The organism is Paraburkholderia panacisoli (assembly GCF_008369935.1).
GTDB lineage: Bacteria > Pseudomonadota > Gammaproteobacteria > Burkholderiales > Burkholderiaceae > Paraburkholderia > Paraburkholderia panacisoli.
Genome location: NZ_VTUZ01000001.1, coordinates 227,937 through 285,317, shown reverse-complemented (window position 1 = coordinate 285,317; position 57,381 = coordinate 227,937). Strand labels below are relative to the sequence as shown.

54 protein-coding genes (2 of these 54 running past the window's edge) are annotated in these 57,381 nt (G+C 63.3%); 17 read left to right on the top strand and 37 right to left on the bottom strand.

All coding sequences use genetic code 11. From position 1 onward, the window contains the following. The 3 genes from ntrC to glnA all read right to left on the bottom strand — a co-directional run. Window positions 1-356, bottom strand: partial view of a nitrogen regulation protein NR(I) gene (ntrC, locus tag FVF58_RS01325; protein ID WP_149668147.1) — the 5' portion only. Its footprint begins 1,159 nt before the window's first position; only the first 356 of its 1,515 coding nucleotides appear in the window; its start codon is at window positions 354-356; its stop codon lies beyond the left edge, outside the window. A 35-nt stretch (window positions 357-391) separates the two neighbouring features. Next, on the bottom strand, window positions 392-1,534 hold the full coding sequence (gene glnL / locus FVF58_RS01320) for a nitrogen regulation protein NR(II) (RefSeq protein ID WP_149668146.1): 1,143 nt from the start codon (window positions 1,532-1,534) through the stop codon (window positions 392-394). Between the two features lie 190 nt (window positions 1,535-1,724). Continuing rightward, window positions 1,725-3,140: a type I glutamate--ammonia ligase gene (glnA, locus tag FVF58_RS01315; protein ID WP_149668145.1), complete on the bottom strand. Its 1,416-nt coding sequence runs from the start codon at window positions 3,138-3,140 to the stop codon at window positions 1,725-1,727. A gap of 446 nt (window positions 3,141-3,586) precedes the next feature. Between glnA and FVF58_RS01310 the strand changes: the two genes are divergently transcribed. Then, on the top strand, window positions 3,587-4,051 hold the full coding sequence (locus FVF58_RS01310) for a rhodanese-like domain-containing protein (protein WP_149668144.1): 465 nt from the start codon (window positions 3,587-3,589) through the stop codon (window positions 4,049-4,051). Between the two features lie 176 nt (window positions 4,052-4,227). Here the strand turns inward: FVF58_RS01310 and FVF58_RS01305 are convergent, their stop codons facing one another. From FVF58_RS01305 to FVF58_RS01290, 4 genes are all read right to left on the bottom strand, one after another. Then, entirely contained in the window at window positions 4,228-5,058 is an 831-nt protein-coding gene (locus FVF58_RS01305; protein ID WP_149668143.1) for a competence/damage-inducible protein A, read from the bottom strand. A gap of 19 nt (window positions 5,059-5,077) precedes the next feature. Further along, on the bottom strand, window positions 5,078-5,911 hold the full coding sequence (locus FVF58_RS01300; RefSeq protein ID WP_149668142.1) for an EI24 domain-containing protein: 834 nt from the start codon (window positions 5,909-5,911) through the stop codon (window positions 5,078-5,080). 161 nt (window positions 5,912-6,072) lie between these two features. Further along, window positions 6,073-7,080 (bottom strand): sterol desaturase family protein, encoded by a 1,008-nt coding sequence (locus FVF58_RS01295; protein ID WP_149668141.1) that lies wholly within the window; start codon window positions 7,078-7,080, stop codon window positions 6,073-6,075. 67 nt (window positions 7,081-7,147) lie between these two features. Next, complete coding sequence (locus FVF58_RS01290) at window positions 7,148-8,167, bottom strand: YVTN family beta-propeller repeat protein (protein ID WP_149668140.1); 1,020 nt, start codon at window positions 8,165-8,167, stop codon at window positions 7,148-7,150. 609 nt (window positions 8,168-8,776) lie between these two features. On the opposite strand from FVF58_RS01290, the gene FVF58_RS01285 reads away from it, so the two are divergent. After that, window positions 8,777-11,953, top strand: coding sequence for a YadA family autotransporter adhesin (locus FVF58_RS01285; protein ID WP_149668139.1), 3,177 nt, complete (start codon window positions 8,777-8,779; stop codon window positions 11,951-11,953). Window positions 11,954-12,182: 229 nt separating this feature from the next. On the opposite strand, the gene hrpA is transcribed toward FVF58_RS01285, so the two are convergent. After that, the gene (gene hrpA, locus FVF58_RS01280) at window positions 12,183-16,550 is read right to left on the bottom strand and encodes an ATP-dependent RNA helicase HrpA (RefSeq protein ID WP_149668138.1); all 4,368 of its coding nucleotides are present in this window, start codon (window positions 16,548-16,550) and stop codon (window positions 12,183-12,185) included. Window positions 16,551-16,572: 22 nt separating this feature from the next. On the opposite strand from hrpA, the gene argA reads away from it, so the two are divergent. Then, window positions 16,573-17,961 (top strand): amino-acid N-acetyltransferase, encoded by a 1,389-nt coding sequence (argA, locus tag FVF58_RS01275; protein WP_149668137.1) that lies wholly within the window; start codon window positions 16,573-16,575, stop codon window positions 17,959-17,961. 113 nt (window positions 17,962-18,074) lie between these two features. Then, a complete protein-coding gene (locus FVF58_RS01270; RefSeq protein ID WP_007181244.1) occupies window positions 18,075-18,347 on the top strand; it encodes an oxidative damage protection protein in 273 nt (90 codons plus the stop codon). On the opposite strand, the gene FVF58_RS01265 is transcribed toward FVF58_RS01270, so the two are convergent. Further along, entirely contained in the window at window positions 18,326-18,598 is a 273-nt protein-coding gene (locus FVF58_RS01265) for a hypothetical protein (protein ID WP_149668136.1), read from the bottom strand. The genes FVF58_RS01270 and FVF58_RS01265 overlap by 22 nt on opposite strands. 440 nt (window positions 18,599-19,038) lie before the next feature. Between FVF58_RS01265 and proP the strand changes: the two genes are divergently transcribed. Continuing rightward, window positions 19,039-20,541, top strand: a complete 1,503-nt coding sequence (gene proP / locus FVF58_RS01260; RefSeq protein WP_246216903.1) for a glycine betaine/L-proline transporter ProP — start codon at window positions 19,039-19,041, stop codon at window positions 20,539-20,541. 114 nt (window positions 20,542-20,655) lie between these two features. On the opposite strand, the gene FVF58_RS01255 is transcribed toward proP, so the two are convergent. From FVF58_RS01255 to FVF58_RS01220, 8 genes are all read right to left on the bottom strand, one after another. Continuing rightward, the gene (locus FVF58_RS01255; protein WP_149668134.1) at window positions 20,656-21,144 is read right to left on the bottom strand and encodes a metallophosphoesterase family protein; all 489 of its coding nucleotides are present in this window, start codon (window positions 21,142-21,144) and stop codon (window positions 20,656-20,658) included. 25 nt (window positions 21,145-21,169) lie between these two features. Further along, entirely contained in the window at window positions 21,170-21,976 is an 807-nt protein-coding gene (locus FVF58_RS01250) for a hypothetical protein (protein ID WP_149668133.1), read from the bottom strand. A 3-nt stretch (window positions 21,977-21,979) separates the two neighbouring features. Further along, complete coding sequence (locus tag FVF58_RS01245) at window positions 21,980-22,555, bottom strand: TMEM175 family protein (protein WP_149668132.1); 576 nt, start codon at window positions 22,553-22,555, stop codon at window positions 21,980-21,982. A gap of 202 nt (window positions 22,556-22,757) precedes the next feature. Beyond that, the gene (locus FVF58_RS01240) at window positions 22,758-23,126 is read right to left on the bottom strand and encodes a cupin domain-containing protein (RefSeq protein ID WP_149668131.1); all 369 of its coding nucleotides are present in this window, start codon (window positions 23,124-23,126) and stop codon (window positions 22,758-22,760) included. A 53-nt stretch (window positions 23,127-23,179) separates the two neighbouring features. Further along, window positions 23,180-24,592 carry an FAD-containing oxidoreductase gene (locus FVF58_RS01235; protein ID WP_149668130.1) on the bottom strand — a complete coding sequence of 471 codons (1,413 nt, stop codon included), beginning with the start codon at window positions 24,590-24,592 and terminating at the stop codon, window positions 23,180-23,182. A 137-nt stretch (window positions 24,593-24,729) separates the two neighbouring features. After that, the gene (locus FVF58_RS01230) at window positions 24,730-24,918 is read right to left on the bottom strand and encodes a hypothetical protein (protein WP_115105230.1); all 189 of its coding nucleotides are present in this window, start codon (window positions 24,916-24,918) and stop codon (window positions 24,730-24,732) included. A gap of 314 nt (window positions 24,919-25,232) precedes the next feature. After that, a complete protein-coding gene (locus FVF58_RS01225; RefSeq protein ID WP_149668129.1) occupies window positions 25,233-27,545 on the bottom strand; it encodes a putative bifunctional diguanylate cyclase/phosphodiesterase in 2,313 nt (770 codons plus the stop codon). A 370-nt stretch (window positions 27,546-27,915) separates the two neighbouring features. Then, window positions 27,916-28,860: an SH3 domain-containing protein gene (locus FVF58_RS01220; RefSeq protein ID WP_149668128.1), complete on the bottom strand. Its 945-nt coding sequence runs from the start codon at window positions 28,858-28,860 to the stop codon at window positions 27,916-27,918. Window positions 28,861-29,199: 339 nt separating this feature from the next. On the opposite strand from FVF58_RS01220, the gene FVF58_RS01215 reads away from it, so the two are divergent. Then, window positions 29,200-29,802 carry a lysozyme inhibitor LprI family protein gene (locus FVF58_RS01215; RefSeq protein ID WP_149668127.1) on the top strand — a complete coding sequence of 201 codons (603 nt, stop codon included), beginning with the start codon at window positions 29,200-29,202 and terminating at the stop codon, window positions 29,800-29,802. Between the two features lie 146 nt (window positions 29,803-29,948). Here the strand turns inward: FVF58_RS01215 and FVF58_RS01210 are convergent, their stop codons facing one another. Both FVF58_RS01210 and FVF58_RS01205 read right to left on the bottom strand, forming a co-directional pair. Continuing rightward, window positions 29,949-30,491, bottom strand: coding sequence for a nucleoside deaminase (locus tag FVF58_RS01210; RefSeq protein WP_188130680.1), 543 nt, complete (start codon window positions 30,489-30,491; stop codon window positions 29,949-29,951). A 43-nt stretch (window positions 30,492-30,534) separates the two neighbouring features. Further along, entirely contained in the window at window positions 30,535-31,704 is a 1,170-nt protein-coding gene (locus tag FVF58_RS01205) for a BMP family ABC transporter substrate-binding protein (RefSeq protein WP_149668126.1), read from the bottom strand. A 266-nt stretch (window positions 31,705-31,970) separates the two neighbouring features. Between FVF58_RS01205 and FVF58_RS01200 the strand changes: the two genes are divergently transcribed. Next, window positions 31,971-32,720: an SDR family oxidoreductase gene (locus FVF58_RS01200; protein ID WP_149668125.1), complete on the top strand. Its 750-nt coding sequence runs from the start codon at window positions 31,971-31,973 to the stop codon at window positions 32,718-32,720. Window positions 32,721-32,898: 178 nt separating this feature from the next. Continuing rightward, window positions 32,899-33,906, top strand: coding sequence for an alpha/beta fold hydrolase (locus tag FVF58_RS01195; protein WP_149668124.1), 1,008 nt, complete (start codon window positions 32,899-32,901; stop codon window positions 33,904-33,906). A 145-nt stretch (window positions 33,907-34,051) separates the two neighbouring features. On the opposite strand, the gene FVF58_RS01190 is transcribed toward FVF58_RS01195, so the two are convergent. Both FVF58_RS01190 and FVF58_RS01185 read right to left on the bottom strand, forming a co-directional pair. Next, window positions 34,052-34,357 carry a helix-turn-helix domain-containing protein gene (locus tag FVF58_RS01190; RefSeq protein WP_149668123.1) on the bottom strand — a complete coding sequence of 102 codons (306 nt, stop codon included), beginning with the start codon at window positions 34,355-34,357 and terminating at the stop codon, window positions 34,052-34,054. A gap of 18 nt (window positions 34,358-34,375) precedes the next feature. Next, window positions 34,376-35,821: an aminotransferase-like domain-containing protein gene (locus FVF58_RS01185; protein ID WP_149668122.1), complete on the bottom strand. Its 1,446-nt coding sequence runs from the start codon at window positions 35,819-35,821 to the stop codon at window positions 34,376-34,378. A 180-nt stretch (window positions 35,822-36,001) separates the two neighbouring features. Here FVF58_RS01185 and FVF58_RS01180 point away from each other — a divergent pair, with 180 nt between their 5' ends. After that, a complete protein-coding gene (locus FVF58_RS01180; protein ID WP_149668121.1) occupies window positions 36,002-38,335 on the top strand; it encodes an FdhF/YdeP family oxidoreductase in 2,334 nt (777 codons plus the stop codon). 19 nt (window positions 38,336-38,354) lie between these two features. Here FVF58_RS01180 and FVF58_RS01175 read toward each other — a convergent pair whose 3' ends face one another. Both FVF58_RS01175 and FVF58_RS01170 read right to left on the bottom strand, forming a co-directional pair. Next, window positions 38,355-38,858 (bottom strand): M48 metallopeptidase family protein, encoded by a 504-nt coding sequence (locus FVF58_RS01175; protein ID WP_149668120.1) that lies wholly within the window; start codon window positions 38,856-38,858, stop codon window positions 38,355-38,357. 355 nt (window positions 38,859-39,213) lie between these two features. Then, the gene (locus FVF58_RS01170; RefSeq protein WP_149668119.1) at window positions 39,214-40,098 is read right to left on the bottom strand and encodes a glycosyltransferase family 2 protein; all 885 of its coding nucleotides are present in this window, start codon (window positions 40,096-40,098) and stop codon (window positions 39,214-39,216) included. A gap of 611 nt (window positions 40,099-40,709) precedes the next feature. Between FVF58_RS01170 and FVF58_RS01165 the strand changes: the two genes are divergently transcribed. The 8 genes from FVF58_RS01165 to FVF58_RS01135 all read left to right on the top strand — a co-directional run bounded on the left by FVF58_RS01165 (window position 40,710) and on the right by FVF58_RS01135 (window position 44,497). Further along, window positions 40,710-41,234: a hypothetical protein gene (locus FVF58_RS01165; protein ID WP_149668118.1), complete on the top strand. Its 525-nt coding sequence runs from the start codon at window positions 40,710-40,712 to the stop codon at window positions 41,232-41,234. An 8-nt stretch (window positions 41,235-41,242) separates the two neighbouring features. Next, complete coding sequence (locus tag FVF58_RS01160) at window positions 41,243-41,440, top strand: hypothetical protein (protein ID WP_149668117.1); 198 nt, start codon at window positions 41,243-41,245, stop codon at window positions 41,438-41,440. A 307-nt stretch (window positions 41,441-41,747) separates the two neighbouring features. Next, entirely contained in the window at window positions 41,748-42,047 is a 300-nt protein-coding gene (locus tag FVF58_RS01155; protein WP_149668116.1) for a hypothetical protein, read from the top strand. An 11-nt stretch (window positions 42,048-42,058) separates the two neighbouring features. Continuing rightward, entirely contained in the window at window positions 42,059-42,379 is a 321-nt protein-coding gene (locus FVF58_RS01150; RefSeq protein WP_149668115.1) for a DUF3846 domain-containing protein, read from the top strand. 253 nt (window positions 42,380-42,632) lie between these two features. Then, window positions 42,633-42,779: a hypothetical protein gene (locus tag FVF58_RS51160; protein WP_188130679.1), complete on the top strand. Its 147-nt coding sequence runs from the start codon at window positions 42,633-42,635 to the stop codon at window positions 42,777-42,779. Continuing rightward, window positions 42,772-43,017: a hypothetical protein gene (locus FVF58_RS01145; RefSeq protein WP_149668114.1), complete on the top strand. Its 246-nt coding sequence runs from the start codon at window positions 42,772-42,774 to the stop codon at window positions 43,015-43,017. The genes FVF58_RS51160 and FVF58_RS01145 overlap by 8 nt, the downstream gene beginning before the upstream one ends. 7 nt (window positions 43,018-43,024) lie before the next feature. Next, window positions 43,025-43,222, top strand: a complete 198-nt coding sequence (locus FVF58_RS01140) for a helix-turn-helix domain-containing protein (protein WP_149668113.1) — start codon at window positions 43,025-43,027, stop codon at window positions 43,220-43,222. A gap of 159 nt (window positions 43,223-43,381) precedes the next feature. Further along, a complete protein-coding gene (locus FVF58_RS01135; RefSeq protein WP_149668112.1) occupies window positions 43,382-44,497 on the top strand; it encodes a sensor histidine kinase in 1,116 nt (371 codons plus the stop codon). Between the two features lie 47 nt (window positions 44,498-44,544). Here FVF58_RS01135 and FVF58_RS01130 read toward each other — a convergent pair whose 3' ends face one another. The 14 genes from FVF58_RS01130 to gp17 all read right to left on the bottom strand — a co-directional run. Beyond that, window positions 44,545-44,976 carry a hypothetical protein gene (locus FVF58_RS01130; protein ID WP_246216893.1) on the bottom strand — a complete coding sequence of 144 codons (432 nt, stop codon included), beginning with the start codon at window positions 44,974-44,976 and terminating at the stop codon, window positions 44,545-44,547. Window positions 44,977-44,985: 9 nt separating this feature from the next. Beyond that, entirely contained in the window at window positions 44,986-45,645 is a 660-nt protein-coding gene (locus FVF58_RS01125) for a hypothetical protein (protein WP_149668110.1), read from the bottom strand. Next, on the bottom strand, window positions 45,632-46,111 hold the full coding sequence (locus tag FVF58_RS01120; RefSeq protein ID WP_149668109.1) for a glycoside hydrolase family 108 protein: 480 nt from the start codon (window positions 46,109-46,111) through the stop codon (window positions 45,632-45,634). The genes FVF58_RS01125 and FVF58_RS01120 overlap by 14 nt, the downstream gene beginning before the upstream one ends. Window positions 46,112-46,123: 12 nt before the next feature. Further along, a complete protein-coding gene (locus FVF58_RS51155; protein ID WP_188130678.1) occupies window positions 46,124-47,089 on the bottom strand; it encodes a DUF1349 domain-containing protein in 966 nt (321 codons plus the stop codon). Between the two features lie 402 nt (window positions 47,090-47,491). Then, entirely contained in the window at window positions 47,492-50,626 is a 3,135-nt protein-coding gene (locus FVF58_RS01110) for a phage tail protein (protein ID WP_149668108.1), read from the bottom strand. Further along, window positions 50,626-51,042, bottom strand: a complete 417-nt coding sequence (locus FVF58_RS01105) for an NlpC/P60 family protein (protein WP_149668107.1) — start codon at window positions 51,040-51,042, stop codon at window positions 50,626-50,628. The genes FVF58_RS01110 and FVF58_RS01105 overlap by 1 nt, the downstream gene beginning before the upstream one ends. Before the next feature lie 6 nt (window positions 51,043-51,048). Then, window positions 51,049-52,131, bottom strand: coding sequence for a DUF2163 domain-containing protein (locus tag FVF58_RS01100; RefSeq protein ID WP_149668106.1), 1,083 nt, complete (start codon window positions 52,129-52,131; stop codon window positions 51,049-51,051). Between the two features lie 3 nt (window positions 52,132-52,134). Then, window positions 52,135-52,320 (bottom strand): hypothetical protein, encoded by a 186-nt coding sequence (locus FVF58_RS01095; protein WP_149668105.1) that lies wholly within the window; start codon window positions 52,318-52,320, stop codon window positions 52,135-52,137. A gap of 11 nt (window positions 52,321-52,331) precedes the next feature. Beyond that, the gene (locus FVF58_RS01090; protein ID WP_149668104.1) at window positions 52,332-52,958 is read right to left on the bottom strand and encodes a DUF2460 domain-containing protein; all 627 of its coding nucleotides are present in this window, start codon (window positions 52,956-52,958) and stop codon (window positions 52,332-52,334) included. Further along, window positions 52,958-55,702, bottom strand: a complete 2,745-nt coding sequence (locus FVF58_RS01085; protein WP_149668103.1) for a phage tail length tape measure family protein — start codon at window positions 55,700-55,702, stop codon at window positions 52,958-52,960. The genes FVF58_RS01090 and FVF58_RS01085 overlap by 1 nt, the downstream gene beginning before the upstream one ends. Before the next feature lie 3 nt (window positions 55,703-55,705). Beyond that, window positions 55,706-55,984: a DUF4035 domain-containing protein gene (locus tag FVF58_RS01080; protein WP_246216892.1), complete on the bottom strand. Its 279-nt coding sequence runs from the start codon at window positions 55,982-55,984 to the stop codon at window positions 55,706-55,708. 2 nt (window positions 55,985-55,986) lie between these two features. Then, on the bottom strand, window positions 55,987-56,409 hold the full coding sequence (locus FVF58_RS01075) for a hypothetical protein (protein ID WP_149668102.1): 423 nt from the start codon (window positions 56,407-56,409) through the stop codon (window positions 55,987-55,989). An 8-nt stretch (window positions 56,410-56,417) separates the two neighbouring features. Continuing rightward, window positions 56,418-57,050 carry a phage tail tube protein gene (locus FVF58_RS01070; RefSeq protein ID WP_149668101.1) on the bottom strand — a complete coding sequence of 211 codons (633 nt, stop codon included), beginning with the start codon at window positions 57,048-57,050 and terminating at the stop codon, window positions 56,418-56,420. Between the two features lie 72 nt (window positions 57,051-57,122). Beyond that, window positions 57,123-57,381, bottom strand: the 3' portion of a protein-coding gene (gene gp17 / locus FVF58_RS01065) for a tail completion protein gp17 (RefSeq protein WP_149668100.1). Its footprint extends 98 nt past the window's final position; 259 of the gene's 357 nt are visible here — the last part of the coding sequence; the start codon falls outside the window, past its right edge; it ends in the stop codon at window positions 57,123-57,125.

Below are 57,381 nucleotides of genomic sequence, written 5' to 3'. Positions count from 1 at the left end.
TCGTCCACCGCGCGGCGGATCAGTTCGACCGCCTTGTCGACGTCGAACGGTTTGGCGAGATACTCGAACGCCCCGCCCTGAAAGGCGGCGACCGCGCTATCCAGATCCGAGAACGCCGTCATGATAATGACGGGCAAGCCCGGCACCTTGTCGCGCACGGTTTGCAGCAGTTCGAGGCCGGAGCCTCCCGGCATCCTGATGTCGGACACCAGCACCTGCGGGCTTTCGTGTTCGAGCGCGGCCGAAGCCTCGCGGACGTTCGCGAAGCTGCGAGTCGCGAAGTTTTCGCGGGCGAGCGCTTTTTCGAGCACCCAGCGAATTGATTGATCGTCGTCTACTATCCAGATCGGCTTCATATGGGTCGGTCAGAAGTCTTGAGATGCGTTTGGGGTTAGCAGTCGAGCGGCAGCAAAATCTGAAACTCGGTGTGGCCGGGCCGGCTTTCCACTTCGATCAGGCCATCGTGCTGTTGCACGAAAGTCTGCGCGAGCGTCAGACCGAGACCGCTGCCGTCCTCGCGCCCCGACACGAGCGGATAGAAAATGCGGTCACGGATTTCCTCGGGAATGCCTGGGCCGTTGTCAACGATATGCAAGTCCAGTGCCAGCTTACATAAACGTTTCGACACGGTGATCTTGCGCGCGATGCGGGTGCGCAATTCGATCCGCGCATCGCCCTGCGAAATGCGTTCGCGCAACGCTTCGGCCGCATTGCGCACGATGTTCAGGAGCGCCTGGATCAGCTGCTCCTTGTCGCCGCGCAAGTCCGGCACGCTCACGTCGTAATCGCGCTCGATCGTGAGGCCGCGCGGAAACTCCGCGAGAATCACCTGGCGCACGCGTTCGCAGACCTCGTGAATATTCACGTCGCCGACGATATGCGGATGACGGTGCGGTTCGAGCAAGCGGTCGACCAGCGTTTGCAACCGGTCCGATTCCTTGATGATGACCTGCGTGTATTCGCGCAACTCGTCGCGCTGACGCTCGCCGAGTTCGAACTCGAGCAGTTGCGCCGCGCCGCGAATCCCGCCTAACGGATTCTTGATCTCGTGCGCGAGATTGCGGATCAGTTGCTTGTTGACCGCGGTGAGGTCGTTGATGCGCTCCTCGCGGTCGGAGCGCAAGTGCCGCTCGTTCTCGAACAGTTCGAGCAGCACGTAGTCCTGCGCGCTCTCCAGAAAGCCGACGATCGCATGCACATGCAGCGGTTCGTGGCCCGGACGCTCGAGCACGGCGTCCAGATGCGTCGCGTGAAAACGATGCGCGGCGATCGCCGTGATGGTCGCGACCAGTTCGTCCGCATTCGAAAAGATGTCGGGCCACGTCATCTGCGTCAGTTGCCGGCGCGACAATTCCAGCATCGACTCCGCCGACGGGTTCGCGAACGCGACGCGTAGCGTTCGCTTCTCCAGCACCAGCACGACGGTCGGCAACGTCTCGAAGCCCGGCAGCAAACCGGAACTCACGAGTTGCGCATCGTCCGACAGCGTCTGCTCGTGTCCCTTTCTTGCCTTGATCAGATTCTTGAGAACCATCTTGCAGTCTGGCCGATAGGAGATGGTGAAAAATCAGGTGTGCCGCTTTTTGTGTGTTGCTCACTGCCCGGACTTCGCGATGACTCGGCGCGGCCTAACGAAAAAGGGACGGCGCCGCCGTCCCTTCGTGACCGATCGCGAGCGTCGGGCAAAGCGCTTCGCCGGGTGAAGGGCGAAGCGCCATGGCCGCTTACAGCGAGTAGTACATTTCGAATTCGATCGGATGCACCGACTGACGATAGCGTTGCAGCTCGCCCGTCTTCAGTTCGATGTACGCGTCGAGCATCGAGTCCGTGAACACGCCGCCGCGCGTCAGGAATTCGCGGTCCGCGTCGAGCGAGTCCAGAGCCTGGTCGAGGCCGGCGCACACGGTCGGGATCTTTGCATCCTCTTCCGGCGGCAGGTCGTACAGGTTCTTGTCGGCGGCTTCGCCCGGGTGAATCTTGTTCTGCACGCCGTCCAGACCCGCCATCATCAGCGCGGAGAAGCACAGGTACGGATTCGCCAGCGGATCCGGGAAGCGCGTTTCGATACGGCGGCCCTTCGGGTTCGACACGTGCGGAATACGGATCGATGCCGAGCGGTTGCGAGCCGAGTAAGCCAGCTTGACCGGTGCTTCGAAGTGCGGCACGAGACGCTTGTACGAGTTCGTACCCGGGTTCGTGATCGCGTTCAGCGCGCGTGCATGCTTGATGATGCCGCCGATGTAGAACAACGCGAATTCCGACAGACCTGCGTAGCCATTGCCTGCGAACAGGTTCTGGCCGTCCTTCCAGATCGACTGGTGGACGTGCATGCCCGAACCGTTGTCGCCGACGACCGGCTTCGGCATGAACGTGGCCGTCTTGCCGTACGTGTGCGCGACGTTATGGATGATGTACTTCATCTGCTGCAGCCAGTCGGCGCGTTGCACCAGCGTCGAGAACTTGGTGCCGATTTCGTTCTGGCCCTGGCCCGCGACTTCGTGGTGGTGTACTTCGACCGGGATGCCGATCTGTTCGAGCAACAGGCACATTTCCGAACGGATGTCCTGGAACGTGTCGACCGGCGCTACCGGGAAGTAGCCGCCCTTCGTGCCGGGACGGTGACCGGTGTTGCCGCCTTCGAATTCCTTCGCCGACGACCACGGTGCTTCTTCCGAACCGATCTTGATGAAGCAGCCCGACTGGTCCGTGTTCCACTGGACCGAGTCGAAAATGAAGAATTCCGGTTCCGGACCGAAGAAGGCGGTGTCGCCCAGGCCCGTGCTCTTCAGGTACGCTTCAGCGCGCTTCGCGAGCGAGCGCGGGTCGCGTTCATAGCCCTTGCCGTCAGCCGGTTCGACGACGTCGCAGGTCAGCACGAGGGTCGATTCTTCATAGAACGGGTCGATGAAGGCCGTATTCGCGTCGGGGACCAACAACATGTCCGATGCTTCGATGCCCTTCCAGCCGGCAATCGACGAACCGTCAAACGCATGGCCGCTTTCGAACTTGTCTTCATCGAATGCCGACACCGGCACCGAAACGTGTTGCTCTTTGCCGCGCGTGTCGGTGAAACGGAAGTCGACAAACTTGACGTCTTCGTCTTTGACGAGTTGAACGACGTCGGCCACGGATTTACTCATAACCTATCTCCTGATTAACGAATTCGGCGGATTCAGCCGCCGCCCAATCTAGCTGACCCGTCCCGGCGCGTCCACCCTGAATCGGTGGAACTGGCAGAAAGTCTTGCCGGACAAGTCGATCGGAACCAATAAAGCAGCTTCTGTGCCACCCATGCGCCAAGCCGGCGCAAAACCTTGCTGTGCGCGCATTCGCGGGGAATCGGCGCACCGCCCCGGCATGCTACGCTGAAATCGGTTAATCCGTATTCGCACCACATTAGTGCGTTCGTCAGAACAAAGGCCACGCCGATCCTTGTTTTGGTGCATCTTTCCAAAAATGCACCATGAGTGAGCGCAAGGGCTGCAACAACGGGCACGATCGCCGCGTCGCTCCCCCTCGCGCCGCGTCACGCGTGGCTCGTGCGCCACGCGCTAGAATATTCATTTGGTCAAGGAGATTGACGCTCATGAGCACGCTCGAACAGCTGTACGCCCAGGCGGATGCTCGCCGCAACGAGAACCATCTGCCCTACGCGGGCGCGGTATCGCCCGCCGAAGCATTCGAACTGCTGCAACTCGACCCGCGCACGCGTCTGATCGACGTGCGCACGCGTGCCGAACTCGATTGGGTCGGCCGGCCGGTCATCGGCGACGGACAATACGCGCACGTGGAATGGACGCGTTATCCGGGCGCAGTGCCGAATCAGGAGTTCCTTGCGCAATTGAGTCAGGTGGCGTCGCACGATACGCCGGTGCTGTTTCTGTGCCGCAGCGCCGCGCGTTCGAAGCTCGCCGCCATCGCCGCCGCTCAAACCGGCTTCACGAAGGCGTATGACCTGCTGGAAGGTTTCGAAGGCGACAAGGACGGCCAGGGGCATCGGAAGACGGTGTCGGGATGGTGCTTTCGCGGCTTGCCGTGGATCGGCGCGTGAATGCACGCGGGCAGCAGGAAGCGGGCGATGCGGGGCTGCGGCGTGAGAGCCGCTGATCGGCCCTGCACTACCCGCATGCGTGGAAGCCGCGCGGTCTGGCTTCGCGCTCAATGACTGACCCACCGGCGGCGTCGAATGTGACAGGCCGATGATGCGGCCGGCGAATGCCTCGCCGATCAACCCTTCTGCTTCGCCGCCGGCGACTCCGGCTCGACGATATCGCCGCCTAGCAGATGCACACCCTCCCGCAGTTTCACGAAGGCAGCAGCCACCGCTTCCGGCTCGCCCTTCACCCCGAGGTCGATGTGATGCCGCGCATACAGCGCGCCGCGCGCCGCATCGCCGACGCTCGGCAGACTGAACACCCGCACGCCCGGAAAATCGCGCTCGATTTTCTCCATCAGCGGCGTCAGGCGCGATTCGGGCAACTCGAACACCAGCAGCGACTTCTCCGCATGCGGCATCGCGTGATGCAGGTGAGTGTAGTGCGTATCCAGCACCCATTCGATCATCGGCCACGCCATCACCGGGAAGCCCGGGACGAAATGGTGATGCCTGATCGAGAAGCCGGGAATCTTGTTGTAACCGTTCGGAACGATCGACGCGCCCTGCGGGTACGTGCCCATATTCAGGCGATGCCGGTTTTCGGGCGAATCCAGATCGAGCGGCGTCGCGGCATTGGCCGGATACATGTCGCGGATGCGCTCCTGAATCAGCTTCGCGGCCTCCGGATGCAATTCCAGCGGCACGCCGAGCGCGGCCGCCGCGCATTGGCGCGTGTGGTCGTCCGGCGTGGCGCCGATGCCGCCCGTGGAGAACACGATGTCGCCCGACGCGAACGTGCGCCTCAGCGTCGCCGTGATGCGCTCGGGGTCGTCGCCGATGTACTCCGCCCAGCTGAGCGACAGCCCGCGCGCGCCCAGCAACTCGATGAGCTTCGGCAGATGCTTGTCGACACGCCTGCCCGACAGGATTTCATCGCCGATGATGATGACGCCAAATGCCATTGCCGCCTCTTTCGTTTGATCAATAGGGAACCGGCGCCGGGTGACGCACGCGGCCGTGCGCTTCGGTCCGCATGCGTTGCAGCGCGCGCAAGCAGTAGTAGCCGAACCACAGCGCCGAAAACACGAGGATGAACGAATAAATCCAGATCGTCACCGCGGTGATCACCGGAAACAGCACGATCAGCCAGACCGACGACGCCCACAGCAGCGTCGGCAGCGAACCCAGCAGGCCGCTGGCGATGCCGATCAGCAGCAGCGGCAGCCGGAAGCGGCGCACCAGCGCACGCCGCTCGTCGCGCGACGCGTGCAGCGCGAGCGCGTCGTAGCTCATCACGCGATAGGTCAGCCAGCCCCACAGCAGCGGGGGAATCAGCGCGAAGAACGGCGGCACCAGCCACAGCGGCAGCGTGACGATCAGCAGCACCAGACACACCAACGTGGTCCACAACGCCTGGCTGAGGCTACCGTACCACGTTCCGCCGCGGCGCATTTCGAGGCCCGGGAATTGCCGCGCGGCGAGGAAGCGGATCACCGCGGGCATCGACAGCGTGGCGATCAGCAGCAGCACCGTGACGACGATCAGCGGAATCGCCATCGCAATCACGATGAACGGCGCGATCACCGCATGCAGCGCCGAAAAACCCAGCCAGTCGAACAGATGATAAAGCGTGGTCGTGAACGACCAGCTATCGAGCCATAGCCGCGTGCCGCCGATCAGCGTCTGCCAGGAGAACCACAGAATCACGCCCCATCCGACCGTCGCCAGGATAAATGGCTTGAAGGTCAGCCAGAGCATGCGCGGGTGGAGCGCGCTGGCGAGCGCGCGCCCGAACGAGCGCAACAGATCATTCATGCGAGCCGGTGCCGGTGAACGAAACGATGGAATAAAGGGAAACGCGCAACGAACCGGCCAACGGGCCACGCGCGTGCGCGCAAACGTGAACAGGATAAACCACGCGACCCGCCGCCGGGGAAACCGCCGGCGTGGGAAGAAAGGCGCTCAGATGAGGACGCTCAAACGGCGGCGGCGTCGTTGCTTTCGGTGGTTGCGGCGCGGCGTTTCGGCGAAAGCCGCCCGGCGATGCGCACGAACGCGAGCCAGTGCTGCGCCCAGAATCCGTCGCCATAGCGCCGGCCTTCCAGCTGATCGCCGATGCCGGTCGGCTCCATGTCGCGGCTCCAGGACGCGCTGCGAAACAGCATGTCCCACCACGGAAACAGCACGCCGAAGTTGCAGCCGTACTTCAGCCCTTGGTGGCCGTAGCCGATTGCATGATGACGGCGATGGAACGTCGGACTGACCAGCAGCCGCTCGCCGAGCCAGCCGAAGTACAGGCGGATGTTCGCGTGCTGCACGCTCTGCGCAAGATTCGTAATCGCGACCAGCACGACGAACTGCGACGGCGGCACGCCGATCACCAGCGCGATCACCGCGAAGAACGACGCCTGCAGCAGGTCGTCGAGAAGATGGTTGCGGTCGTCGGCCCACAGCGACATCTGCTGCTGGCTGTGATGCACCGCGTGCAGTTCCCACCACACGCCGATCCGGTGTTCCCAGCGGTGATACCAGTAGCCGGCGAAGTCGAGCACCAGCAGATACATCACGAACGTGACGAGCGGCTGCGTGGTGACGCCGGGCCACAGATTGTCGAACTCGATATTCGAAATGTTGTGCAGCCGCAGCCACGCCTGCACGCTGTCGAAGAACGGCTGCAGCGCGAAGAAGAAGAACAGGTTGAGAATGCCGAGCTTGGCGATCCAGGTGTAAAGCACGTCGATGCGCACCGCCTTGCGGCTCTCCCACCGCTCCACCGGGCGCAGCGCTTCGAGCGGACGCAGGACCGCGTACATCGCCAGCACTTCGAAGACGCCCACGATCACCCAGTACAGGCTGTCGTAGGTGTCTTCGTCGTAGTCCATCAGGTCGAAGCGGAACAGCAGCGGCTGCACCACGTCGACGTAGAGCAGCGTCTGCACGGCTGAAACAAAGCTGTCGAGCGAAGAAAAAATCAGATGGAACATGCTGGTCTGGTTACTTCATCCGTCATGGCTCGGCTGGGTGCGGCATTGCTGCCGCGCGACTGCCCCGCTACGCGCCGTTCGGCGCCGTGACCGGCGCGCGATTGAAGAAATAGATGCCGTGCGGCGAACGGCCAACGGCAATCGTCTGGATCAGCTTGCGCGTGTTCAGGTCGATGATGCCGACATGCTTCGCGAAGCGGAACGTCACCCACAGATACCGTTTGTCCGCGGAAAGTTCCATGTCGTCGGGCCCCGGCATCAAACCGGTGATGTCGCCGACGTTCGTCAGCGTGTCTTCGTCGATGATGCTGATGGTGCTCGCCACGCGGTTCGACACCGCCACATGCTTGCCGTCGGCCAGCGAGCGGAAGTTGTGCGCGCCCTTGCCCGTCGGAATGGTCTTGACGATCTTCTGGTAGCGCCAGTCGACCACGGCGACATAATCCGCGCCGGTCATGCCGACCAGCAGGTATTTCTCACCCGGCGTCATCCATAGGCCCGCCGGCACCTTGCCGACCTTCATCTTCCACTTCACGGTTTGCGTGGGTAGATCGATCGCGGCCAGTTCGCCCGACACCTGCAGCGTCACGAACACCGTCTTGCTGTCAGTCGTGAAAGCCATGTGGCTCGGCATGACCGCGAGCGGCAAACGCGAGGCCAGCGTCATCTGGTTCTTCTGGCCGTCGTAGTGATAGATGTCGAGACGGTCGAGGCGCAGGCCGGTGGTGACGAGCCACTTGCGGTCCGGCGAAAAGCCGATCTGATACGGGTCTTCGATGTTCTCGACCCAGCGCTGCACCTGGCCCGACTTCGGATCGACGAACATCAGGTTGTTCGACACCGAGTTGGCGACGATCAGCGATGAGTTGTCCGGCGTGGCCATCAGGTGATGCGGTTCCTTGCCCGTCGGGACCGTGCCGACGACCTGGCGGCTGGTCTCGTCGATCAGGCTCAGCGTGGCTTCGCCGGAATTGAGCACGATCACGTCATTGGCGTGGGCCGCCGGAGAAAAGAAGCCCGCAGCGGCGACCAGCGCTGCGCTTGCGGCGACCGTGGCAGTCAAGCCGGGAAGAAAAAATTTACGCATGAAAACTCGCTTCGGAGAACAACCGTCATTGTAGAACGTTTGCCCGCGCCAGCGGTTGACGCAGGTCGATGTGCAGCGCGCTGAATATGAAGGGCACGATGAGGTGCGGCGGCATGCCGGGGCGGGCGGGCAAGCGCGTCGCTCGCGCCATCTTTTTCCAGCGCATGGGAAAACCGGAAGTTTCAGGTTTTCAGCTCGGCATCAGTCGCGACCTATGCCATTTGGCCAAATATTAAAAAACTCACAGAGTTCGCCAAATAGGTATAAGAGAAAATCGGAATATTCTTTAATCCATCTAACCACCAAGAAATAAAGCCGGCTCTATAAAGACAGTTTATCTATCTCACCGATTTAAGATTTCGCTGATATCGAAATTGCGCCACCGGCTCGGATAATTCAACACCCATCGCCTTGGCGCTCGCCGCTTTTGACCGGTTGACGTGTCGCGGGCATTTCGGACGTGCAACAGGCATAAACGCACTGTTCCGGAAAGTGCCGCAACCGTTTGGCATTTTTTCGCGATTTTATCGGGGCGATGCATTCCGGCCGGTCATCGCGAATCACGCACTGCCCAAAGCGCACACAAATAATCAGGGAGGCTCTGACACAATGAATCAAAATTCTTCAATCTGGCAAGGAGCAACGCATACCTCGCTCACAGCGTCCGGACCGGCAAGATTCGGCGGGAATCGCGCGGCGGCGCGAAAAAAAGCCATCGCGCAGGCTGTGCTGACCGCGACGGCTTTCGCGGGTGGCGTCCCGGCGGTCGCGGCGGGCGTCGGCTCCGTAGGATCAGGCGTGGGCGCCGATCCATCCGGCAACTACTCGATCGCGATAGGCGAGCCCGCGGCCGCGCAGGGCGACAACTCCATTGCGGTCGGCACGCAAGCCGCCACGCAAGGTGACGGCGCGATCGCCGTGGGCCTGAACGCCAATGCGCAAGCGGCAGGCGCCAGCGCGCTCGGCCAGAACGCTCGCGCGCTCGGTGCAGGCGCCGTAGCGACGGGGTTGAATGCAAATGCAGTCGGCGACGCCACCACCGCGGTAGGCATGAACGCCAATGTGCAGAACGAACGTGCAACCGCGCTCGGCATGACGGCCACTGCGCTCGGCCTCGACTCCATCGCGGCGGGCTCGGGCGCGCTCACAGCTGACGCCGCCGCGGCCGCGTTTGGCTCGCTGGCGAGCGCTACCGGCACCGGCTCAACCGCAGTCGGCTATCACGCGCAAACCAGCGGCGACGCGGCCTTCGCGGGCGGTATGTCGGCGCGGGCGGCGGGCGAGTACGGCGTCGCGCTCGGCACTGAGGCGGCAGTCGACGGCGCAGGCGGCGTCGCGCTCGGCGCGTTTGCGCAGACGACCGGCGTCAATGCGAGCGCGCTGGGCTTCGGGGCGGTCGCGGCGGACTCCGGCGCCGTCGCGCTCGGCCATAACGCGAACGCGAGCGCCGCCAACAGCGTCGCATTAGGCGCGGACTCCGCGACGACAGCCGATCTGAATCAGCGCGCTTTCGTCCCGTCCGGCCTCGACGCGACTCTGATCGCGGCGCCGGACCCCACGGGGGAGGTGTCGCTCGGCTCCGCGCACCACGAGCGCCGCCTGACCAACCTCGCAGCGGGCGCCGAGTCGACTGACGCCGTCAACGTGAGCCAGCTGCGGGCGGTCGACGGCAAGGTCGATGCGATAGCCCGAAGTGGTACTCAGCGTTACTTCAAGGCCAACGCAGACACTGCCGACGTGGACGCAGACGCGAGCGGCGTGCAGGCGCTCGCGGCAGGCGTCGGCGCAAGCGCAGCCGGTGCTGATGCGACCGCAGTCGGCGCGGGCGCGCATGCCAGCGCAACCGGGTCGGCAGCGCTCGGCGCAGGTGCCGTGGCAAACGCGTCGAATGCCACGTCGATCGGCGTATTGGCCACAGCCGGCGGTTTAAACGCGACAGCCATTGGCGTGTACTCGGCCGTGGGCGGCGACGGCAGCATCGCGCTCGGTTACAGCGCGTCGGCGAGCGCGGACAACGCGGTTGCACTCGGCCCGAACTCCCAGGCCGACCGCGCGAACACGGTGTCGGTGGGCTCCGGCGGCAATGAACGCCAGATTGTGAACGTCGCCGCAGGTACTGCCGATACCGACGCGGTCAACGTGGCCCAGTTGAATACGGTGAGTGACCAGGGCGCGGCCACCGCCGCCAGGCTCGATGGCGCAGTCATGTATGACCAGAACCCCGATGGCAGTGTCAACCGCAACAGCGTCACGCTCGGTGGCAGCGCTGCGGGCGGCGGCGCCGTCCTCCACAACGTCGCCGCCGGCACCGCCGATACCGACGCGGTCAACGTGGCCCAGTTGAATACGGTGAGTGACCAGGGTGCGGCCACCGCCGCCAGGCTCGATGGCGCAGTCATGTATGACCAGAACCCCGATGGCAGTGTCAACCGCAACAGCGTCACGCTCGGTGGCGGCGCTGCGGGCGCCGGCGCCGTCCTCCACAACGTCGCCGCCGGCACCGCCGACACCGACGCGGTCAACGTCGCCCAGTTGAATACGGTGAGTGACCAGAGCGCGGCCACCGCCGCCAGGCTCGATGGTGCGGTCATGTATGACCAGAACCCCGATGGCAGCATCAACCGCAACAGCATCACACTCGGTGGCAGCGCTGCGAACGGCGGCGCCGTCATCCACAACGTCGCTGCCGGCACCGCCGATACCGACGCGGTCAACGTCGCCCAGTTGAATACGGTAAGCGGCCAGAGCGCAGCCACCGCCGCCAGGCTCGATAGTGCGGTCATGTACGACCAGAACCCCGATGGCAGCATCAACCGCAACAGCATCACACTCGGTGGCGGCGCTGCGGGCGGCGGCGCCGTCCTCCACAACGTCGCCGCCGGTACCGCGGATACCGATGCGGTCAACGTCGCCCAGTTGAAAACGGTCAGTGACCAGGGCGCGGCCATCGCCGCGAAGCTCGATGGCGCAGTCATGTATGACCCGAACCCCGATGGCAGCATCAACCGCAACAGCATCACACTCGGCGGCGGCGCTACAAGCGGCGGCGCCGTCCTCCACAATATCGCCGACGGCGTGGACGCATCCGACGCGGTCAATCTCGGCCAACTGAAGGCGGCCGTCAACGGCGCGGTCGGCAACGCGATGATCAACGCGGCGAACCCGTTCATCAGCGTGGCAGGCGATCGCGATACGGAGGGCGCGTTTTCGTCGGGTACGCACTCGGTCGCGGCAGGTGCGAACGCGCGGGCGACGGGCGTGAACGCGGTTGCCGCCGGCGCAAATGCGACGGCCGGGGGCAACAATGCGACCGCGCTCGGCGCGGCGGCGAACGCGAGCGCGGACAGTTCGGTCGCGTTGGGCCATGGCTCGGTCGCGGACCGGGCGAATACGGTATCGGTCGGCGTCACCGGCCAGGAACGTCAGATCACCAACGTCGCAGCCGGCACGCAATCCACCGACGCAGCCAATGTCGGTCAGTTGCAGCAGAGCATGGACGGCGCGGTCGGCCAGGCTAAGCGCTATACCGACGACCAGATCCGCACGGTCCGTCGCGATGGATATGGTGGCACGGCGTCCGCGTTGGCGATGGCGGGTTTGCCGCAGGCGATTCTGCCGGGTCGCGGCATGATCGCGATGGCTGGCGGCACGTATGGCGGCCAGTCGGCTTTGGCGATCGGCGTGTCGCAGTTGTCCGATACGGGCAAGTGGGCCTACAAGCTGCAAGGCACCACTGACTCGCGCGGTCAGTTCGGCGCGTCGATCGGCGCGGGAGTTCACTGGTGAGCTAAAGACGCGGGACTCGTATGCCGCCGGGGGCATGCGTCCATGATGGCTTAGGCGTGGTTGCGGCATTAGCGAGCGCGGGTCCCAAAGGGCCCGCGCCCGTTGCACGTGACGTCACTCTCACAACGTGTGGCGTCGCGTGCAGTTCGAGCCACGCAAAAAACGCAACCTCGCGCTGCCGACGCCTTCAAACGTGTAGTACGCGCGGCGCCACCCGCGCTGGCCCCACTCAGCGCTGCATCGACTCCCAAACCTTGTGCAACCGCTTCACCGAAACAGGCATCGGCGTACGCAACTCCTGGGCGAACAGCGAAACGCGCAATTCCTCCAGCAGCCAGCGGAACTCCGACAGTCGCGGATCCAGCACGCCGCCACGCTGCGACACCGCACGCTGATAGTTCTGCAACAGCGGCTGAAACTCGGCGAACTGCCGCGCGTCGCGTGCCGGGTCCGCCTTCAGCTTGTCGATACGCAGCGTCATCGCTTTCAGATAGCGTGGAAAGTGCGCCAGTTGCATGTACGGCGTATCGACCACAAAGCGCTTGCCGATCAACCCATCGAGCTGATTCTGCATGTCCGCATGCGCGGCCGCGAACGACTTCGCCTGCACCAGCTTTTTCGTCACGCTCGCGTATTCGCCGAGAATCTGCCCGACCAGACGCGCGATTTCCTGAGCCAGCAGCGTCAGACGGCTGCGTCCCTCGTCGCGTCGCGTATGGAAACTGACGTCATCGTCGGGCAGCGGGTCCTGCAGACACGCGCGATCGAGCGCGGTGTCGATCAGTTGATCGCGCAATTCTTCCTGCGTGCCGCGCGGCATGAACTGCATCGCCATTTCGCGCAGGCCCGGCAGATTCTTCTCGAGGTATTTGATCGGCTCCTTCAACTGCAACGCAAAAAGCCGGCGCAATCCCGCGCGATGAATCCGCGCGGCTTCGTCCGGCGAATCGAACACTTCGACGTCGCAATGGGTGCCGCGATCCACCAACGCCGGGTAGCCGAACAGCGTCTGGCCGCCGCGGCGAATCTCGAGCAACTCGGGGAGCTTGCCGAAATTCCAGGTCGTCAGTTTTTCATACAGCGCGGTGCCCGCCGTGCCACCTTGCGGCGCGGTTTGCGGGCCGGCCCCGGCCCCGGCCGCGCCCTTGCCGCGCTGCGCGGCGCCACCTACCAACCCAACCGCCCCTGCTCCTTGCGCAGGCGCCGCGACACCGCCGCCACCCGCATCCGCCAGGGCCGCGCCCGCCGCGCTCGACGCGATCTTCTGGAAATGCTGCTGCGCCTGGCCGCCGAGTTCGGCGCGCAGTTGCGACAGGTTACGGCCCATCGCAAGCTGCCGCCCGTGCTCGTCGACGACCTTGAAGTTCATGAACAGATGCGGCATCAAGGTCTCGAGCTTGAAGTCCGACTGCTTCATCGCGACCTGAGTCTGCTCGCGAACGTCGGCGATCAGCGACTCCAGCAAACCGCCCGCACCGAAACGCGGACCCCCGTGCCGTTCGGCGAACCCGGCCGCGTATTCCGGCAACGGCACGCAATGCCGCCGCAACTTCTGCGGCAAGGATTTCAGCAGCAGTTGCGCCTTCTCTTTCAGCATGCCGGGCACGAGCCACTCGCAGCGGCGCGCATCGACCTGATTCAACGCATACAGCGGCACGGCGAGCGTGACGCCGTCGCGCGGCGAACCCGGCTCGAAGTGATAGGTCAGCGCCATCTCGACGCCTGCCATCGTCATCCGTTTCGGGAACAGATCGGTCGTCACGCCGGCGGCTTCGTGCCGCATCAGATCGTCGCGCGACAGATACAGCAGGCGCAGCTTGTCTTCCGGCTGACCGCTCTTTTTCACCTCGTCGCGATACCAGCGCTCGAACGACGCGCCGGTGTAAATGCCGTTCGGCAACGCCTGGTCGTAGAAAGCAAAAATCAGCTCGTCGTCGACTAGCACGTCCTGGCGACGCGACTTGTGCTCCAGTTGTTCGATCTCGGCGAGCAGCTTGCGGTTGTGCGCGAAGAACGCGAGCTTTGTATCGAACTCGCCTTCGACCAGCGCGCCGCGAATGAACAGCTCGCGCGCACGCGCCGGGTCCTGTTTGCCGAAGCTCACGCGCCGCCGATGATAGATCGGCAGACCGTACAGCACCGCCCGCTCGAACGCCGATACCTGCGCCGCACGCTTCTCCCAATGCGGCTCGGAAAGCGACTTCTTCAGCAGATGCGCGCCGATCTTCTCGACCCACTCCGGCTCGATCTTCGCGATACAGCGCGCGTACAGACGGCTCGTCTCGACCAGTTCGGCGGCCATCGCCCACTTGCCCGCCTTCTTCACCAGCGCCGAGCCCGGCCACAGATAGAACTTGATGCCGCGCGCGCCGAGGTAATACGGTTCGTCGTCGGCTTTCAGGCCGATGTTGCCAAGCAGACCGGTCAGCAGCGCGAGATGGATCTGCTCGAAAGTCGCTTCGGCATCGTTCAAGCGCCAGCCATGCTCGCGCACCACCGTCAGCAATTGCGAGTGCACGTCGCGCCATTCGCGCAGTCGCAGCTGCGACAAGAAGTTCTTACGGCATTCCTCGTGCAACTGCTTGTTCGACTTCTTGTGCGCGATCGCTTCTTCGAACCAGTTCCAGATCTTGAGCCACTGCAGGAATTCGGACCGCTCGTCGGCGAACCGGCGGTGCGCCTGGTCGGCCTGCTCCTGCGCTTCGATCGGCCGGTCGCGCGGGTCCTGCACGGACAACGCGCTCGCGATGATCAGCACTTCCTTCAACGCTTGCTGATCGCGCGCGGCCAGAATCATCCGGCCGACGCGCGGATCGAGCGGTAGGCGCGCGAGTTCGCGGCCGAGCGGTGTGAGCTGATTGTCGTCATCGACCGCGCCGAGTTCGTTGAGCAGCTGATAGCCGTCGGCGATCGCGCGGCCGGGCGGCGGCTCGATAAACGGGAAGGTCTCGATCGCCGTCAGATGCAGCGACTTCATCCGCAGAATCACCGACGCCAGCGACGAACGCAGAATCTCCGGATCGGTGAAGCGCACGCGGCCCTGAAAATCGCTTTCCTCGTAGAGACGAATGCACACGCCGTCGGCGACCCGGCCGCAGCGCCCTGCCCGCTGATTCGCGGCGGCCTGCGAAATCGACTCGACCTGCAACTGCTCGACCTTGTTGCGATATGAGTAGCGCTTCACGCGCGCGAGGCCGGTATCGACCACGTAGCGAATGCCGGGCACCGTCAGCGAGGTTTCGGCGACGTTCGTCGCCAGCACGATGCGGCGCGTGTTCGAGGTGCGGAACACGCGCTCCTGTTCGGCCGCGGACAACCGTGCGAACAGCGGCAGAATTTCCGTATGCGGCGGATGATGCTTGCGCAGCGCCTCGGCGGCATCGCGGATTTCGCGCTCGCCGGGCAGGAACACCAGTACGTCGCCGGGGCCTTCGCGGCACAGTTCGTCGACGGCGTCGACGATCGCTTCCATCAGATCGCGATCGGTTTCGCGCTGGGTCTTCGGGCGCTCGCCACGTGCGGACGAAGATCCCGACGACGTGCCTTGCGCGGCCTTGACCGCCGGGCTGTCCTCGACGACCGGCCGGTAGCGCACCTCGACCGGATAGAGCCGGCCGCTCACCTCGATCACCGGCGCGGGCTTGTCGTCGCTGCCGAAGTGGCGCGCGAAGCGGTCGGCGTCGATGGTCGCCGAGGTCACGATCAGTTTCAGATCGGGCCGCTTGACGAGAATTTCCTTCAGATAGCCGAGCAGGAAATCGATGTTCAAGCTGCGCTCGTGCGCTTCGTCGATGATCAGCGTGTCGTACGCTTTGAGCAGCGGATCGGTCTGCGTTTCGGCGAGCAGGATGCCATCGGTCATCAACTTGACCGACGCGCCCGGCGACAGGTTGTCGGTGAAACGCACCTTGTAGCCGACCACTTCGCCGAACGGCGTGCCGAGTTCTTCGGCGATGCGACGTCCGGTCGCCGATGCGGCGATCCGGCGCGGCTGCGTGTGGCCGATCAGACCCGCGCCGCCGGCGCCGAGACCACGCCCTAGCGCGAGGCAGATTTTCGGCAGCTGGGTGGTTTTGCCCGAGCCGGTTTCGCCCGACACGATCACCACCTGGTTCTCCGCAATCGCTCTCGCGATCTCGTCGCGGCGTGCGGAGACCGGCAGCGCTTCGGGGAACGTGATCGGCGGAATCGGATTCGGTTCGACGACGCGCGGCGCACGAGGCGCACGCGGTTCACGTGGCGGGCGCGGTTCACCGGCTTGCCGCGATTCACCCTCCGCTTTACTAGTTTCTCGCGGTTCACGGCGGCCGGCATTGCGCAACCCGCCGCCCGCTTGCGGCGATTGTTGAGCCGACGCGCCGGCTTCGCGACGCGCGGCTCCGCCTTCGGCGTTTTTCGCCGCGTCGCGGCGCGGCTCGCGCGGCGGATTATTTTTCTGCGCGGACGACGGCGCGCCTTCCACCGCACGACGCGGCTCGCGCGCCGCATGCGGCTCGTTGGGCTGGACGCGCTTGGGCGCGGCGCCGGCGTTCACCTGATCGGCGGCCGGGGCCGGATTCTCGTTTGCCGCAGCGGGACTTTTGGGTACATTCGACATGGGGGCGCATTATAATCCCGGCATGAATTCCCAAACCGACCTCGTCCCCGCGCCCGCGAGCGTTCCGGCCCCTGCCGGAACAACGGAAGACCTCGCCCAGCATGCGCAATTCGTCGACTGGATGCGCTCAGTCGCCCCTTATATCCATGCGTTCCGCAACAAGACGTTCGTCGTCGGATTCGGCGGCGAGGTGGTGCATCAGGGGCTCCTGAACGCGCTGGTATCCGACATCGCGCTGCTGCAGGCCATGGGCATCCAGATCGTGCTGGTGCATGGCTCGCGACCGCAGGTCGAAGAGCAGATGAGCCTGCATGGCGTCGAATCCGAGTTTTCGCACGGCATGCGCATTACCGACGCGCGTGCGCTCGAGTCCGCGAAAGAAGCGGCCGGCGAAGTGCGTCTGGACATCGAGGCCGCGATCAGCCAGGGCTTGCCGAACACGCCGATGGCGCACGCGCACATCAGCGTGGTGTCGGGCAACTTCGTGACGGCGCGGCCGGTCGGCATTCTGGATGGCGTCGACTTCGCGCACACCGGGGTGGTGCGCAAGATCGATGCGGATTCGATTCGCCATTCGCTCGCGAGCCGCAAACTGGTGCTGCTGTCGCCGCTCGGCTTCTCGCCCACCGGCGAAGCGTTCAATCTGGCGATGGAAGACGTGGCCTCGGCTGCGGCGATCGCGCTGCGCGCCGACAAGATCGTGTTCCTGACCGAAACGCCCGGCCTGATGGAAGCCGGCGAAAACGGCCCCGAACTGCTGCGCGAACTGTCGCTCGACGACGCCTACAAGCTGCACGAGAGCGGCGAAGTCACCGGCGACGCGGGCTTCTATCTGAAGCACTCTATCCGCGCGTGCCGCGGCGGCGTCGCGCGGGCGCACATCATCCCGTACGCGCTCGACGGCAGCCTGCTGCTGGAACTGTTCCTGCACGACGGCGTCGGCACGATGATCTCGTACGAGAACCTCGAAAGCCTGCGCGAAGCCACGCCGGACGACGTCGGCGGGATTCTCTCGCTGATCGAGCCGCTCGAGGCGGACGGCACGCTGGTGCGGCGCGGCCGCCATCAGATCGAACGCGACATCGACCATTTCTCGGTCATCGAGCACGATGGCGTGCTGTTCGGCTGCGCGGCGCTGTATCCGTATCCGCAGGAGCGCATCGGCGAAATGGCCTGCCTGACGGTCGCGCCCGAGGCGCAAGGCACCGGCGACGGCGAGCGCCTGCTCAAGCGCATCGAGCAGCGCGCGCGGGCGCGCGGCCTGACGCGCATTTTCGTGCTCACCACGCGCACCGAACACTGGTTCCTCAAGCGCGGCTTCGTCAAGGTCACAGTCGACGACCTGCCTGAAGATCGCCGCAGACTCTATAACTGGCAGCGCAAGTCGCTCGTGCTGATGAAACAGCTCTGAGCGGCGCCATATTAAAAGCGACTGCCCGCCCCACATTAATTCAGTAACCATTTTTCATGGGACCGGAGTAAGTGCTGAAGCACTAACTCCGGTCGACAAAGGAGAAGCACAGCATGACTCGTATGGTTCAATGCGCGAAGCTCGGCAAGGAAGCCGAAGGCCTCGATTTCCCGCCGCTGCCGGGCGAACTCGGCAAGCGGATCTACGAAAGCATTTCGAAGGAAGCCTGGCAGGCATGGTTGAAGCAGCAGACCATGCTGATCAACGAAAATCGCCTGAATATGGCCGATCCGCGCGCACGCCAGTACCTGATGAAGCAGACCGAGAAATTCTTCTTCGGCGAAGGCGCGGATACCGCGCAGGGTTACGTGCCGCCGTCGGCCTGAGAAAGCGTTTTAGCGACGCGAGCCGTACCGACAAAATCCGCGCCACGAGCGCGGATTTTTTTCGCCTTTTCGTCGCGTTTTTTGCCGCCGGCCTTCGCATGGACACCGGCCGCAAAACTACCCAAACGGTTCATTTCCAGTCGCTCCAAAGACCCGTTTGCCCATTGCCGCAATCCGCCCGAATCCCCCGCCTGCCAAGGGATTACGCGCTCCAGCCACCCCTGCTCCGAAAGCCCGGTTTGCACGATCATCCGCCATCGTGCTATCATGTGCATCGTTCCAACAGCAATTCACCTTCATTAGCATTTCTTTTCATTGTGGCCCGCGCTGCGCGTGCCAACCTGAATCGAACCGTTTTTATACAAGAAGGCTCGTCGGTCGTTTCCCCGTTTCATGTCGCCTTCATGAGCGGCGAGCAAGCACCGGCCTTTTTCCTTTCAAGCCTTTCAGCGGCGCGCGGGCCAGCTTTCAGCCACCCCGGCGTCCTCATGCATCTGCCCCCCTTCCACGGCCACGCAGGTGCAACAGTCAGCACAATCTAGACGAGTGTTTTTTCGCGAGATGTCTCGCGAGGCACGGGCGTTGTGTTTTCTTTTGCGCCCCACTCCGTCGCCTCCGGTGACGGTGAGGCCATCGCTTTGCTCGCGAAATCACACCTCCCAGCAACCGTGGCGGAACGTTCATGCGCGTCATGAGTTTCGTCGCAGTCATTGGAGTTTTCACCTTGACCGCTTCCAGCAACGGCTTCTGGCGACACCATAAAGAAGAACAACGCCTCTCTCTGGACGACATCACCGTCGTCGACCAATCTCTCCTCAAGCGGGCCGTCGGCGCGATGGCGCTCGGCAACGCGATGGAATGGTTCGATTTCGGCGTGTACAGCTACATCGCCGTGACGCTCGGCAAAGTGTTCTTCCCGTCGTCGAATCCGTCTGCGCAGTTGATCGCCACGTTCGGCACGTTCGCCGCGGCGTTCCTCGTGCGGCCGATCGGCGGCATGGTGTTCGGGCCGCTGGGCGACCGCATCGGCCGTCAGCGCGTGCTGGCGATGACGATGATCATGATGGCGCTCGGCACCTTCGCGATCGGCCTGATTCCGGGCTACGCGTCGATCGGCATTTTCGCGCCGGTGCTGCTGCTGGTCGCGCGACTGGTGCAGGGCTTCTCGACTGGCGGCGAGTATGGCGGCGCCGCGACCTTCATCGCCGAGTTCTCGACCGACAAGCGCCGTGGCTTCATGGGCAGCTTCCTCGAGTTCGGCACGCTGATCGGCTACGTGCTCGGCGCGGGCACGGTGGCGGTGCTGACCGCGACGCTGTCGAACGACGCGCTGCTGTCGTGGGGCTGGCGCGTGCCGTTCCTGATCGCGGGGCCGCTGGGTCTGGTGGGTCTGTACATCCGGATGAAGCTCGAAGAAACGCCTGCGTTCAAGAAGCAGGCCGAGCAACGCGAAGCCGAAGACAAGGCGCTGCCGAAGCAGTCGTTCCGTCAGTTGCTCGCGCAGCAATGGAAGCCGCTTCTGCTGTGTGTCGGCCTCGTGCTGATCTTCAACGTCACCGACTACATGGCGCTGTCGTATCTGCCGAGCTATCTGTCGGCCACGCTGCACTTCAACGAAACGCACGGCCTGTTCCTCGTGCTGCTCGTGATGATCCTGATGATGCCGATGACGCTCGCCGCCGGCCGCCTGTCCGACACGATCGGCCGCAAGCCGGTGATGCTGTTCGGTTGCCTGGGTCTGTTCACGCTGTCGATTCCCGCGCTGCTGCTGATCCGCATGGGCACGGTGCTGCCGGTGTTCGGCGGCCTGATGATTCTCGGCGTGCTGCTGTCGTGCTTTACCGGCGTGATGCCGTCGGCGCTGCCGGCGCTGTTTCCGACCAGGATCCGCTACGGCGCGCTCGCGATCGGCTTCAATATTTCGGTGTCGTTGTTCGGCGGCACGACGCCGCTCGTGACCGCATGGCTGGTCGACCGCACCGGCAATCTGATGATGCCCGCGTATTACCTGATGGGCGCGTCGCTGATCGGCATCGTGTCGGTGCTCGCGCTGCGCGAGACCGCCCGCAAGCCGCTGCTCGGCTCGGGCCCGTGCGTGGCGACGCGCGCCGAGGCCCATGCGGTGCTGCGTGGCGAGCGTGAAGCCGAGGAGATGGATGAAGGTTACGCGGCTGCCGCAACGGCGCGTGCGTAAGCGCGGGTGGCGCGATAGCTTGCACGCGATATTGAGCGTGACGCTTTAATCGCGCGGCTTGAATCACGTTCCGTTCGGAAAGCGGGCCGACAAGAATTTGCCGGCCCGCTTTTTTTACGTCAGCAGCGAGTCGAAACTCGCGCTCGCGCGCGCGCCGTCGACGATCAGCATGCCCGCGCAAACCGGCAGCTTGAAACGCCGTGGCCCCGCGCTGCCGGGGTTGACGAACAGCACGCCGTCGCGCTCGCTGATCGACGGCTTGTGCGAATGGCCGCTCACCACCACGCCGACGCCCTCGCTGCGCGGGTCGGCGCCCAGATCGGCGATATCGTGCACGACGCGGATCGTCACCTGCTGCACGGTCAGTGTCGCGTGAGTCGGCAGTGACGCGGCCCACTCGCCGGTGTCGTTGTTGCCGCGCACCGCCGTGACCGGCGCGATGCGCGTCAGTGCGTCGAGCACCGCCTGATGGCAGATGTCGCCCGCATGAATGATCGCGTCGCAGCCGGCGAGATACTGCAAAGCTTCGGGACGCACGAGGTTGTGCGTGTCGGAGATGAGTCCGATGCGGGTAAGCGAAGAGCGAGCGTTGCGCGAAGTCATGGGGTCCAGTATCGGCCAGACGGCCTCACTCCACCTGCTGCGCGGCAAGCTCGCGCGTTACCGCCTGCGTAGGCCGCCTCGCGCCGAGCATGCGCCTTGTCGTGCCTTGCACGGCGATCGACACCAGCGCCGCGCACGCAAAGCTCAGCCACACACCGTAGCGCGGCAGCATGGCCGCGGTCACCGCGAAGAATGCTGCGAACGAGGCGCGCCCGATCACCATACCGCGCATCAGCAACGCGACAAAGTCCGCACCGTGCGCGCGCTGCGCCGACACCGCGAGCACGATGCCGAGCAACGGAAACACCGACAGCAACCCGCTCCAGGTCGCGCCCATCGACGCGGACAAAGTCGTCACCGCGACGGTCAGCAGCGCGCCAGCGAGCATGCGCACAGCAAGATCGGCGAGTCCGACGCGCGCCGCCGGCACATGGCCCGTCACGCGCGGCAAACCGCTTTGAGACACCGCCACGGCCACGCATGCCGCCGCCACCGCCCACCCAGGCGAATCGGGTAGATGCACGAGCAGCAGCGCGAGCGCGAGCCACCCCGCCAAGCCGGCAACCAGCGCGAGCGGCCAGCCCACGCGCCGGCAGCTCCACGCATACGCGAAATTGAATGCTTCGGACGCCGCGATCGCCGCAATCGATGCCGCCGACGCTTGCGCCGCGAACGAGGGCCCGCGCTCCAGCGCGAGCAGCAGCACGATCGATCCGGCGACGACCGGCAGTCCCGCGAGCCATCCCGCCACCGACGGTCCCCACACGCGCGCAGCCGCCGTCAGCGCAGCCAGAAACGCCGGCACCAGCACGAGCTTGAGCGTCAGCAGCATGCTTTACGCTTCCAGCACGTGTTCGATGCGCCGGTCCGGCACCAGCCACCACGCCGCGGCAAGCGTGTAGAGCGCCGCCGAGACCCATGGCGAGACGAAGGCGAGCACGATGCCCGCCAGATAGATCACCACCGAGACCTTGCCCTTGAAGTCGCTGCCGACCGCTTTGGCGATGGCCGACTCCTTGCCGTGTTCGCGGATCAGCACGCGAGTCAGGATGAAATACGCGATCGCCGACATGAACAGCACGACGCCGTACATCGCGGTCGGCCAGGAGGCCAGATGGTTTTCGCCGGCCCAGTGCGTGACCGCGGGCAGCAGCGACAGCCAGAACAGCAGGTGAAGATTGGCCCACAACACCGCGCCGTTGACCTTCTGCACGGCATGGAACATGTGATGATGATTGTTCCAGTAGATGCCGACGTAGATGAAGCTCAACACGTACGCGCAGAACACCGGCAGCATCGGACGCAGCGCGGCGAGATCGAAGCCGTCCGGCACTTTCAGTTCGAGCACCATGATCGTGATGATGATGGCGATCACGCCATCGCTGAAGGCTTCGACACGTCCCTTGCCCATCGGTCAATTTCCTGAGAATGAATGCGATTGGGCGCACAGCCCGTCCGCGTTGCGCAGACCACCCGCGCCGCTGCCGATTATCCGCGATGCCGCGAGGCTTTGTCGATGCGCGTGGCCTTCTGACCGGAGCGCATGCGCGCAGGCTCGCCTCGCTCGTGCACTGCGCGAATTCACGATGTGTGCTGTGGGCTGTATGCGTCGGTCAACCCGGCGCGCCGTCCGCGTCCGGATAGTAGACGGCGAGCCACACGCTCGGCTCCGTGTCGCTGGTCCATGCGACCCGATGCCGGCAATGCGCTTCGATCAGCACGTGATCGCCCGGCTTCATCGGATGCGGCGTTGGCTGGCCTTCGAACTCGAGCGTGGCCGCGCCGCTCAGCAACACGACCCACTCGGCGCGCGGACTGTCGTACCAGAAGCCAGGCGGGCTCGCCTGTCCCGTCGACACGATCCGCTCGATCGTCACGCCGCTTTGCTCGACGAGCGCGTCGATCTGCTCGTCGGCGGCCGGCGACGCGGATACGCGCGCCGCGTGCTCGAACAGATTGCCGGTGGCGAGTGCGTGTTTCATTGTTTGCGAAAGATCCGTGATGTGCCGTGCCGACGCCCGCGCCCCGCCGCCGCTCATTCCATCGGTTTGAGTTCGTCGAGCAAGGTCGGCACCAGTTCGCTGATCGTCGGATGCACGTGCATCGCGTACTGCAGGGTCGGATACGACGCCCCCGCCGTCATGATGTCGATGAAGTTGTGAATCGCCTCGTCGCCTTCGACGCCGTGAATCGCCGCGCCGAGTATCTTTTTGCTTTGCGCGTCGACCATCACCTTCATGAAACCGTCGGTCTCGCCGCGTTCGCGCGCGCGCCCCACACGCGACATCGGCATGGTGGCGATCAGCGCGTCGCGCCCCGTCTCCCGGCGCATCTCGCGCACCTCGGCCTCCGACATCCCGACCCGCGCGAGCGGCGGATCGACGTACACCGCGTAGGCCATGATGCGCGTATCGACGCTGCGCGCGCCGCCGCCGAGCAGATTGGCCGCGACGATCTGGAAGTCGTCATAGGACGTATGCGTGAACGCGCCGCGTCCGTTGACGTCGCCGATCGCCCAGATGCCCGGCACGTTGGTGCGCAATTGGCCGTCGACCGGAATCGTGCCGTGCTTGTCGGTCGCGATGCCGGCGGCTGCCAGGCCGAGGTCGTCGGTATTCGGCACGCGGCCGGTGGCGAGCAGCAGGTGCGACGCTTCCAGCGCGGGAACGTTCTGCTCGAAACCGATGCACACTTCGTTCGCTCGATGTGGATGCGGTTCGACACGTGTGGGCTGCACACCGAAACGGAACTCGACGCCTTCGCGGGCGAGCACCTTGCGCACCGATTCCGCGAAATCGGCGTCCTCGCGCGTGAGCACGCGTTCGCCGCGCACCAGCACGGTCACCTGGCTGCCGAAGCGTCGAAAGATCTGCGCGAATTCAAGCGCGATATAACTGCTGCCGACGATCACCAGATGACTCGGCAGATCCGTCAGTTCGAGCAGATTGGAGTTGGTGTAGTAGTGAATCCGCTCGAGGCCTTCGAGCGGCGGCACGATGGCGCGCGTGCCGGTGTTGATGAAGATTTCGTCGGCGCTGAGTTCGCCGGTCGGATGGCCGTCGGGGCCGCTGAGCGCGAGCGTATGCGCGCCGGTGAAGCGCGCGTGGCCGTTGAACACAGTGACGTTATCCGTGCCACGCAGCCATTTCTCGACGCCGTCGCGCGACTGGCCGATGATCTCGTCCTTGCGCGCCTTGACCGCCGCCAGATCGACGCTGACCGGGCCGCTCACGTGCACGCCCAGCTGCGCGGCATGACGCGCGACGTGCGCCGCGCGGGCACTCGCCACATACGACTTGGTCGGCGTGCAGCCGACGTTCACGCAGGTTCCGCCAAAAGCCCCCCGTTCGATCACCGCGGTCTTACGGCCGCTTTGAGCAAGACGCACGGCGAGCGGCGAGCCGCCTTGTCCGGTACCGATCACGACTGCGTCGAAGTGCTGTGGCATGGCAATTCTCCCGAGGCTGGGGTGCAGGTCGTAGCATCTTACCCTCAGTGCCTCGGGTCCCCATGCCGGGGTGCGGATCGTGGTTTGTGGTTTGTTGCTGCCGCTTACTGTTCGCCGCGAATTTTCTCCGTCTGCGCTCAGGCGTGGCAGTGGACGGCGCAGATCAGTTCGCGCGAACGCTGCAGCGCGGCCTGCGCGCCGCGCGCCGCGACAACCCAGCCGACCTGGCCGAGATTGAAGTCCTGCGACACCATCACCTGCATGAGGGCGACCATCGGCAACACCACCGACGGCCGGTAAAGCTGGTTTCTGATTAAGGCTGGCATGACCATTCCCATCGCGCGGCGCCGTTGCGGAATCGCGCTCAATGTACGTTTCGATGGGTGAATTTTAGGGAGTGCGAGACCGCGGATAAATACCGGAAACGCGAAGGCACTTGTTTGGGAATCTGAACAATCGAACCCGGAGCCTGCCTCAGTCAGGGGTGGTTTGCCGCGTTCGGCCCCGGCGCGCAAGGGTTTGCGCGTTCAGGCGATTGGCAGGATGCGGGCGCAGGCGGCCGCGGCCGCCTGCGCATTCGCCGCGTTTCACACGTTCACGGCGCTCATCGCACTCAAGGCGCCCATGGCATTCAGCGCGCTCAAGGCGCGGCGCCAGCCACGCTCAACTGCGCATCGCACAAACTCCGCGCATACGCGCTCGCGCCGACCGGCCGGCTGTACAGATACCCCTGCTGCTTGTCACAATCGATCGCGCGCAAAAAGGCCGCCTGTTCGGCGGTCTCCACCCCTTCCGCGGTGACGTTCATCCCGAGCGAATGCGCCATCGCCACCACCGCCTGCGTGATCGCAATCGAATCGCGATGATCCGGCAAGCCCGCGACGAACGACCGGTCGATCTTCAGGTTATGCAGCGGGAAGCGCTTCAGATACGACAGCGACGAATAGCCGGTGCCGAAGTCGTCGACGGAAATGCGCACGCCCATTTCATTGAGTGCGTTCAGCATCGGCAGAACGGTGTCGGTGTCGTGCATCAGCAGGCGTTCGGTGATCTCCAGTTCGAGCGCCGCGGGCTCGAGTCCGGACTCCGACAGACAGCGCTCGACGCGCTCCAGCAAGCCGTCGTTGAATTGCCGCGGCGACAGATTCACCGCGACGATCAGCTGCGGCGCCAGCGTGCGCCGCCATTGCGCGACCTGCGCGCAAGCCCGCGCCAGCACCCACTCGCCGATCTCGACGATCAGCCCGGCGTCCTCGGCCACCGGAATGAATTCGCCCGGCGACACGTTGCCCAGCTCGGTGTTGTACCAGCGCAGCAGCGCCTCCGCGCCGATCGTGCGGCCATCCTGGCTGTCGACGATCGGCTGGTACACGAGGCTCAGTTCGTCGGCGGCGAGCGCGCGCCGCAACGACTGCTCGATCGTGAAACGCCGCTGCAGATGCTGATTCAGCTCGGCGGTGAAGAACTGGAAGTTGTTGCGGCCGCGCTGCTTCGCGTGATACATCGCCGAGTCGGCGTTGCGCATCAGCGTGGCGACGTCCTGGCCGTCCTCAGGAAAGAGGCTGATGCCGATCGACGCGCCCAGGTAGTACTCGTTGCCCGCCACGGCGAACGGCACCGCGATCATGTCGAGGATGCGGTGCGCGATGTCGATCAGATGCCCGGTGTTATGGTAGTCGCTGACCACGATCACGAATTCGTCGCCGCCCACGCGCGCGAGCGTGTCGTTGCGCCCGACGCAGGCCGACAGCCGCTCGGCCACGCTGCACAGCAGCGAGTCGCCGGCCTCGTGACCGGCGGTGTCGTTGACCTTCTTGAAGCCGTCCAGATCGACGAACAGCACGGCGACGCTCTCCAGCTCGCCCGAGTCGTCCGGCGCGGCCGGTTCGAACAGATCGCGCATCCGCTGGGTGAGATAGGCGCGGTTGTAGAGGCCCGTGAGCGAGTCGCGGGTGGCGAGGAACTTGAGCTGCCGCTGCGCCTCGCGCACCGGGCCGATGTCCGTGAACGAGACCAGCACCGAGTCCGGCTCGGTTTCGCCGGGCCGCATGATCGGCACGACGTTCTCCGTAATCCACACGACGCCGCCGTCGTGCAGCTCCACGCCGATCGTGATGCCGAGCAGCGGTTTGCCGGTCGCCAGCACCTGCGAGGTCGGACGCTCCGCCTCGGTCACGAGCGAGCCGTCCTCGTGATACGCGCGCGCCATCACCGTGCGAATACTCTGGCCGACGATGCGCGGCCCCACGCGCAGCATGCGTTGCGCACTGGGGTTGCAGGCCAGCACGATGCCCGCGCGCGACTGCACGACGATGCCCTCGCTCAGGTGATCGACCACCAGCCGATGATGCTCCTCGCTGTGCGCAAGCCGCTGCGCCATCACGTCCTGATGGACCGCGAGACCGACGCTGCTGCCGATGTCGCGCAGGATCGCTTCTTCCTCGGCGCTCGGACGGCGCCGCGTGCGGTAATACACCGCGAACGCACCGAGCACCACGCCGGCGTCGTTTTCGAACGGCACGGACCAGCACGCGCGCAAGCCGAGCGGCAACGCGAGATGGCGGTAATCCGCCCACAGCGGATCGGTTTCGATGTCTTCGACGATGACGAGGCGCCGCTCGTACATCGCGGTGCCGCACGATCCCGCTTGCGGACCGATCGCGACGCCGTCGATCGCCGCGCTGAAATGCGGCGGCAACGTCGGCGCGCCGCCGATTCTGGCGTGCACCCCGTCGGGGTCTAGCAGCAGGATGGAACAGGACGCGCCCTCGCCGAGCAGCGCTTCCGCGCGGCGGCATACCTCGTCGAGCAATTCGGGCAGCGGCGTGTTGCGGGTGATCAGCCGCAGCACGCTACGCTCCGAGGCCAGCACCTCCTCAGCGCGATCCGGCCGGTAACGGGTGCCCTCCGGCGACGCTCCGATCGTGCCATCTGATGTAGCTTCGCAAGTCATATATGCGCCCCCCAACCCAACATCGGCAACTTAGTGTACGCGGCGCACCGGGGTTTACACGAACCGTGCGCGGAATTTTTGAGATGTGTGGCTTTGAGGTGTGTGGCGTGTGGGCTGTGGTGTGGGCCTGGCTGCGGACTGGGGCGGGTTGTGGGGGAGCGCGTTGATAGAGTTGATGGACGGTGACGGCAGGCACCGGAGGCACGCTGAAACAGAGGCGCGACGTGCCGATGCGAATGGGGTAAGCCGCTAATTCGTTGCCGCCACCGAGACAGCGGTCGGACGCTCCGGTTCGCTTTGGTTCGCTGGGGATCGGATTGGAGTCCGCCGAAGCCGTGCCTCGGCGGCGGCTACGGCGGGTTTGTGCATTTCAACCTCCGCCGCCAGGTGGATGGCCGCCGCCACCGCCTTGCGATTGACTACTTGGCGGACGTTCGCCGCCCCCGCCCTGGGAACCGCCGCCTGGCGGTCGACCGCCTCCGCCGCCCTGCTGACCACCCGGCGGCCGTCCTCCCGCGTTCCCCGGCGGCTGACCACCCGGCGGCCGTCCCCCTGCATTCCCCGATGGCTGACCGCCCGGCGGCCGTCCTCCCGCGTTCCCCGATGGCTGTCCACCCGGCGGCCGTCCTCCCTGATTTCCCGGCGGCTGACCGCCCGGCGGCCGTCCCCCCGCGTTCCCCGGCGGCTGTCCACCTGGCGGCCGTCCTCCCTCATTTCCCGGCGGCTGACCACCCGGCGGCCGTCCCCCTGCATTCCCCGGCGGCTGACCACCCGGCGGCCGTCCTCCCGCATTCCCCGGCGGCTGACCACCCGGCGGCCGTCCTCCCGCATTCCCCGGCGGCGGGCCGCCCGGCCGCGCACCCGGATGCCCAGGCGGGCGTCCCGCCCCGGGGCGCGGCGGGGGCGGCGGCGCATGATGCGCCCAGCGCGATTGCTGGCCGTACCAGGGCCGGCCGCGATAATAATTGCCCCAGTAATCGGTGATCGAAAATCCTATGATCGGCAGGCCGATCAACGTGCCGTAGTTCATCAGCGGCACATTGCTGCCCTGATAAGGTGAACTGAGCCGCGACGCATACACCCAGCCACGCAGATTCGGTCCCGCGATATCGCACCACTGGAAATTGCTGATGCACCCCATCACCGTGACCGGGACGCCGCCCGGCAGCTGCGTCACAATCGGGTAGTCCGGCGCGGGACCCGCCCGCACGTTGACCCTGCTGGTCGTGTAAGCCTGCGACTGCGCGCTGGCCGCGACGGGCAACGCCAGCAAGCCGGCTGCCATACAAAGACATCGGACGACGCGTTGTTTCATTCTTTCTCCCGTTTCAAGGGCCGCGCCTACTTGCCGGCCCGTGCGCGTTTGAATGCCTCAGGTGCTGCAAGCACAGGCGATGACGCCGCGTCACGCGGCTGCTCGTGGTGCCTCCGCACGGCGCGTGGCTGACAGCGCCTCCGTCAACGACCTGCGCGGCGTGCGCGCCACCTACTGACTGCCGCTACGCCCTCGAAGCCGTCCACTCCGCTTCCCCCGTCCGTACAAAGCAAGATTTGGTAACGACCCGGGCGAAGTCACGCGTTTTTCGGGCGTCTGTCTTCCCGCCACACGGCTGATCATCCCTGCATGAAAAACCCACGCCCCGCCGGGACCGCCATGAAAGTCATCCGCCCGCTTCTGATCGCCGGCCTGATGCTCGCGCATCAGGCCGCCTACGCCACCAGCTTCGACTGTCACAAGGGCCGCTCGCTGACCGAGAAAATGATCTGCAACGATCCCGCGCTGTCCAGGCTCGACGACACGCTCGGGCAACTGTACTGGAAAGCGCGGCGGCGAGTCGCCAACCGCCGCGCGTTTCTCGACGACAGCGACAGCAAATGGGCGTGGCGGGAAACGAATTGCCGGGATACCGCGTGTCTCGCGACCTGGTACGCGACGCGTATCGATGAATTGCAGCGTCTGATCGACAGCATGCAAACGGGGACGCCGCCTGCACCTTTGGTGACACCGTCGCCCGATCCGCAGCTTGCGGCCGAGCCGGCCGGCCGGCGCAAACCGCCACCGACATTAGCGCCTGCCGCCGCCACGACGCTGCTCGAATGCACCGCCGCGAATCCCGGGCCGGTGATAAACGAGCAGTGTTCGACCGTGCTCGGGCAGACCGGCAAGCCATGGAAATACGAGCCGCGCGGCGGCGAATGGTTTTGCGGCGTCGCGATGTTGGGGCCGGTGCAAATGCAGGCGAACGCTGCGCAGTGAGAGAGCGTGGTGGGGGGCTACATCCACAAACCAGCATGCACGCGTGCATGCTGGTTTGTGGCGCTGCGTAAAGCCTTAACCAACTGCCGCCCAGGCAACGGCAACCGCGAACGCCGTGGGTTGCCACTATCGGCCGCTAGCGACCACTATCGACCGCTCCAGAATCGCCGTTGAACCTCCATCACCTCGGCTTCCATCTCGGCGACCGGCCCGATCACCTCGACCGCTTTCTGACAGTGATCGAACACATAACGGCAATCCACGCTCATGGTCGGATTTTCCGCATGATCACCGGTCGCCTCCAGCAGACGCTTCTCGGTCATCCCGAACACCACCCGGCCGATGTTGGCCCAGTACATCGTGCCGGCGCACATGCAGCAAGGCTCGACCGACGTGTACAGCGTGCAGCTCCACAAGTACTCCGGCGTGAAGTTCAATGCCGCCACGCGCGCCAGCACCGACTCCGCGTGATTCACCGTATCGACGTTGCCCTGCTCCATCAGCACGGTTTCCTGGTCCGGTCCGACCAGCACCGCGCCGAATGGATGATGTCCCAGCAGCGTCGCCCGCTCGGCGACCCGGCTCGAATGCCGCAGATGCCGCACGATCTGCTCGGGCGTAGGCGTCAATCCCTGCGGCGGATAGTTCACCGCCTGCGCGGCGGCCTCGTTCGAGACGGTCAGACTCACGGGCGATCTCCTTCGATAATAGTCAGGTTCACCATTCAATTGATTACTTCGGCAGAGACCCGTCGACGCCTTGCACGAACCAGTTCAGACGCAACAGTTCCGCGTCGCTCAGCGACTTGCCGGCGGCAACTTTCATCGCGCCCGACTGATCCGCGATCGGACCGGCAAACGGATTGAACCTGCCGGAGATGATGTCGTCGCGCTTCTGGCTCAGCGCCTTTTGCGCGGCCGGCGACACCGCGCTGGTGTTGATGTCGGCGAGGTCGATCGCGTTCTCTTTCAGCCCCCACCATACCGGCGTGTTATTCCACGTGTTCGACATCACCTGCTCGACCAGATGCGAGTAATACACGCCCCAATTGCTCACGCATGCGCCGAGTTGCGCGTTCGGCCCGAACTTCTTCATGTCGGAGTCCCAACCGAACGCATGGACCTTCTTCTGCTCGGCGGTCTGCATCGTCGCCGTCGAATCGGTGTTCTGGATCAGCACGTCGGCGCCCTGGCCGATCAGCGTCTCCGCAGCCTGCTTTTCGCGGCCCGGATCGAACCAGCTGTTGATCCACACCACCTTCACGCGCGCGTTCGGGTTGACCGAGCGCGCGCCCATCGTGAACGCGTTGATGTTACGCACCACCTCAGGCACCGGCACGGAGCCGACGAAGCCCAGCGTGTTCGACCTGGTCGTATAACCCGCGACCAGACCCGCGAGGTACGCGCTCTGGTAGGTGCGCACGTCGTAAGTCGCGAAGTTGCCCGCCTTCTTGTAGCCGGTCGCGTGTTCGAACACGGTGTCCGGAAAGTCCTTCGCGACCTTCAGTTCGAAATCCTGGAAGCCGAAGCTCGACCCCACCACGATCTTGTTGCCCTTGGCCGCGAGGTCGCGGAACACGCGCTCCGAGTCCGCCGACTCCGGCACGTTCTCGACCCGCGTGACCTTGATCTTGTCGCCGAACTTCGCCTCGACTTCTTTCACGCCCTGCTCGTGCGCGTAGGTCCAGCCAGCGTCGCCCGGATTGCCGAGGTAGACGAAGGCGATGCCGACCGGCTGCGTACTGGCCGCTGCCGCCGTCCCGGCGCCGAGCGCCAGAGCCGCGGCGACGCTGGCGCCGACGCTCGTGGCAAACGCAGCGGCGGCCAGCACGGTGCGCACGGCCTTGCCGCGCGATGAGGGGTTCAACGTTGGGTTCAGCCTTCGCGCCAGCTTTGTTTTCATGGGTTCTCCGTGGATAGGTGAGCGTGCCTGCCGCAGCGCCCGGGAATTCCCGGACAAGGCTTCAGCATACGGGGCCATATTCGAAGGCCAATTTCAGCAGAAAAATTATTTTTCGTTATCCCGCGCATAACAGAACGCGTATTTTGATGGTCTGCAGACATGTTCGACAACTTCGAACGAGTGCATCGCAAAAGTGGTACGGCAAACGTGTCGGACAGGCGCACTATCCTACTCACCAACCCGTCACACCTTTTCGGAGAAATCAAATGACTCGCTTCCAGAACACAGCCGTTCTCGTCACCGGCGGCAGCAGCGGCATCGGCTTCGCGGCAGCCCAGGCATTCGCGGACGAAGGCGCCCGCGTCGTCATTACCGGGCGCGACGCCGACGCCCTCGAAACCGCCCGCGCCGCGCTCGGCGCCAATGCGGTCGCGGTGCGCAACGACGCCGGCTCGCTCGCGGCGGCTCGCGAACTGGCCGCGGCGATCGACGCCGCAGGCATCCGGCTCGACGCCGTGTTCGTGAACGCGGGCACCGCGAAATTCGCGCCCTTCCCCGAGGTCGACGAAGCCTTCTGGGACGCGACCTTCAACACCAACGTCAAAGGCGCGTACTTCCAGATCCAGGCGCTGCTGCCGCTGCTGAACAAAGGCGCGTCGATCGTCCTCAACGGTTCGATCAATGCGCATATCGGCATGCCGGGGTCGTCGGTGTACGCGGCGAGCAAGGCGGCGCTGATTTCGCTGGCGAAGACCCTGTCGGCGGAATTGCTGCCGCGAGGCGTGCGCGTCAATGTGGTGAGCCCCGGCCCGGTGCAAACGCCGTTGTACGGCAAGCTCGGCCTCGACGCCGCCACGCTCGAAGCCACCGCCGCGCAGATTCTCGGCCAGGTGCCGGTCGGCCGCTTCGGCAAGCCGGAAGAAATCGCGTCGACCGTGCTGCATCTCGCCGCGCCTGAGTCGGCGTTCATCGTCGGCACGGAAATCATCGCTGATGGCGGGATGAGCCAGCTTTAAAGCCGTGCGCCGGCGAGCCGCTGCAACGGCTCTTATCCGGTCATGACGACCGGCCGCGTGACAAGCAGCGGCCCGGTTCGTCAGTGGATGCTTCTTGCCACACCACCCCCGCTCCCGATACACCGGACCGCCTCAAGGGCGCCCCGGCGGGCGCCCTTTTTCCAACGACGAGACGATCATGCGTCTGAAACTGTCTTCCGTTCTACTGGCCGCCGCATTGTCGATGTCGCTCGCGGCCATCGCGCCGGCCGCGCACAGCGCCGGCGAAATCACGCACGCTAACGGCGCGCGCCTCGCGCTCGCGTCGAACGCGCCAGCGCTCGCCACGGCGGCCGCGCAAATCCGCGATGGCAAGATCGACGTCAACGGCGTGCGCTACCACTATCTGCTGGCGCAAGGACACGGCACGCCGGTCGTACTGCTGCATGGCTGGGGATCGACCTCGTTCATGTGGCGCTTCGTGATGCCGCAACTGATCGCGCGCGGCTACACCGTGCTCGCGCCTGACCTGCGCGGCCTCGGCGACACTGCGAAACCCGCCACGGGCTACGAAAAGGCCAACATTGCCGAAGACATTCACGCGCTGGTCGCGCAATTGAAACTTGGCCCCGAGGTCAACGTGGTCGGTCACGACATGGGCGGCATGGTCGCTTATGCCTATGCCGCGCAGCATCCGGACGAAGTGCGCTCGGTCGCGATTCTCGACGTGCCGTTGCCCGGCATCGAGCCATGGGATCAGATCGTGCAGATGCCGCGCACCTGGCATTTCCGCTTTTACGCGGTGCAGGACCTGCCGGAAATGCTGATCGCAGGCCGCGAACTGGCGTACCTGAAGTGGTTCCACAATTCCGAAGCAGTCAACTCGCGGGCCTTCACGAATGAAGTCGAGGAAACCTATGCACGCGAATACGCGATGCCTGGTGCGTTGCGCGCGGGCTTCGAGTACTACCGGGCGTTCCCTGCGGACGCGCGGCAGAACCAGGCCTTCGCGCAGCACAAGCTGACCATGCCGGTGCTGGGGATCGGCGGAGCGGGCAGCTTGGGGCCGATCGTCGGCGAGGAACTGCGACATGTCGCGCTGAATGTGCAGTCGGTGCAGATCGATGGCGCAGGACATTGGGTCGCCGAAGAGCAGCCGGATGCTGTCACCGATGCATTGCTGAGGTTCTTGCCGCCAGCGCGGTAGAGGGCGTTGCGATGTGCGTGCCTCGCTGTGCGCGCATCCCTCTGCGTGCGCGCGTGCGTCGCCGTCCCGCGCATGCCGTGCGCCGCGGTTCGTCAGTGAGGGTTCATCAGAGCGGACGCATCAATGCGTTATCGCGCCGCACGCATCAGTGAGTCTTCGGCGGCGGCTCCGGGTCCGCATCATCCCCCTCACCATCCCCGAACAACTCCGCGCATAGCCCTTCGCCAAGCTCACTCAGCCGCGCGGTCCCCGTCCCCTCCTCCGTGAAGGTGGTATCCACCAGCCCGCCGTCGACCAGCGCCGTCAACTGCCGCCGCAAGCCGCTCATCGGCACGCCGGCCTGCTTCGACAGTTTGGCGAGCGACCACGCGCCGCCCGGGTTCTGCCGGTGGGCGCGCCACAGTTGCGCGAGCACGGCGACCAGCACCGGATCGAGATCATCGTCATCCATTCGTGTCTCCTCGTGCGGTCACGCCATCTGCGTGACCAGTTCGCCCAGCGTCTTCAGCGCCGCTTCGGTCTGTGCGGTCCACGGATAGCTGTAGTTGAGCCGGATGAAGTGGCGAAAGTCGTTGCGCGTCGAAAACATCATGCCGGGCCCGACCGTGATACTGCGCGCGAGCGCCGCCCGATAGAGCCGCATCGAATCGACGCTGGCGGGTAACTCCACCCACAGCACATAGCCGCCTTGCGGCGCCGACACGCGCGTGCCGACCGGAAAGAAGCGCTGCACCAGCGCCGTCATGATGCTCGCCTGCTGCCGGTACACCTTGCGCACGTGGCGCAAATGACGATCGTAGCCGTCGTGCCGCAAGTAATCGGCGACGGCGACCTGCGGCACCGACGGCGTGGTCAGCGTGTTCAGAAACTTCAGCTTCTCGACATGCGCGCGGTAGCGTCCCGGCAGCGCCCAGCCGATCCGGTACGACGCCGTCAGGCTCTTCGAAAACGACGCGCAGTGCAGCACCAGCCCCTTGCGGTCGAAAGTCTTCAGCGTCGAGGGCCGCGCGTCGCCGAAGTACAGTTCCTGGTACACGTCGTTTTCGATCGCGGGAATCTCGTGCGCGGCGAGCAGCTCGACCAGTTGCTGCTTGCGCGCGTCCGGCATCTGGAAGCCGAGCGGGTTCTGGAAGTTCGGCATCACCATGCAGGCGGCGATCTCTTGCGTGGCGATCACCCGCGCGAGCGCGTCGATGTCGATGCCGTGCACCGGATGCGTCGCCACTTCGATCGCGCGCATGCCGAGCCGCTCGATCGCGTGCAGCATCGCGTAGTAGGTCGGCGATTCGACCGCCACCGTGTCGCCGGGTTTGGCGACCGCCTGCAAGCTGAGGTTGATCGCCTCGGTCGCGCCGAGCGTGATGACGATCTCGTCGGGATCGACCGGCATGCCGTTTTCGGCGTAGCGCCGCGCGATCTGCCGGATCAGTTCGGGGTTGCCCGGCGGCAGGTCGTCGATCAGATTCCAGCTTGCCTGACGGCGCGCGATCGCGTTCGCGTACTGGTTGATGCGCCGCCACGGGAACAGCGACGGGTCGGGATACGGTGAGCCGAACGGCACCGCGTCGTGCGCGCGGATGCTGCGCAGCGTCGACAGCACCAGCCGGCTCACGTCCACTTCGGCGGCCACCGGCGGCGTGTCGCGGCCGGGTTGCCGCCCCAAGTCCGGGCCCGAGGGCGAGGCGTTGGGCGCGAGCGCCCGCGCGGCGGCGTCGCGCACGAAATAGCCGGACTGCGGCCGCGTCTCGACGATCCCCCGGCTTTCCAGCAACGCATACGCGTGCAACACCGTCTTGATGCTCACGCCGTGCTGCTGGCTCGCCTGGCGCACCGACGGAATCCGCTCGCCGGCTGCGAACACGCCGCGGCGCACGGCTTCGGTCATGTCATCGGCGAGCTTTTCGTAGAGTTTCAAGGGCTGGGGTCAAACAAAAGCGGCGTTCGGAACGCCAGTCTATGACAGAAATCATCCAACTGTATCCCTTCCCTTTCCGATTTTCTGTATGCAGCGCACTTTTCGGAACACAGTAGGCTTGCAGGCATCGGCTTAAAGCGCGCTATCCACGCGCGCCAAGCCTTATCCAGCGGCAAGATCATGAAGAAATCCGAAGCACGCGTCGAACCCCGCATCGAACCCTACAAGCACCCGGCCGCCGGCTGGGGCGCGCTGAAGTACGTTGCCATCAACCTGATCAAGGAAAAGGTCACCGGCGGCAACTACCGCACGCTGCTCAAGCAGAACCAGCCGGACGGCTTCGACTGCCCCGGCTGCGCGTGGCCGGATCGCGAGCACGCGTCCACCTTCGAGTTCTGTGAAAACGGCGTCAAGGCGGTGGCCGCCGAGGCGACCAGCAAGCGCGTGACGCCCGCGTTTTTCGGGCAGCATACGGTCGAGGAGCTGATGACGCAGCCGGATTTCGAGCTGGAACAGCACGGCCGCCTGACCGACCCGCTCGTCTACGACGCGCTCTCCGACCGCTACGTGCCGATCGGCTGGGACGAAGCGTTCGATCTGATCGCGAGCCACCTGAAGCGCCTCGACGATCCGAACCGCGCCGCGTTCTATACCTCGGGCCGTGCCAGCAACGAAGCCGCGTTCCTGTACCAGTTGTTCGTGCGGATGTACGGCACCAACAACTTCCCCGACTGCTCGAACATGTGCCACGAAGCGACCAGCCGCGGCTTGCCGCATACGGTCGGCATCGGCAAGGGCACGGTGACGCTCGACGACTTCGAACACGCCGACACGCTGCTGATCTTCGGCCAGAATCCGGCCACCAACCATCCGCGCATGCTCGGCGAACTGCGCGAGTGCGCGAAGCGCGGCGCCACCATCGTGTCGATCAATCCGCTGAAGGAGCGCGGGCTGGAGCGCTTCGCGAGCCCGCAGCATCCGGTGGAAATGCTGACGATGGGCAGCACGAAGATCAGCTCCGTGTTCATCCGGCCGAAGGTCGGCGGCGACTTCGCGCTGATCAAGGGGGTCGCCAAGCGCGTGATCGAACTCGACGACGAAGCGCTTGCCTCCGGTCTCGAGCGCGTGCTGGACGTCGGCTTCATCGCCGAACACACGGTGGGCTTCGAAGCGTTCGCCGACGACCTGCGCGCCGAAAGCTGGGACACCATCGTCGCCGAAGCGGGCGTGCCGTTCGACGACGTGTTGAAGCTCGCCGACATCTACGTGAAAGGGCGCGCGGTGATCTCGACGTGGGGCATGGGCCTCACGCAGCACAAGAACTCGGTGCCGACCGTGCAGATACTGTCGAACCTGATGATGATGCGCGGCAATATCGGCCGGCGCGGCGCGGGGCTGTGCCCGGTGCGCGGACACTCGAACGTGCAGGGCGACCGCACGGTCGGCATCGAGGAACAGCCGACTCAGGCGTTTCTCGACCAGCTCGGCGCGGTCTACGATTTCGAGCCGCCGCGTGAGCACGGGCTCGATGTGGTCAACACGATTCAGGCGATGCTCGACGGCAAGGTGAAGGTGTTCATCGGCCTCGGCGGCAATTTTTCGATCGCGACGCCGGACACGCCGCGCACGTGGGAAGCGATGCGCTCGTGCGAGCTGACCGTGCACATCACGACCAAGCTGAACCGCAGCCACCTCGTACACGGACGCGACGCGCTGATCCTGCCGACCTTGGGACGCACGGAGATCGATTTGCAGAACGGCGTCGCGCAAGGCGTGAGCGTCGAGGATTCGATGAGCATGGTGCACATCTCGTATGGGATGAACAAGCCGGCGTCGGAGAATCTGCTGTCGGAGATTGCGATCGTCGCGCGGATGGCGCATGCGACGCTCGGCAGCGGCAAGGTGGATTGGCTCGCGCAAGCAGCGGATTACTCGCTGATTCGCGACGGCATCGCGCAGGTGATCGACGGCTTCCACGACTACAACGAGCGCCTGAAGCATCCCGGCGGCTTTCACCTGGGCGTGCCTTCGCGCGAGCGCATCTGGAAAACGCCGAGCGGCAAGGCGCAGTTCCTCGTGCATGCGATCGACGTGGCCACGCCGATTCACGAAGCGCGCAAGCAGCACGGCGATCGTCTGATGACGCTGATGACGACGCGCTCGCACGATCAGTACAACACCACGATCTACGGCCTCGACGACCGTTATCGCGGCGTGTACGGACAGCGCCGCGTGCTGTTCGCCAACAAGGACGATCTCGCGATGCTGGGTTTCGTCGCGGGACAGCGGGTGGATATCACGAGCGTGTGGGCCGACGGGATCGAGCGTCACGCCGACGGCTTTCTGCTGGTGGAGTACGACATTCCGCGCGGCTGTCTCGGCGCCTATTATCCGGAGACGAATCCGCTGGTGCCGCTGTCTTCGGTAGCCGATGGCGCGGGCACGCCGACTTCGAAGTCGATTCCGGTGCTGTTGAAAGCGTCGGTGGTGGAAGCCGGCGCGATGGCGGCCTGACTGGCGTCTCGAAAGCGCGTTACGCTTGCTTCTTCGTCAGATCGCGATGCGTCAGATAAAGACGCAAATCGAATTCGATCTGGTGGTAGCCCGGCTGCATGAACTCGCAGAGACGATAGAACGCCTTGTTGTGATCGCTCTCTTTCAGATGCGCGAGTTCGTGCACCACGATCATCTTCAGAAACTCCGGCGCCGCCGATTTGAATAGCGACGCAATGCGGATTTCCTTCTTCGCCTTCAGCTTGCCGCCCTGCACGCGCGAGATGCTCGTGTGCAGGCCCAACGCGTGGCGCACGACGTCGAGCTTGCTGTCGTAGGTCACTTTGTCGATCTGCTCCGCGCTACGCAGGTGTTCGCGTTTCAGCTCGGCGCAGTACGCGTAGAGCGCGCGGTCTGTCTGCACGTCGTGCGTGTTGGGATAACGCTCAGCGAGATAGGCGCCAAGCTGCTCGCCGGCGATCAGTTTCTTGACCTTCTCCTGCAATACGGGTGGGTAGCCGGTCAGATATTTGAGGTGAGACATGGTGGAGCTTTGCATGGACTCGTGCAGGACCGCATCAGCGAATCGGACTTCGGCTGCACGACTGACGACGATCGCCTGGGCGCCAGGACGGCAGCGTATCGTCAGCGAACAGCGGCTCGACTGACGGTTTCAATCCACCCGTCTCGATCGCTTTCTCGTAGGCATTCCACAATTCATCGAGCTGCTTCTCGTCGAAAGACCTTCGAGGATCAGGTAGCCGCCTGTGCGACCATCGGGTGGTCGAAAAAACGTTCTGGGTGTGATTATGGCACGCAAAGGGGGACGGGGCCGTTCAAAAAATTGACGCTGGGCAGATCGCCACCGGCATGAATGACGGCGCAAGGCGATTACAGTCTCAGTGCGCCAGCAGTCCCGCGACGACGACCAGTAGCGTAGCGGTCACGGCACCATAAACGATATGCACGTAACGAAGCGTTCGCCTGTAGCGCGACGAATAGAACGGCGCGAACTCCTTCATGCGCTTGCCGAAAATACTGATCGGGTTCTCCAGGCACTCGTCATATTTCGCGCGGTTGCGTGTATAGATGAGGCGCTGCGATTCCTCGACCTTCCCCAATGCCACCAGTTCGGTCGACCGCGAATTTTTCTTCACACGATAGAGGTACAGCGGGGCATCGACAAAGCGAACCCTGGACTTCGGGTTCAGGAGCCTGACGTAGAACTCCCAATCCTCGAAGCCGTGAACCATTTCGGACGCATAGCCGCCCACGCCGAAGAATGCTTCACGCCGGTACATGGTCGTGTTGACGATCATGTTTTGCCAAAGCAGCTTTTCATAGCTGTACGCAGGCAGGCGCCAGATTTTGCGCGATTCGCCGATGCGCTGCGTCCCGGTGTGGATGAGATCCGTATCGGGGTGCGTGTTGAAGCAGTCGACGGCCCGCTGCAGAAAGTCCGGATGGATCTTGTCGTCGCCATCGAGCGGTACGAACAATTCACCGCTCGCTTGCGCAAAGCCGAGGTTGCGCGCGGCCGCGACACCGCCATTCGCTTTTTTGAAAGACTGGAAGCGGCGATCCTTCTTCACATATTGCTCGATGACAGCCGCTGAACCATCGGTCGAGCCGTCGTCCACGATAATGCACTCCCAATGGCCGTAGCTCTGGTGCAATACCGAATCAAGCGTTTCCGCGATGAATTCCTGCTGGTTGAAGCACGGAACAATAATGGAGACTTTTTTCATAACTCGATGAGCGGCAGTTGTTGTGACAATGTACACATGATGTGCTGAAGCGTCCGGGACTCTGGCGCCTTCCCTTCTGGCTACAGCGGCCGCACGATTCGGGCTGGCGCGGTGTAGGCGTTGGAGAAGGCAAGCGGCTCATGAGCGATTGAAAAGGCCGGGTCGCGCAAGCAGAGCTTATGAATGATGCCGGACACACTGGGGCCGGAGCAGATCCGTGGGCGCTTTGCCGGGTGAGCGGTTCGATTTTCCGTCCTGCAACGATAACGGATTTCGTCGCTTTGGCGCCGGACGGAGGGTGGGGACGCGCTACCGGCAAGACTGCTTGAGGCCGTTATGGGGGTCTTAGCTGCAAAAGACGCACAAACCGCTAAAAACCGCCACCGGACGAAGCGCGCGAATCAAGCACGAGTACTTGGATTGACGAGGGAACGAAGCGTTCCGCACGACTCTGCGAACATGCCTATGGTGCCGGGGACCGGCAACCAAACTCGTTATATATCAATTACTTGCATGGCCAGCGTGTGATAGGCGCGTGATTTTGCCGCGTTTCGTTCCGAAGTCGGCGCTATGTCCGATGGTCGCACCCTCACTATGTCCAATGGTCGTACACTGAAGATCCTGCAACCCTTTTTGGAGGAATCTTCATGGACATCATACCAAATGACGAAACGCGGGTTTTCTGGCAACGGCTCGACGCAGCCGGAGAACTTCGCGACGCCTGGGCCTCGCGCGCGCGCGAGATCCTCACCGATGCGGATTATGAGCTCGACGCGGCGAATGTCCTCCTCGCGCGCGAGCTCGAGCGGACCATCGAGGAACTGACGCCGAAAACGCTCGCTCTGCCGTTCGCGGAACTGCTGACACACGCCCTGGGCCAGGTCGACTGGCGCGCCATTGCCGGCGCGATGCTCGAACGCGTCGAAGTGTGGTCTGTCGGCTGGTTCCGCGATGGCACGGCACCCGAAGCGATACCCGAAGCAATGGAACCGGAAAAATTCGACACCAATGCAGACGCGCGCGCGTATCTGGCCGATGTGATCGAAACCCTAGACACAGACGACGAAGCGCAACGCGCGACCTATGCGGACATTGCGGGTGAACTCCGAATGGAGTCCGGCGATTATCGGGAAACAATCGACGGATTTACTTACTGGATTAATCGCGAATAGGTCCGACTATGAAACTCTTTAGAGAATTGACGCCCGACGAGGAAACCCAGTTCCGCCAATGGGCGCGCGAAAACTACAAACCATTCGAGCCGATTAACGGCGTATGGCATTGGGTCGCGCAAGACGAGTGTGTCCGGATCAACCGCGCGGCAGACCTTGAACCCGAACTCGATCTAACGGCACCGGGCCCGTACGGGGCCCCGTAGGGGCCCCGCATGCCGTTCGTGCGTTATGACCGATGGCCATACACCCGCCAAACCCTCCGGGCCCGCCCTGGGCCCGTTTTGCCTTTCCTCACATGCTACGACCGTTGGCCGGTCGGATCGGATCGACCGGAACCCTTATCCGACAAGCGTTTGTGCCATGTTTCTAGCTCCAAAAACAGGCGTTTTTTTGTGAGCTAGAAACCCCTTTTTCCAGGGTTTCCCCGTAGGTGTCCTACATCACATACAGAATACGACCGTTGGTCGTATTCTATGGGTCCGGACAATGGTGTCCGGTAAGGGGAAGAATATGAGGAATCACCAACCAACGATTAGCGGAAAGGTCCACCATTCGACGGTTATTTTTGCGTTTGCCTTATTTGGGCGCGGCGTGAAAGTGCAAAGCGTTTTTAATGACGCGCGCGCGGACTGCATCGATATAAAGGGAACTGGGCATTTTAATGCACACCTGCAATTTGATTATCGATCGAAGCAGGTTATGGCAACGGTTTATCACCGTCAAAACGATAAAGACGTTATCGCAACGAGGATTAAATCGGCGGATCAATTGCGCGCATTACTTGCCGAGTGGGTTATTGCTACTTACTAAGGGGCGGGAAAATGAAAGCCTATCTGATTAATCCGTTTGATTGGACCGTTTCCGAGATTGACTCTTTCAAGGGGGGAAACCTGCAATCGATTTATCAGTTACTTGATTGCGACACAATCGATGCAGTCCGGCCGGAGGGAACGACCGACGTTATTTATATTGACGACGAAGGACTTTTTAAGGATGACCAACGGTTTTTCTTTTGCAAGTTATTCCCGTATCAATCGATAGCAGGTAAAGGGCTCTGGATCGGCACTGCGCGCGATGGATACGACACCACTCCGAAAGAATCGATTGATTTTGTCCGCTCAGTCATTTTGTGGCAAATCTAAAGGGAGCCGGTTATGTCATCCGAAGTGAAAGTTAATGAGTTGCCGAAATGCAGTTTCTGCAATGAAAAGGCGCGATATGACTTTGCGACTCGCATTGGCCCCTGGGCGTTTGCCTGTGAGCGGCATTACCTCCAGTGGCGCGCCTATGCCGATCTGGGAACCGGCCAGGGTCAAAGGCTAGTCCTGGCGGATCAAAGCAACTGAGAACCCATACGGGCCCATGGTGGGCCCGTTTTCCCTTGGAGCTAGAAACATGTTCACCATTTTTAAAGTCGTTCTCTCGGTCGTCCTGGTGTGTGCCATCGGCCATACCGTTTACTCGGTCATTGCGCCGACTGTCGAAACCATCTCGCAAACCCTCCGCAATGCGACCCTAGACAATCGAGGTATGCATGACTGAGCCCGACGCCAGACCGGGCCTTTATTACGTCACAGTGCGCCGTTACGACGGCGCATTTCGTTTGTTGCTCGGTCCTTTCCCGAATGATCACAAAGGCGCACTGGCACGCGTCGACGAGGTGCGCCGCGTCGCATGCGAACTAGACCCTAAAGGCATCTGGTACACCTACGGCACCGCGCGAATTGACGCGCGCGACAATCCCCCCTTTGGTATTCTTAACGACCATATGTCGTTTTGAACCGCACATGAAAACCCAATTGTCCACACCCACACCCGTTGAAGTCCGCGCCGCACGTGAGGCGGCCGGACTCACCCAGGCCGCAGCGGGTGCGCTTGTTCACGTCGATCTGCGTTCGTGGCAACGGTGGGAGTCGGGCGAGCGCGGCATGAATCTGGCCTATTGGGAGCTTTTCCAGATCAAGACGGCGCGGCGAAAAAAATAGCGTTTCGGGTCGTCTGCGATGCGGAAGCGCTCCGCTGCTATAGATTCCCCTATGTTGTGCAGCTTAGGGACCCGATAGAATCAAAATGACATTGCACTGAATATAAATTAAGCGAATACTCCCCTCGGATTTTTTTCCCCTTCTTCGGCGGGCGCGAACATGCGATTGGCTGATTTCATCCTGCGCGACATGGAAACCATTCTGGCGCAGTGGGAAGAGTTCGCCGGCACGCTGTTGCCGGCAGCAGCAAACATGCGATCACTGGCCTTGCGCGATCACGCGCAACAGATCCTCGAGGCCGTGGCGAAGGACTTGTCGACACCCCAGACCCGGGAGGCCCAGAGCGAGAAATCGATGGGGCGGGCGCCATTACTGGCTGGGGCCCCGGAGACCGCCGCGCAAATGCACGCCGTTCTGCGTGCGCGGTCCGGGTTTGACATCAACCAGTTGGCTGCCGAGTACCGCGCCCTGCGCGCCAGCATACTTCGCCTGTGGATGGATGAGTGTCAGCCCGACGCCCCTCATCCGGACGACATCATCCGCTTCAACGAGGCCATCGACCAGGCACTTGCCGAGTCGGTCGGTCATTTCAGCGCGCAGGTAGATCAGGCTCGTAGCCTGTTGCTTGGAATGCTCGGGCACGACATGCGCAGCCCGCTCCAGGCCATTCAGATGACTGCTACGTATCTCGTGGCGCTGAACGCCGGTGAGAAAGTATCGGTAGCCGCGTCCCGTTTGATCAAAAGCGGTGCTCGCATGCAGGCGCTGCTGGAGGACATGCTTGATTTCAATCTCACCAAGCTGGGTCTGAGCATCAAAATCGCGCCGACCGAGGGAGACCTGGCAAAACAGCTGACCGATGAACTGGACCTGGTGCGAGCAGTGCATCCTGACCGCCAGGTTGATCTGGACGTGATCGGCGACTGTCACGGTGTTTGGGATGGCCGACGCCTGCAGCAGTTAGTTGGCAACTTGGTTCTGAATGCGATCAAGTATGGAGCGCCAGACGCGCCGGTGCATGTGTCGGTGACCGGTGAGGAAGCGGAAGTCCGCCTGGAGGTGAAAAACAGCGGGCCCGCCATTGAGTGCTCAACACTCGACCGCATCTTTGATCCGTTCCAGCGTGGCCCGAACCATCTGGACAGAGCCGACGGCAATCTGGGTCTCGGGCTGTATATCGCGCGTGAGATTGCCAAGGCCCACGGGGGCGAGATCGAGGCAAGGTCCGACGAGACCCAAACGGTGTTCACTGTGCGCCTGCCGCGCCATCCGTAGCGCTCACGATGCGTATTCGCCTTACCGTCCGCACTTACCTCGACCGGCTACTTCAGGTAATGCAGGATGACGCTCACGGCGATATTGAACACGGACACAAGCGCCGATATGAGCGCCATCGTCATCGCGCGCCGACCATGCTCACGCGCCGCGAGCGAATCGCGCCGCTCACTGTAGAGCCGTTCCTCGTCTTTCTCGTACACGGCGCGCAGCACGTAATCGCGATTCGTCGCATCCAGTCGCGCAATCTCTTTCTCTAACTGGTCGAGCCGCCGCTTGACCTCTTCCGCCACCAGTACGGCATGCTGGTCCATATGCGCGAGATCGTGCGCTTTCAGTTCCTTGAGTGACGCGAGCCCGGTCGTCACCTCGAAGCGCAGCGTATTAATTTTTGAATCGACCAGTTCGCGCGTCGCGATTATCGCGACACGGTTCGCCTCGATCTGTGCCTCGATGGTTCCCGCGCGTTCGCTGAACACGATGCCGCCTTAACCAGCAGTTGCGACCTTCGCCGTCACAGGCGCCGGATTGCCGCCGAACGCCTGCGTGAAGGCGGTTGCCATCGCCTCGCTCTTTTGCTCGCTGCCCTTGGAACTGCCAAAGTAGAACGAGATCACCTGCGTCGCGTTCGCCGCCACATAGCCAATGATCGTGCCGACGAAGCCCGCGACCATGCCCACGAGCGCTGCATCCTTGAGCGGCATGGCGCCCGTAAGAAGCGCGTAGGCACCGTACAGCGAGCCGACCGACATTGTTGCGAACGTGCACAGCACGACGATGCCGAGCCAGAACACGCGCACATTCGCGGCATTCGCGCGGCGCGCGTCCTGGGTGTCGGAAACATAGGTCTGTGTTTCGGCCAGCGCCAGTTGCGCTATCGTTTCCTTATCCTTGAAGCCAGCTTCGGCCATCCGCGTCGCGTAGTCCTGATCGGCCTTGCGGATCGCCGCCAGTTGTTCCGGCGTCGATCCGCTGACCGCGTGGGCGACGGCATCCTGCCGCGCATCGAGCGACGTGTCGGGTTTCGGCGTCAGGCCGAACGCCACTTCCAGCGCCGCGACCGCGCCGCCGAGCAACGGTGTACCCGCAACCGTCGCGATGGTCGGCGCGACCCTTTCGAGCACCGGCAATATGTCAGCCCACGCCATTTGACGCCTCCGCTATCTCGAACAGGCGGTTGAACCATCCGCGCCCGTATTGCTGGAAATTGCGAGCCTTCATGTACTCGAATGCGCGCGTCGACATGAAACACGCGTTCTGATATGCACCTGCGCGCGACGCCGCCGCCAGCGTGACCGGGCCGATCACGCCATCTGCCTTGACGCCGAGCGCCGTCTGTAGCAGTAGCTTGGCGGTCGGCTGACCCTGATTCACTGCGGAGTCGAACACGTAGCACGCGAGCGGCCACGGCAGCGCGTCGCCCTGCACCGCGTTCCAGTAGTCGCGTTGATAGATCGCCTGCGCGTCGTTCAGCGTCAGATTGGCGATATCGACATTCGGATAGCCGCGCTTCGAAATGCCAAACTTTGTTTCGCCGCCCGGATCGTGCGGGTCATTCACATAGCCCGCTTCGATGCCGACGACGATTGCGAATGCATGATCGAAATTTGCCATGATGTTTTCGAATCAGCCTTGGAAATAGTGATACACAGAAAGGACGCAAGACATGTTGGCGACAGCGACGCCGCTTTGATCGTTGCAATTGTTATAAAGGCCCGTTTTCGTCGGCGTGCCGATGACCGCCGTAACGCTTACGCTGTAGCGCTGCACCCAAGTTTCGCCATCGACGGACGTATAGAAAACGAAATTGCCGCCCGACGCATAAGTGAGCTTGAACCAGCAGGGAGGACCGGCGGGCGGGACGCCGCTAATCGGAACGTTGGTCGGCGTCGTGTTGAGGCCCGCTGCTGCGAGATATGCGCCGCGCCCCTGTTGGCCCGTATTGGCGAACGAATGACCGAACGCAACCCAATTGCCGGAAGCGTCCATAACCAACAAACCGGCCTTGTTATAGGTTTGATACGTCCCGGCGTTCCACGCCATCATTGCAATGATGGCCCAACTAGAACCAGCCGGGACCGGTTGCGTTATGTAGCTGTGGTATTCGGCGGCGGCCGTTGACGGCGGTTGAATCGTATGTGTGAAGCCGCGACCGCTCGCGAGGTTGGCAAGCGTATTTACGCCGCCCGTCATGTTGGTTGATTGCTGCGTTGAGAAACCGGTGATAGTCGGGTGATTAGCACCCGAATAGTGGACGGCATCATCAGACATGCCCGACCCGGCGCTTACATTCGTCGCAACCCATTTACCGGTTGAATTGTTCCACGTGAGCGAATAGCCGTTTATGCCCGCGCCTTCCGTAACGCTGACATCGGTAAGGCCGGAAAGCGTGCTAGAGCCGCCCGAACCCGGCGGAACTTGCCAGGTGCAGTCTTCGCGAAGATAGCGCGCAGAGCCCGCCGTCGAGCCGGGATCGGGAACCGCGCCCGCCGCATGGCTTGCGCCCGACGCGACGAATACAGGCAAATCAGCGGCGACGAGCAAGCGGAAAGTTGGAATCGCCGCGGCGCCGCTAGTCGGACCCGCGAACACATAGTTTGCCGTCTGACTGCCAAACGAAGCGCCCGCTTGTGACTGCGGCGCATAGCTGCGAACGTCCGTATAGCTCGTAACCGTCGTCGTGCCAGTAACGACGGTATAAAGCGGAATTTTCCCGGACGGGACGCCCGTCGTATTGACGCTGACCGCGCCGGTCGCGTTGTCCGCGTAGACGTAGTTCGTCGTGCTCGCGGTTAGCGTGACGGTCCCGTTTGCGACGGCGTTCGCGCCATACTGTCCGCCGTAGTATCCCCACGTCAGACCGCTGCACGCGCTCGCATGCCGCCCCCAGATTGACGCGGGCGACATTGCATCAAACAGCGCGTTCGCGAGCACTTCTTTCGCAGCCTGATTGCTCAGAATCTGATCGAGTAGCGTCGTGCTATTGGACATTGCTTACCTCGTAATCGTCGTCGTGGCGGCGTAGCCAAGCACGCCCTGATCGCTGTTCTGGGCGACGGTGAAGGTGATCGTGTTGCCAATGCTGAAACCATCAGCGTTGATGTTCGTCGCCGTGTACGTGTAGGACGTTGCCGCCGGAATCGTGGCAGTGCGCTTCAGCGTCGCGCCGTTGTAAATGTTGAGCGTGTAGCTTTCCGCCGATTCATCGAGCGGCACGTCCGCGCCACTGTTCCATGCGGCATGCACGCGCGCGCGCCGAATCCACGACAGCGAAATATCCGAAAGACTCGACGCGCTACCCTGCCCGGCGACGAACAGCGCGGGCGATAGCGGCTTGACACGCGCGACGGCGGGCACTTCCGTTTGCGGCGTGGCGGGCTGACTCGCGAACAGGTTCATCAGATGCGACTCAAAAAAGAGCGTCGCGCCGATGTCGGTCAGGTTGATCGTCATGTTGATGACTTTCGCCGGATCGAGAAACACGAACTGCTCGCCGCTCACATGCGAGCCCATCGCCCACTCAGTGCCCGCACGCCCGCGCAGCAGACCTGAAAGCGTGTAAGTGGTCGCACCGGTCTGCGTCGCGGTTCTGAAATAGAACAGTTCGCCGCCCATATAGGCCGCGTTCAGTCCGGCCAGAAAATCGCTATAGCTCACAGAGGCGAGCGTGCCGCTGTACAGCACAACCGAAACCGTGCTGAGTTCGTCGGGCTGATTGCCGCCCGCGAAGTTCGGCAACGCGTTCGATGCCGTGCCCATCGCCGATGCGTTGACGATGCGCGTGAGCTCGGCATAGATGCTGCCGTCGCGCGATATGTCCACCATCACGCCAGGCCAGTTTGACGCGTAGCCGCACGCCGCGACATAAAGCCCTTGCGACGTGTCGGTGTCGCGCAGCGGCGGCACGTCGAGGACGACGAGCACGCTCGGCCCGCTGTAGTCGATATTCTGAGTCGTAAAGCCTGACGGCGAGCCACCCTGCACGCTATAGGACGGGCTGGGGTATATGTCCGGTTCTTCCTGCGCCGCACTCCACACGAGCGAGCCTTGCCCGTCGTATTGACCCGTCACAATGCGCACCGTATATGCCTGCCCCTTGTCGCCCGGCAGCACGGCGACATCGCCGGGTTCGAGTTGCAGGTAATTCAGCGGCGTGCTGAACGTGTATGTTTTGCGCCCGACCCACGCGGCCCACATCATCACCTGAGCACGCATCAGCGCCTGATCGTCGGCGAGCACAATCGGTGCGGCCATCGTCAGGTCTTTGACGGACCTCGTGCTGCCGCGAAACGCGCGCTGCGTGTTGATCTGGTAATCGTTATTCAATGCCGTGTAGCTGAATGCGAGCGTGCGCGGCAGATTGACTTCGTCACTCACGACTTCCGTCACCGGGTTCTGGTTCGCGTCGTCGCCGAGCGAACTGGACGCGCCAAGGTCGCTGTACGCAATCGTCACAATCGGGGCCGCGCCGCGCTTCACGAAGCGCAATATGCCGTCCGAATCGCACGCATCGAAAAAGTACGTCGCCATCAGCGGCGCGAGACTCGAGCGTGCGTTCGAATGGTTCGTAAGCGCATAGCCCTGCACGCGGTCGGTAAGCTGCGACACATCGTATTGCGACGGCGACAGGCCCGAGCGATTGCAGATATCAGCAACGATGGCTGACAAAGTCGTGTCGTTCTGATTGGCGCCAAGCCATAGATAGCCAAGATACGCGCCGAACGTATACGTAACCGAGCCCATGACAAAAAACTGGCTGTTGATCGCCTTGAGCGATTGCGTGCTTACGCCTACGGTCGCCGTCCATTGCCCGATAACCGAGGTCGAATTATTCGCCGTGCTGTATTGATAGAAGTTCGTTGAACCGCTTTTGAGGAAATACAGGCGCGAATCATCCAGCACACAACCGACCGTGATATTGACGTCAAAGAACGCATTGACCCACGAATTGACGACAACCATCGTATTGCGGTGTAGCTGGTAAAGCGCGTGCGTCGCCTTGTCGATCACGTACAGATAGTTCGTGCTCAGGCCGACGATGTAAAGCTGCGTGCCGGTAAGGGGTGAAACGCCGTTGATTCGCGTAAGCGGGTCGAGCGAAACGAGACAATAGGTAATCGTGCTGCCGTCCGTCACGTACAGATCGAGCAGATTGCGCACGAACGACGTGACGCCGCCGCCATAGCCCGTATATTCAATTACGCCGGTGAAGGCGTCATACCAGACAATAACGCTGTTCGCATCAACGCTCAGGAGGCCGTCGACGTCGGACGTGCCATTTGGCGAACCGAGGCCCGAAGGCCGGTCGGCTGGCGTGTTGACCGGACCATAGACAAACGCACCGTAAGGCGTCAACTGGGCCGAATGAATGCCATTGTAGAAAGTGAAAAAGTTGTAGGACGTGAGAATGGTGCCGGACGCTTTCAGATTGGGCATCATGCCAATCATGTTCGGCGCGTTCTGCGTCCATACCTGCATATTCTGGCAATAGCTTTGCGTCGGCTGCGTCGTCGTGACTTCGAACGCCAGCGACGGCATGTAATTGCCCCACGGCGAGAGATCGAGCAGATTGAACACGACGTAAGCGAGCCCGCGATACGGCGGGACGTTGCCGCTGCCGAGCGCGGCCTCCATCACCGGATCAGGCATCTGGTTCTCATCGCCCAGGTACACGACGAAGTTCGTCGTCATCTGCGCACTGCCGCTGATCGCCTGGAAGTTGCTCGGGTTGCTGATGTCGTAAATGAGTTTGCCGTTTGCCCAGATGCGACGCACGGCGGTTATCGGTCCCTTGCAGATGCCGACCGCAAAACTCATCGAGACTTTCGCGCCGCTAGGCGGACTGCCCTTGCCGCTGTCGCTTTCGTTGAGCGGCTGACCGGCCCAGATGACGTTGCCCGCTGCGCGGTACATCCCGTAAATGACGGGTATCGGCTTGCCGTAGGCGCTATCCTGCACGCGCAGATCGCCCGGCTGCGGTCCCTTCTGGTGGATGACGAGCGAGCCGATGATGCCGCCAATCGCGAAACCGATTTCCGCGCCGGCCGCGGTGCCGACGCCGGGAAAAACGAACGTGCCGAGAATGCCGCCGATGACCGCGCCGACTGCCGAGATTGCAAGCTGTGCCATTACACAACCCCCGGCATGTGATACGCCGCGACGATCTGCGCGCGCCAGCGCTCATCGATGATGTTTTCCACGACGCGCCGATTCGGCAGATACGCATGAATGACGTGTGACGGGTCCGACAGGATGCCGACATGCAGCGGATGCGACGCCCACGCGAATAGCACGACGTCGGCCGCCTGCGCGGCGTCGAGCGGCACGCTTTCAAGCTGCGACTCCATGACCGGGCGCAGATTGCCATCGGGGCGTTTGCCGTAGCCATCGATGTCGTAATCCGTCAGGCCGAGCGCGCGCGCCGTGCCGATCACGAGGCCGATGCAGTCGCACGCCACGCCCTTGATGCGCCCCTGATGCTGGTAGGGCGTGCCGATCCAGGAGCGCGCTTCCTTCACGAACTCTTCGCGCGATGCAGTGCTCATGGTGGGTCAGCCTTGCGGACGAAGTATCACGTCCTGACCCGGTATGTAGGGCTCGCCGCGAAAGTGAATCACGTTATTCCAGCGGTCGCGACAGGTGCCAAAGAGCTTGTCGCACCCGGCCACAATCGTGTAGGTATCGCCGACAGCGAGCGGATAAGGCATCGCCATCGCGAGCGTGACGTGACCGGGCGCGAACGCTTTAACGTCCATTTCAAAACCGGCGTTCTGGCCGCTCGTGAATACTACTTTGCCGTAAGCGAAGTAGCCGATCTGATAGCTGAAGTCGATGAATATCTCGCCGCCCGCCGCCGTGATATCGAACGTGTAAAGGCCCGTAGGCGACACGGAGAAAACGCCCGGTCCAGGAGTGCCCTGCGAATACACAGCGCCCGAGGAATCCTTAACGGTGCCGGTCGCGACGAATGCGCCGCCAGTCGGCGGCACAATCTGAACCGTATAGGGAAACATGGTCGGTATCCTGTGCCCGACCGTATCGGCAAACGAAGCATTCGGCCCCGTCTGCGTCAGCGTCGCATCGGCCCATTGCGTCGCGCCTGTCACGCTCTGGATGCTCCCGCTGAACGTGAGCGGAGTCAGGTCCGTCGTGCATTGCGCATCGCCGAACATCGCGCGGCACGTCGGGCTGTACACGTCGCCGAAATCTTCCTGCATCAATTGCGCGAGCCCGCGCAGTTCGGTTTTGTAGACCCCGTTGCGGATCGTCACCTGGCCGAGCACGCCACTCGCGAGCACGGCTGCGCCCATCGTCAGATCGTTGTAATTGACGAGCGAAATCACGACGCTTGCGAAGTCCCACAAGCCTGATTCGAGACTTTGCGGCGTAATCAGATCGCTGTCGAAAATCGCGTCGACTTCGAGATTGGACGTGCTCAGATCGGAGCCGCTCTGGATCTGCGAGTGCGTGTAGCCGCCCGCCGAGCGAAATAGCTGCCCGCCGTAAGTAATGTCCTGATCGAAGTCGGTAAAGCCGATTAGCGCGCCATCGGTGCGCGTGACGAGCCAGAGCGTGCAGACAGTGCGAACGTCGCCCGCCAGATGCGCGGCGAGCGCTGCCGGAATCGTGCGCATGCATTACCTCAGTGCGGCATTACCGAACCACGGCGACGCGATATAGAGCACGACGAGAATGCAGATAACGATGAACACGACGCGCGCCGCGAGCGCGAATGGCGGCGGCAGCGGAATCAACGAAATCAGATAAAAGATGAGCCCGAGAATAAGCAGAGCGACGAGTATCGATACCAGCAGTGCAATCACGGCGTTCTCCCTTAGATGCGAATTTCCACGAGCGGAATTGAGCCCCAATCCACGAGCAGATCGCCAGCCCCGCCGTTGCGATCCATGATCTGTTTCTTCATCTCGTCCACGTCGAAGCGCACCGGCACATCGAACTGACCGAGCCATGAGAGAACATCGCTGCCACCCGGCACAGGCGATATCGTGACAAGGCCCGTTGTCGTGTCGAGCGACAGGCCCGACGTAATGAGCACGCCGTTCTTGAATACCTGCACGGTGCCCGCAACCGGCTTCTGGATCAGCCGCGTCTCCGACAGGGAGCCGGTCACATAGCGCTTCGCGAGTTGATAGATGCCGGACGTGACCTGCGGGACCAGCACGCCGGTTGTGACGTCCGCCGAGTAGTCAGTCCAGTCCTTCACGCGGAACCCGAATGCGCGGCCCTTGACGGCGCGAAAGAATGCATCGAGCGCCGCGGTCGCCGCTGCGGTCATCGCGCGCCGTCCGACTTCGAAGCGGATGCGTGACTGGCTCCACGCTGGTATGCGCCCGTCGCGGCCCGAATAGACGGGCGTGACAACCGTCAGATAGGTCGGGCCGACCGTTGCGCCAAACGCGATGTTGTCCGGGAAGCGCGGCGATTCGAGGAAGGTCGCCATCAGCCATTCCTCGCCATCGAGATCTGCGCGTGCCGCATGATCTCGCTCGCCTGTTGCTGCGCCGTGGCGCGCGTCGTGCCAGGCGGAACCGCGATGTTCATATTGAACGTGTTGCGCGGACCCCCAGCCGCACTATCGCCCATCGGCGTGACCTTGCCGCCTTGATCGCCCATCATCAGATAGGTCTTGTTCGCCACGGTCAGCAGTTCGGGACCATTCTCGTTGACCTGATACATGCCGCCGCCGTAAGCGGGACCGCCTGACGCGAGCGCGGCGACTACCATCGGCATTGCCGTGTCGATTGCGCCGCCGACCTCAACGCCCGCGCCCGCTGCCGCATTTGCGCCGGCCGCGCCTGAACTGCCGAACAGGCCCAACAACTGGCCGATCAGACCGCCGCCGCCACTGCCGCCAGCACTGTTGCCGACGCCGAACAGTTTGGCGGCAAGGTCTTGCGCGACGATGCGCGCAATCGCCTGTTCGATGGAATTCGCCATGTCGAGGAAATTCTGTTTGAACGACTTGGTGCCAGTGATCGCGTTGTCGATAAACTTCGCGAAGCTGTTCTGGAAAATATCGTTGAACGTCTTGCCGAGCACGTTGCTCGATGCCGCCAGTTCGTCAACTTTCAACTTGAACTGGTCCGCTTCGGTAATCAACGCGGGCAGACCGCTATTCGCGGCGATCTGCTGCATCTGCGCGTTGATGACATTCAATTGGTCAATCGTTTTCTGACGGGCCGTGCCAATGTCAGTCATGCCTTGCAGTTCGGTTTCCTGGCCGGTCTGCGTTTGCAGGCTGATCGTCTTTTCCGTGATCGCGAGGTTTTCCTCGATCTGTTGAGCGCGCACCTTCAGGTCATTCATGGTCTGCTGCGCAATGAAGGCTTCGCGGTCCTGCGCGAGCGTGCCCTGCGTGCCCACATCACCTGCGGCCTTTGCCTGATCGACGAGTTTCTTGTGCGTGCGGTCCCACTCCGCGCCCGCCGATACACCCGGCTGGCCTTGCAGTTTGTTCAGGGCGGCCGTGAGCTTTTCAACCTCGTCCGTATATCCCTGCGTGTCGCGTCTCATCGCCTCGGTGTTCACGGCGAGCTTTTCGCGATCCGCCGACAGCCCCTCTTCCTTTTTCGCCGCCAGTTCGCTTGCCTTGGTCAGTGCCTCGGTGCGCGCGCCCGCGTCCTTCGCATTGACCGCATAGCGACGCTGGATCGCGATTTCCTGATCGTACAGGTCGCTCACGCGCTTCATGTGCGCGCCGATGATCGTTTCCTGCGTCGTGTAATACCCCTGGATCGAGATCTGGTCGTCCTTGTAATACCGCTGCAACGCCTGCTCACGTTGCGTGAGCAACTTGTTTTCTTCCGTCATCTGCGCCTGCAAGGGTTGCAGTGCGGCGCTCAGGTCGGCGTGCGCGGTGCCGCCGCCCGTTTTCTTGTCCTTGTATTTTTCTTCAGCCGCGGCAATCGCCTTCGCGCGCATTTCGGGCGACCACTGGCTCTGGTCCGCGCGCCGGTTGATATCCTGAATCGCATCCGCGCGTTCCTGCTCGCGCGTGCGCGTGTCCTTGATCAGCTTGTCGTAGAACTCCCGGTTCGCGACGTCCCGGTCCCGGCCTGCGGACTTCTGCTGTTCCAGCAGTGCGTTATCATCCTGGCGCATCTTTTCCTTGACCGCCGAGCGCAGTGCCCCTTCGAGTGCCGCGCGCGGATCGACGCCGGGTTGACGCACGCCGCCCATGATGCCGGTTTTCGGGATCGCTTCAAGCTGGTCCTTGATCTGCTTGATGCGGTCATCGATCGTTGTGTCGCGACCAATGCCCTTCATCGCGTCCCATGCGCCGGACGCGGCGCCTTTCACACCGTCCCACGCCTTTTCCAGCCATCCGAGGTTCTGCGTCGTGACGCCAAGGTGTTTGTTAAGCGCATCCAGCACGAGCGCTTCGGCTTCTTCCTTCCTGCCCTGTTCCTCGAGCGCCTTCACATGTTCGTACAGGGCCACGTCGACAAAGTGATACTGTTTGTTCGCCTCCAGCGCCCACTTGAGCACGCCGTCGGTCATCTTCGTGAAGTCCTTGATGATTTCCTCGGTCTTCTGCCCGGTCATCGACGCGAGCGTGGCCGCCGCGATGCTGACCGATTCGAGTGCGACACCAGAGAAGCGACCGGTACTGACGAACGCCTGGGTGAGTTCGCGCGCCTCGCCGATGGTCACGTTCGCGCTGGCCGCGACCGACTTCGCCATGTCGTTGAACTGGCCTTCGGTGAGGCCCGCATAGTTGCCGGTCAGCTGTATCGCGGTGGCGAACTTCGCCGATTCCTCTGCGCCCTTGATGCACGCCGTCGCAAAGAGCAGCACCGCACCGGCAGTCAGACCGATCATGGCGCCCGTGCGCGACATGATCGCGTGCATCCAGTCCATGCGCTCGCCGAGCACCATCACACTGCCAGCGGCCTTCTTGAAGTTGCCGGTGAAAAGTTCGTGCGCGATCACGAGCATTTCACGCCGCGCGCCGACGGTCGCATGCTCCAGGCCTTGCATGTCATTCGCGGCTTCGCGGATGCCGCCGACGCGCCCAATCGAGGCGGCCGCGGTGCCCACGCTCTCGATGCTGCGCGCGGCCTTCGCGGCGGCCGCATCCATCGCGCGCGCGCGCGACTCCACAATCTGCGCGGCGCGCCCCATGTCGCCTTCGAGGCGCGAAGAACTCGCGTATAGCTCAATGCCGAGTGTGCCAAGTGCCATAGCTCACGCTGCCTTGCGGTTGAACACGGCCGAGAGGATCAGGGCCGATTGCGCCTCGCTGTCGGGAAGCAGGATCGGGCGCTCCGGTTCGCGTTCAATGAACGCCATGAAATTGCTGGGTTTGGCCCGTTCCCGGAGTTCGCGATTGCCGTAGTTCGCGACGGTGGCCGCGACGATGCCAGCACGCAGGTCGGCGCGCGACTGGCCGAAGGGGTCGATACGGTCGTAGGCAAGCCATTCGGTAAGCTCCGCGCTATCGAGATTGGCCAGCAGTTGCCGCACAGTCATGCCGAGGGTTGCGGCGAGCCGGAAGCAGAATCGCCGGGCAGGCCGCTCACGGAGTTTTTTTCCGCATCCACCACGCTGTTGCCTGCGAGGCCGTTCAGGCGTTGCGCGACCACGAATAGCCGCTCGATGGCCGCCGCATTCTTTCCGGCGAGCGCCGCAAGCTCGGTGGCCGGATCGAACAGCAGCGCGCCCGCTTCATCGACCGCCGTGTGCGCGACCAGTTTCGCGCGCATGTTGACGGTATCGACCCGGTAGTTGCCCGACGCGTCACGCTGCATGAGGCTCGCCTCGTACGCGTCGCGCTCGGTGCCGGTCATGGTGCGGATAATCACCGCGCCGCCCCATTCGGGAACATCGACGGTTTCGGTCGCCAGATCGGACAGGCCGAGAATGTCAGTCTTGCTGAGGATTTTTGCCATTGCGCACCTTATGCGTAGGTCACCGGGCCGCTGATAATCAGGTTCACACTCGCGGTCACGATCTTGTCGACGCCACCGTCCCAGGGGAAGGTTTCAACGAATGCCAGGAAAGTCGCCGTGTGCGCATTGGGTAGCGTCAGCTTGAACGAGACGACGGCCGCCGTGGCGAGGAAATTGCGCAACGCGGTCTGACCGGCATCGTTCGCGTCGAGGTCCACGTCAAAGCTGAACTGGCCGGGATCGAGCAGGCCCGAGATGTATTCCTTCGCGGTGCTGGACAGGTTGGTCGCGTCGAGCTTCGCCACCTTGCCATCCATGCCCTTGAAGGTCTTCAGGTTCTTGATGCCGGTCCATTGCGCGGGCGTGAAGATCGGGGAACCGGCCATCGCGGCGCCACCCGTCGTGTCCAGCGGAATCGCGAACGTGTTGACCGTTTTCGCGATGACCGGGAAAGTACCGTTCAGGCCAGCCGGCGCGGTCGAACCGGAAATCGTACCCACGTCGCCCAGCGCAAGCCCGTGCGCGGCGGCAGTCAGAATCGTCGGACTGCCATCGGCGGCGGCCGTGATCGTGATCGGCGAGCCGCTGCCGGTCGCGACCTGTAGCGTCGAGCCCTGTGCGGAAATTGCGGTGTTGCTCATAGCGGCACGCTCCTTCTGTCGGACATAAAAAAAGCCCGCACGCGGCGGGCTGGTGAAAAAATCTTCTGACGGTCAGGCCGGAACCCAGATCGAGTACTCCTGAACAACGCGAAAACACTTGACATCCGCCTCTTCGAGGTCGTGATCGCCCATGCGCTTGATGTTCGGCACGGACCAGCCGAGCATCGCCTGCGTGACCGCCGCCGCGAGGTTCACGGCGTCGGGATAGGTGCGCGCCCAGCAACTGATTTCGAATATGGTGTTGTCCGCCGGTGGATTGCCGCCCGGGTCCAGCACGTTTTCGACATGCGTCGGCATGCGCCGGTAGACG

Coding starts and splice junctions, on each gene's coding strand:
- FVF58_RS01175 (WP_149668120.1), bottom strand. CDS start 38,858: ATGTCTCACCTCAAATATCTGACCGGCTACCCACCCGTATTGCAGGAG.
- FVF58_RS01205 (WP_149668126.1), bottom strand. CDS start 31,704: ATGAAAACAAAGCTGGCGCGAAGGCTGAACCCAACGTTGAACCCCTCA.
- FVF58_RS01200 (WP_149668125.1), top strand. CDS start 31,971: ATGACTCGCTTCCAGAACACAGCCGTTCTCGTCACCGGCGGCAGCAGC.
- FVF58_RS01240 (WP_149668131.1), bottom strand. CDS start 23,126: ATGAAACACGCACTCGCCACCGGCAATCTGTTCGAGCACGCGGCGCGC.
- FVF58_RS01225 (WP_149668129.1), bottom strand. CDS start 27,545: ATGACTTGCGAAGCTACATCAGATGGCACGATCGGAGCGTCGCCGGAG.
- proP (WP_246216903.1), top strand. CDS start 19,039: ATGAGTTTCGTCGCAGTCATTGGAGTTTTCACCTTGACCGCTTCCAGC.
- FVF58_RS01230 (WP_115105230.1), bottom strand. CDS start 24,918: ATGCCAGCCTTAATCAGAAACCAGCTTTACCGGCCGTCGGTGGTGTTG.
- FVF58_RS01220 (WP_149668128.1), bottom strand. CDS start 28,860: ATGAAACAACGCGTCGTCCGATGTCTTTGTATGGCAGCCGGCTTGCTG.
- FVF58_RS01310 (WP_149668144.1), top strand. CDS start 3,587: ATGAGCACGCTCGAACAGCTGTACGCCCAGGCGGATGCTCGCCGCAAC.
- FVF58_RS01155 (WP_149668116.1), top strand. CDS start 41,748: ATGAGGAATCACCAACCAACGATTAGCGGAAAGGTCCACCATTCGACG.
- FVF58_RS01285 (WP_149668139.1), top strand. CDS start 8,777: ATGAATCAAAATTCTTCAATCTGGCAAGGAGCAACGCATACCTCGCTC.
- FVF58_RS01300 (WP_149668142.1), bottom strand. CDS start 5,911: ATGAATGATCTGTTGCGCTCGTTCGGGCGCGCGCTCGCCAGCGCGCTC.
- glnA (WP_149668145.1), bottom strand. CDS start 3,140: ATGAGTAAATCCGTGGCCGACGTCGTTCAACTCGTCAAAGACGAAGAC.
- FVF58_RS01270 (WP_007181244.1), top strand. CDS start 18,075: ATGACTCGTATGGTTCAATGCGCGAAGCTCGGCAAGGAAGCCGAAGGC.
- FVF58_RS01075 (WP_149668102.1), bottom strand. CDS start 56,409: ATGGCAAAAATCCTCAGCAAGACTGACATTCTCGGCCTGTCCGATCTG.
- FVF58_RS01290 (WP_149668140.1), bottom strand. CDS start 8,167: ATGCGTAAATTTTTTCTTCCCGGCTTGACTGCCACGGTCGCCGCAAGC.
- FVF58_RS01145 (WP_149668114.1), top strand. CDS start 42,772: ATGACTGAGCCCGACGCCAGACCGGGCCTTTATTACGTCACAGTGCGC.
- FVF58_RS01070 (WP_149668101.1), bottom strand. CDS start 57,050: ATGAGCAACACCGCAATTTCCGCACAGGGCTCGACGCTACAGGTCGCG.
- FVF58_RS01135 (WP_149668112.1), top strand. CDS start 43,382: ATGCGATTGGCTGATTTCATCCTGCGCGACATGGAAACCATTCTGGCG.
- FVF58_RS01090 (WP_149668104.1), bottom strand. CDS start 52,958: ATGGCGACCTTCCTCGAATCGCCGCGCTTCCCGGACAACATCGCGTTT.
- FVF58_RS01160 (WP_149668117.1), top strand. CDS start 41,243: ATGAAACTCTTTAGAGAATTGACGCCCGACGAGGAAACCCAGTTCCGC.
- FVF58_RS01190 (WP_149668123.1), bottom strand. CDS start 34,357: ATGGATGACGATGATCTCGATCCGGTGCTGGTCGCCGTGCTCGCGCAA.
- FVF58_RS01245 (WP_149668132.1), bottom strand. CDS start 22,555: ATGGGCAAGGGACGTGTCGAAGCCTTCAGCGATGGCGTGATCGCCATC.
- FVF58_RS01215 (WP_149668127.1), top strand. CDS start 29,200: ATGAAAGTCATCCGCCCGCTTCTGATCGCCGGCCTGATGCTCGCGCAT.
- FVF58_RS01110 (WP_149668108.1), bottom strand. CDS start 50,626: ATGGCACAGCTTGCAATCTCGGCAGTCGGCGCGGTCATCGGCGGCATT.
- FVF58_RS01180 (WP_149668121.1), top strand. CDS start 36,002: ATGAAGAAATCCGAAGCACGCGTCGAACCCCGCATCGAACCCTACAAG.
- FVF58_RS01265 (WP_149668136.1), bottom strand. CDS start 18,598: ATGATCGTGCAAACCGGGCTTTCGGAGCAGGGGTGGCTGGAGCGCGTA.
- FVF58_RS51160 (WP_188130679.1), top strand. CDS start 42,633: ATGTTCACCATTTTTAAAGTCGTTCTCTCGGTCGTCCTGGTGTGTGCC.
- FVF58_RS01255 (WP_149668134.1), bottom strand. CDS start 21,144: ATGACTTCGCGCAACGCTCGCTCTTCGCTTACCCGCATCGGACTCATC.
- FVF58_RS01105 (WP_149668107.1), bottom strand. CDS start 51,042: ATGAGCACTGCATCGCGCGAAGAGTTCGTGAAGGAAGCGCGCTCCTGG.
- FVF58_RS01195 (WP_149668124.1), top strand. CDS start 32,899: ATGCGTCTGAAACTGTCTTCCGTTCTACTGGCCGCCGCATTGTCGATG.
- FVF58_RS01100 (WP_149668106.1), bottom strand. CDS start 52,131: ATGCGCACGATTCCGGCAGCGCTCGCCGCGCATCTGGCGGGCGACGTT.
- FVF58_RS01305 (WP_149668143.1), bottom strand. CDS start 5,058: ATGGCATTTGGCGTCATCATCATCGGCGATGAAATCCTGTCGGGCAGG.
- FVF58_RS01250 (WP_149668133.1), bottom strand. CDS start 21,976: ATGCTGCTGACGCTCAAGCTCGTGCTGGTGCCGGCGTTTCTGGCTGCG.
- FVF58_RS01295 (WP_149668141.1), bottom strand. CDS start 7,080: ATGTTCCATCTGATTTTTTCTTCGCTCGACAGCTTTGTTTCAGCCGTG.
- glnL (WP_149668146.1), bottom strand. CDS start 1,534: ATGGTTCTCAAGAATCTGATCAAGGCAAGAAAGGGACACGAGCAGACG.
- FVF58_RS01150 (WP_149668115.1), top strand. CDS start 42,059: ATGAAAGCCTATCTGATTAATCCGTTTGATTGGACCGTTTCCGAGATT.
- FVF58_RS01125 (WP_149668110.1), bottom strand. CDS start 45,645: ATGGCGTGGGCTGACATATTGCCGGTGCTCGAAAGGGTCGCGCCGACC.
- FVF58_RS01235 (WP_149668130.1), bottom strand. CDS start 24,592: ATGCCACAGCACTTCGACGCAGTCGTGATCGGTACCGGACAAGGCGGC.
- hrpA (WP_149668138.1), bottom strand. CDS start 16,550: ATGTCGAATGTACCCAAAAGTCCCGCTGCGGCAAACGAGAATCCGGCC.
- FVF58_RS01165 (WP_149668118.1), top strand. CDS start 40,710: ATGGACATCATACCAAATGACGAAACGCGGGTTTTCTGGCAACGGCTC.
- FVF58_RS01120 (WP_149668109.1), bottom strand. CDS start 46,111: ATGGCAAATTTCGATCATGCATTCGCAATCGTCGTCGGCATCGAAGCG.
- FVF58_RS01085 (WP_149668103.1), bottom strand. CDS start 55,702: ATGGCACTTGGCACACTCGGCATTGAGCTATACGCGAGTTCTTCGCGC.
- argA (WP_149668137.1), top strand. CDS start 16,573: ATGAATTCCCAAACCGACCTCGTCCCCGCGCCCGCGAGCGTTCCGGCC.
- FVF58_RS01140 (WP_149668113.1), top strand. CDS start 43,025: ATGAAAACCCAATTGTCCACACCCACACCCGTTGAAGTCCGCGCCGCA.